46 protein-coding genes and 1 pseudogene (1 of these 47 cut by a window edge) are annotated in these 56,863 nt (G+C 74.6%); 26 read left to right on the forward strand and 21 right to left on the reverse strand.

What is annotated here, in order from left to right; genetic code table 11:
• The 3 genes and pseudogenes from LPA42_RS02035 to LPA42_RS02045 all read right to left on the reverse strand — a co-directional run.
• A pseudogene (locus LPA42_RS02035) lies at nucleotides 1-1,039 on the reverse strand (hypothetical protein); the annotation flags it as partial.
• A 320-nt stretch (nucleotides 1,040-1,359) separates the two neighbouring features.
• Nucleotides 1,360-2,895, reverse strand: a complete 1,536-nt coding sequence (locus LPA42_RS02040; RefSeq protein WP_077939212.1) for a hypothetical protein — start codon at nucleotides 2,893-2,895, stop codon at nucleotides 1,360-1,362.
• A 272-nt stretch (nucleotides 2,896-3,167) separates the two neighbouring features.
• On the reverse strand, nucleotides 3,168-4,649 hold the full coding sequence (locus LPA42_RS02045; protein ID WP_077939213.1) for an aminopeptidase P family protein: 1,482 nt from the start codon (nucleotides 4,647-4,649) through the stop codon (nucleotides 3,168-3,170).
• A gap of 112 nt (nucleotides 4,650-4,761) precedes the next feature.
• Between LPA42_RS02045 and asnB the strand changes: the two genes are divergently transcribed.
• Nucleotides 4,762-6,723: an asparagine synthase (glutamine-hydrolyzing) gene (asnB, locus tag LPA42_RS02050; protein WP_077939220.1), complete on the forward strand. Its 1,962-nt coding sequence runs from the start codon at nucleotides 4,762-4,764 to the stop codon at nucleotides 6,721-6,723.
• A gap of 89 nt (nucleotides 6,724-6,812) precedes the next feature.
• On the opposite strand, the gene LPA42_RS02055 is transcribed toward asnB, so the two are convergent.
• A complete protein-coding gene (locus LPA42_RS02055; RefSeq protein WP_077939214.1) occupies nucleotides 6,813-7,928 on the reverse strand; it encodes a lytic polysaccharide monooxygenase in 1,116 nt (371 codons plus the stop codon).
• A 361-nt stretch (nucleotides 7,929-8,289) separates the two neighbouring features.
• Here LPA42_RS02055 and LPA42_RS02060 point away from each other — a divergent pair, with 361 nt between their 5' ends.
• Entirely contained in the window at nucleotides 8,290-9,225 is a 936-nt protein-coding gene (locus LPA42_RS02060; protein ID WP_077939215.1) for a carbohydrate kinase, read from the forward strand.
• Nucleotides 9,226-9,261: 36 nt separating this feature from the next.
• Here LPA42_RS02060 and LPA42_RS02065 read toward each other — a convergent pair whose 3' ends face one another.
• Nucleotides 9,262-10,092: an MBL fold metallo-hydrolase gene (locus LPA42_RS02065; RefSeq protein WP_077939216.1), complete on the reverse strand. Its 831-nt coding sequence runs from the start codon at nucleotides 10,090-10,092 to the stop codon at nucleotides 9,262-9,264.
• Nucleotides 10,089-10,514: a thioesterase family protein gene (locus tag LPA42_RS02070; protein WP_077939217.1), complete on the reverse strand. Its 426-nt coding sequence runs from the start codon at nucleotides 10,512-10,514 to the stop codon at nucleotides 10,089-10,091. The genes LPA42_RS02065 and LPA42_RS02070 overlap by 4 nt, the downstream gene beginning before the upstream one ends.
• Before the next feature lie 165 nt (nucleotides 10,515-10,679).
• Between LPA42_RS02070 and LPA42_RS02075 the strand changes: the two genes are divergently transcribed.
• On the forward strand, nucleotides 10,680-11,726 hold the full coding sequence (locus LPA42_RS02075; RefSeq protein WP_228986275.1) for a phosphatase PAP2 family protein: 1,047 nt from the start codon (nucleotides 10,680-10,682) through the stop codon (nucleotides 11,724-11,726).
• A gap of 36 nt (nucleotides 11,727-11,762) precedes the next feature.
• Here the strand turns inward: LPA42_RS02075 and LPA42_RS02080 are convergent, their stop codons facing one another.
• From LPA42_RS02080 to LPA42_RS02090, 3 genes are all read right to left on the reverse strand, one after another.
• Nucleotides 11,763-13,076, reverse strand: a complete 1,314-nt coding sequence (locus LPA42_RS02080; protein ID WP_077939219.1) for a PH domain-containing protein — start codon at nucleotides 13,074-13,076, stop codon at nucleotides 11,763-11,765.
• Between the two features lie 101 nt (nucleotides 13,077-13,177).
• Complete coding sequence (locus tag LPA42_RS02085; RefSeq protein WP_228986276.1) at nucleotides 13,178-13,789, reverse strand: PH domain-containing protein; 612 nt, start codon at nucleotides 13,787-13,789, stop codon at nucleotides 13,178-13,180.
• 22 nt (nucleotides 13,790-13,811) lie between these two features.
• Complete coding sequence (locus LPA42_RS02090) at nucleotides 13,812-14,042, reverse strand: hypothetical protein (RefSeq protein WP_077939222.1); 231 nt, start codon at nucleotides 14,040-14,042, stop codon at nucleotides 13,812-13,814.
• Nucleotides 14,043-14,296: 254 nt separating this feature from the next.
• Between LPA42_RS02090 and LPA42_RS02095 the strand changes: the two genes are divergently transcribed.
• The 7 genes from LPA42_RS02095 (at nucleotide 14,297) to LPA42_RS02125 (ending at nucleotide 21,742) form a co-directional block, all read left to right on the forward strand.
• Nucleotides 14,297-15,415, forward strand: a complete 1,119-nt coding sequence (locus tag LPA42_RS02095) for a MoxR family ATPase (RefSeq protein WP_077939223.1) — start codon at nucleotides 14,297-14,299, stop codon at nucleotides 15,413-15,415.
• A gap of 41 nt (nucleotides 15,416-15,456) precedes the next feature.
• Nucleotides 15,457-16,419, forward strand: a complete 963-nt coding sequence (locus tag LPA42_RS02100) for a DUF58 domain-containing protein (RefSeq protein WP_228986308.1) — start codon at nucleotides 15,457-15,459, stop codon at nucleotides 16,417-16,419.
• Nucleotides 16,416-17,366 carry a VWA domain-containing protein gene (locus LPA42_RS02105; protein ID WP_043967613.1) on the forward strand — a complete coding sequence of 317 codons (951 nt, stop codon included), beginning with the start codon at nucleotides 16,416-16,418 and terminating at the stop codon, nucleotides 17,364-17,366. The genes LPA42_RS02100 and LPA42_RS02105 overlap by 4 nt, the downstream gene beginning before the upstream one ends.
• Nucleotides 17,367-18,202: 836 nt before the next feature.
• On the forward strand, nucleotides 18,203-18,907 hold the full coding sequence (fabG, locus tag LPA42_RS02110; RefSeq protein WP_043967618.1) for a beta-ketoacyl-ACP reductase: 705 nt from the start codon (nucleotides 18,203-18,205) through the stop codon (nucleotides 18,905-18,907).
• Between the two features lie 69 nt (nucleotides 18,908-18,976).
• Entirely contained in the window at nucleotides 18,977-19,747 is a 771-nt protein-coding gene (fabI, locus tag LPA42_RS02115; protein ID WP_077939225.1) for an enoyl-ACP reductase FabI, read from the forward strand.
• Between the two features lie 134 nt (nucleotides 19,748-19,881).
• The gene (locus tag LPA42_RS02120) at nucleotides 19,882-20,910 is read left to right on the forward strand and encodes a ferrochelatase (protein WP_077939226.1); all 1,029 of its coding nucleotides are present in this window, start codon (nucleotides 19,882-19,884) and stop codon (nucleotides 20,908-20,910) included.
• A 52-nt stretch (nucleotides 20,911-20,962) separates the two neighbouring features.
• Nucleotides 20,963-21,742 (forward strand): HAD-IIA family hydrolase, encoded by a 780-nt coding sequence (locus LPA42_RS02125; RefSeq protein ID WP_043967624.1) that lies wholly within the window; start codon nucleotides 20,963-20,965, stop codon nucleotides 21,740-21,742.
• 30 nt (nucleotides 21,743-21,772) lie between these two features.
• Here the strand turns inward: LPA42_RS02125 and LPA42_RS02130 are convergent, their stop codons facing one another.
• Entirely contained in the window at nucleotides 21,773-22,567 is a 795-nt protein-coding gene (locus LPA42_RS02130; protein WP_077939227.1) for a hypothetical protein, read from the reverse strand.
• 209 nt (nucleotides 22,568-22,776) lie between these two features.
• Between LPA42_RS02130 and LPA42_RS02135 the strand changes: the two genes are divergently transcribed.
• Nucleotides 22,777-23,592: a DUF3097 domain-containing protein gene (locus LPA42_RS02135; RefSeq protein WP_077939228.1), complete on the forward strand. Its 816-nt coding sequence runs from the start codon at nucleotides 22,777-22,779 to the stop codon at nucleotides 23,590-23,592.
• Between the two features lie 99 nt (nucleotides 23,593-23,691).
• On the opposite strand, the gene LPA42_RS02140 is transcribed toward LPA42_RS02135, so the two are convergent.
• Nucleotides 23,692-25,011 carry a serine hydrolase gene (locus LPA42_RS02140; RefSeq protein ID WP_077939229.1) on the reverse strand — a complete coding sequence of 440 codons (1,320 nt, stop codon included), beginning with the start codon at nucleotides 25,009-25,011 and terminating at the stop codon, nucleotides 23,692-23,694.
• A 111-nt stretch (nucleotides 25,012-25,122) separates the two neighbouring features.
• Here LPA42_RS02140 and LPA42_RS02145 point away from each other — a divergent pair, with 111 nt between their 5' ends.
• The 3 genes from LPA42_RS02145 to LPA42_RS02155 all read left to right on the forward strand — a co-directional run bounded on the left by LPA42_RS02145 (nucleotide 25,123) and on the right by LPA42_RS02155 (nucleotide 27,705).
• On the forward strand, nucleotides 25,123-25,593 hold the full coding sequence (locus LPA42_RS02145) for an NfeD family protein (RefSeq protein ID WP_077939230.1): 471 nt from the start codon (nucleotides 25,123-25,125) through the stop codon (nucleotides 25,591-25,593).
• A gap of 5 nt (nucleotides 25,594-25,598) precedes the next feature.
• Nucleotides 25,599-26,705 (forward strand): SPFH domain-containing protein, encoded by a 1,107-nt coding sequence (locus LPA42_RS02150; protein WP_077939231.1) that lies wholly within the window; start codon nucleotides 25,599-25,601, stop codon nucleotides 26,703-26,705.
• A 163-nt stretch (nucleotides 26,706-26,868) separates the two neighbouring features.
• Nucleotides 26,869-27,705: a hypothetical protein gene (locus LPA42_RS02155; RefSeq protein ID WP_077939232.1), complete on the forward strand. Its 837-nt coding sequence runs from the start codon at nucleotides 26,869-26,871 to the stop codon at nucleotides 27,703-27,705.
• Between the two features lie 23 nt (nucleotides 27,706-27,728).
• On the opposite strand, the gene LPA42_RS02160 is transcribed toward LPA42_RS02155, so the two are convergent.
• Nucleotides 27,729-29,462 carry an RICIN domain-containing protein gene (locus LPA42_RS02160; protein WP_077939233.1) on the reverse strand — a complete coding sequence of 578 codons (1,734 nt, stop codon included), beginning with the start codon at nucleotides 29,460-29,462 and terminating at the stop codon, nucleotides 27,729-27,731.
• Nucleotides 29,463-29,694: 232 nt separating this feature from the next.
• Between LPA42_RS02160 and LPA42_RS02165 the strand changes: the two genes are divergently transcribed.
• Entirely contained in the window at nucleotides 29,695-31,884 is a 2,190-nt protein-coding gene (locus LPA42_RS02165; protein ID WP_228986277.1) for a transglycosylase domain-containing protein, read from the forward strand.
• Nucleotides 31,885-31,935: 51 nt separating this feature from the next.
• Here the strand turns inward: LPA42_RS02165 and LPA42_RS02170 are convergent, their stop codons facing one another.
• The gene (locus tag LPA42_RS02170) at nucleotides 31,936-32,586 is read right to left on the reverse strand and encodes a thymidylate kinase (RefSeq protein ID WP_228986278.1); all 651 of its coding nucleotides are present in this window, start codon (nucleotides 32,584-32,586) and stop codon (nucleotides 31,936-31,938) included.
• Between the two features lie 123 nt (nucleotides 32,587-32,709).
• Entirely contained in the window at nucleotides 32,710-34,557 is a 1,848-nt protein-coding gene (locus LPA42_RS02175) for a thiamine pyrophosphate-requiring protein (protein WP_077939234.1), read from the reverse strand.
• Nucleotides 34,558-34,677: 120 nt separating this feature from the next.
• Here LPA42_RS02175 and LPA42_RS02180 point away from each other — a divergent pair, with 120 nt between their 5' ends.
• From LPA42_RS02180 to LPA42_RS02190, 3 genes are all read left to right on the forward strand, one after another.
• A complete protein-coding gene (locus LPA42_RS02180) occupies nucleotides 34,678-35,496 on the forward strand; it encodes an RNA methyltransferase (protein WP_077939236.1) in 819 nt (272 codons plus the stop codon).
• Between the two features lie 78 nt (nucleotides 35,497-35,574).
• Nucleotides 35,575-37,026, forward strand: a complete 1,452-nt coding sequence (gene argG / locus LPA42_RS02185) for an argininosuccinate synthase (protein WP_077939237.1) — start codon at nucleotides 35,575-35,577, stop codon at nucleotides 37,024-37,026.
• Between the two features lie 90 nt (nucleotides 37,027-37,116).
• Nucleotides 37,117-38,922, forward strand: a complete 1,806-nt coding sequence (locus LPA42_RS02190) for a PucR family transcriptional regulator (RefSeq protein WP_077939238.1) — start codon at nucleotides 37,117-37,119, stop codon at nucleotides 38,920-38,922.
• On the opposite strand, the gene LPA42_RS02195 is transcribed toward LPA42_RS02190, so the two are convergent.
• Nucleotides 38,923-40,269, reverse strand: coding sequence for a hypothetical protein (locus LPA42_RS02195; protein ID WP_077939239.1), 1,347 nt, complete (start codon nucleotides 40,267-40,269; stop codon nucleotides 38,923-38,925).
• A gap of 86 nt (nucleotides 40,270-40,355) precedes the next feature.
• On the opposite strand from LPA42_RS02195, the gene murD reads away from it, so the two are divergent.
• The gene (gene murD / locus LPA42_RS02200) at nucleotides 40,356-41,714 is read left to right on the forward strand and encodes a UDP-N-acetylmuramoyl-L-alanine--D-glutamate ligase (protein WP_077939240.1); all 1,359 of its coding nucleotides are present in this window, start codon (nucleotides 40,356-40,358) and stop codon (nucleotides 41,712-41,714) included.
• On the opposite strand, the gene LPA42_RS02205 is transcribed toward murD, so the two are convergent.
• Together LPA42_RS02205 and LPA42_RS02210 are read right to left on the reverse strand one after the other, a co-directional pair.
• Nucleotides 41,711-42,163 carry a DUF6114 domain-containing protein gene (locus tag LPA42_RS02205; protein WP_228986279.1) on the reverse strand — a complete coding sequence of 151 codons (453 nt, stop codon included), beginning with the start codon at nucleotides 42,161-42,163 and terminating at the stop codon, nucleotides 41,711-41,713. The two genes, murD and LPA42_RS02205, sit on opposite strands and share 4 nt — an antisense overlap.
• Nucleotide 42,164: 1 nt before the next feature.
• Nucleotides 42,165-43,847, reverse strand: a complete 1,683-nt coding sequence (locus LPA42_RS02210) for a DUF6230 family protein (RefSeq protein WP_228986280.1) — start codon at nucleotides 43,845-43,847, stop codon at nucleotides 42,165-42,167.
• Between the two features lie 470 nt (nucleotides 43,848-44,317).
• On the opposite strand from LPA42_RS02210, the gene LPA42_RS02215 reads away from it, so the two are divergent.
• Nucleotides 44,318-44,989: a hypothetical protein gene (locus LPA42_RS02215; RefSeq protein WP_043967661.1), complete on the forward strand. Its 672-nt coding sequence runs from the start codon at nucleotides 44,318-44,320 to the stop codon at nucleotides 44,987-44,989.
• On the opposite strand, the gene LPA42_RS02220 is transcribed toward LPA42_RS02215, so the two are convergent.
• Complete coding sequence (locus LPA42_RS02220; RefSeq protein WP_228986309.1) at nucleotides 44,977-46,098, reverse strand: hypothetical protein; 1,122 nt, start codon at nucleotides 46,096-46,098, stop codon at nucleotides 44,977-44,979. The two genes, LPA42_RS02215 and LPA42_RS02220, sit on opposite strands and share 13 nt — an antisense overlap.
• A gap of 220 nt (nucleotides 46,099-46,318) precedes the next feature.
• Between LPA42_RS02220 and LPA42_RS02225 the strand changes: the two genes are divergently transcribed.
• Together LPA42_RS02225 and LPA42_RS02230 are read left to right on the forward strand one after the other, a co-directional pair.
• Nucleotides 46,319-47,623 carry an aspartate aminotransferase family protein gene (locus tag LPA42_RS02225; protein ID WP_077939241.1) on the forward strand — a complete coding sequence of 435 codons (1,305 nt, stop codon included), beginning with the start codon at nucleotides 46,319-46,321 and terminating at the stop codon, nucleotides 47,621-47,623.
• Between the two features lie 17 nt (nucleotides 47,624-47,640).
• Nucleotides 47,641-49,131 (forward strand): CoA-acylating methylmalonate-semialdehyde dehydrogenase, encoded by a 1,491-nt coding sequence (locus LPA42_RS02230; protein ID WP_077939251.1) that lies wholly within the window; start codon nucleotides 47,641-47,643, stop codon nucleotides 49,129-49,131.
• On the opposite strand, the gene LPA42_RS02235 is transcribed toward LPA42_RS02230, so the two are convergent.
• Together LPA42_RS02235 and LPA42_RS02240 are read right to left on the reverse strand one after the other, a co-directional pair.
• Nucleotides 49,103-50,482, reverse strand: a complete 1,380-nt coding sequence (locus LPA42_RS02235; RefSeq protein WP_077939242.1) for an acyltransferase — start codon at nucleotides 50,480-50,482, stop codon at nucleotides 49,103-49,105. The genes LPA42_RS02230 and LPA42_RS02235 overlap by 29 nt on opposite strands.
• Before the next feature lie 43 nt (nucleotides 50,483-50,525).
• A complete protein-coding gene (locus tag LPA42_RS02240) occupies nucleotides 50,526-52,946 on the reverse strand; it encodes a tetratricopeptide repeat protein (RefSeq protein WP_158229453.1) in 2,421 nt (806 codons plus the stop codon).
• Between the two features lie 198 nt (nucleotides 52,947-53,144).
• On the opposite strand from LPA42_RS02240, the gene LPA42_RS02245 reads away from it, so the two are divergent.
• The 3 genes from LPA42_RS02245 to LPA42_RS02255 all read left to right on the forward strand — a co-directional run bounded on the left by LPA42_RS02245 (nucleotide 53,145) and on the right by LPA42_RS02255 (nucleotide 55,156).
• On the forward strand, nucleotides 53,145-53,561 hold the full coding sequence (locus tag LPA42_RS02245) for a hypothetical protein (protein WP_144082731.1): 417 nt from the start codon (nucleotides 53,145-53,147) through the stop codon (nucleotides 53,559-53,561).
• Between the two features lie 40 nt (nucleotides 53,562-53,601).
• Complete coding sequence (locus LPA42_RS02250; RefSeq protein WP_077939245.1) at nucleotides 53,602-54,042, forward strand: hypothetical protein; 441 nt, start codon at nucleotides 53,602-53,604, stop codon at nucleotides 54,040-54,042.
• Nucleotides 54,043-54,163: 121 nt separating this feature from the next.
• On the forward strand, nucleotides 54,164-55,156 hold the full coding sequence (locus tag LPA42_RS02255) for a hypothetical protein (protein WP_144082732.1): 993 nt from the start codon (nucleotides 54,164-54,166) through the stop codon (nucleotides 55,154-55,156).
• A 31-nt stretch (nucleotides 55,157-55,187) separates the two neighbouring features.
• Here LPA42_RS02255 and LPA42_RS02260 read toward each other — a convergent pair whose 3' ends face one another.
• The gene (locus LPA42_RS02260) at nucleotides 55,188-56,177 is read right to left on the reverse strand and encodes an N-acetylglucosamine kinase (protein ID WP_077939247.1); all 990 of its coding nucleotides are present in this window, start codon (nucleotides 56,175-56,177) and stop codon (nucleotides 55,188-55,190) included.
• A 198-nt stretch (nucleotides 56,178-56,375) separates the two neighbouring features.
• On the opposite strand from LPA42_RS02260, the gene LPA42_RS02265 reads away from it, so the two are divergent.
• A protein-coding gene (locus tag LPA42_RS02265) for a MurR/RpiR family transcriptional regulator (RefSeq protein WP_077939248.1) crosses the window boundary here: on the forward strand, nucleotides 56,376-56,863 show its 5' portion. 469 nt of this gene lie beyond the right edge of the window; only the first 488 of its 957 coding nucleotides appear in the window; its start codon is at nucleotides 56,376-56,378; its stop codon lies off the right edge, out of view.

The raw sequence follows: 56,863 nt of genomic DNA on the forward strand, positions 1-56,863 counted from the left end.
TGTGGCGCAGGTTGAGTTGGCTGTTGAGTACGCCGATGCCGCCGCCGGTGATGCCGGTGGTGTTGTCGGTGACCTCGGTGTCCTTGAGGTCGACGATGCCGCCTTCGGTGGCGATGCCACCGCCCGCCCCGATGGACCGGTTGCCGGTGACGGCGGTCTTGGTGATGGTGACCGTGCCGGCGAGGTTGTTGATGGCGCCGCCGGCCGCGCCGGCGTTGTTGCCGGCGAGCCGGGACTCGTGGATCTTGAGTAGGCCGGTGTTGCTGATGCCGCCGCCGGCCAGGATGGCCGTGTTGTTGGTGACGGTGGTCTGGTCGAGGGTGGTGGTGCCGTCGTTCTCGATGGCACCGCCCGCGGCCAGGGCGTCGTTGTTGACGAGCTTCGACTTGGTGATGTCGGCGGCGCCGCCGCGCTGGACCCAGATGGCTCCGCCGGCGAGGCCGTTGCCGCCGGTGAGCGTGAGGTCGGCCAGGCGCAGGTGGCCGCCGGAGGCGACCTGGAAGAAGCGGAACGGGGTGGCGTTGGCGGCGCGGACGAGGGTGGAACCCTCGCCCTTGATGGTGATGTTCTGGGTGATCGGCGGCAGTCCGTTGCCGCCGAGGCCGCTGTTCACGGTGAGGGTGTAGGTGCAGCCCCGGGCCAGCTTCAGGGTGCCGCCGTCGTCGGCGTTGGCCCGGATGATCGCCGCGATCAACCGGTCCGGGTCACACGGCACCTCCTGCACCCGACCCCACTCGTCCGACCGGGACTCCTCGCCCCGGTAGTCCTTCTTGCCGCGGTCCTCGCCGTCGGTGCCGCGCTGGCCGCGTTCGTCCTGCCCGTAGCCGCCGTCCTTGGCGACCTGCTCCGCAGTGGACCACTTCAGGTTCGTCAGCCGATCCATGCCGGCCGCGCCGGCGCTGCCGGCGACGCCGATCCCGGCGAGGCTGACCACGCCGGTCAGGCCGGCCACGCCGGAGGCGAGCCACACCTTCCGGCGGCGCGTCTTGAAGGTGGTCCGCTGGGCGGTGTCGTCGTTCTTCCGAAGGTAGTTGGACATCGGAGTTCTCTGCCCTCTCCTCGTATCAGACAAGGGCGCACCGCCACGGCGAGGCGCCCTTCGCTACAAATCGGTTGTAGCCCGTGAACAACACCGTATGAGAGTCTTCTTCGCGAGGCGCTCGTATCAGAAGAAAGCCCACATTCGGGGCGGGTGGCTTCCGGCGGGGGATGGTCGGGCCGCTTCGCCGCACGGAGCGCAGCCGGGTCGAGTCGGGCCCGGGGTGGCATCGCCGGGCACGCGGGTGACGGGCCCGCCGGCCTCCGGACGTGTCGCGGCCCCTCCCGCTGACCGCGGGAGGGGCCCGACCGTTATGTGTCTCAGCCGAAGCAGTTGGTGACGGTGCCGGTGCAGTTGTTGGGTCGGTTGGCGGCGATGACGGTGGTGGGGTCGACGGTGGTGATGGTGACGTTGGTGTTGATGCCGCCGCCGCCGTTGGGGGCGAGGGCGGTGTTGTTGATGATCTTGGCGTTGGTCAGGGTGACGGTGCCGTTGATGTTGCGGATGCCGCCGCCGAGGGTGGCCTTGTTCTTGACGATTTCGCTGTTGCGGACGGTGAGGCTGGCGGTGCCGCCGAGGGCCGGGGTGAGGTCGACGTTGAGGATGCCGCCTCCGCCGAGGCCGTCGGTGAAGTTTTCGGTGATCTTGCTGTCGTCGATGGTGACGGTGCTGGACAGCAGGAGGCCCGAGGTGTTGGCGATGCCGCCGCCTCCGCCGACGGAGGCGTTGCGGGCGACGGTGCTGTGGCGCAGGTTGAGTTGGCTGTTGAGTACGCCGATGCCGCCGCCGGTGATGCCGGTGGTGTTGTCGGTGACCTCGGTGTCCTTGAGGTCGACGATGCCGCCTTCGGTGGCGATGCCACCGCCCGCGCCGACGGACCGGTTGCCCGTGATCGCGGTCTTCTGGACCACGACGGTGCCGGTGAAGTTGTTGACCGCACCGCCGGCCGCGCCGGCGACGTTGCCGGCGATCTTCGACTCGTTGACCTTGAGCAGGCCGGTGTTGTTGACGGCGCCGCCGGCCAGGATCGCCGTGTTGTCGCTGAGGGTGCTGTGGTCCAGGACGGTGGTGCCCTCGTTCTCGATGGCACCGCCCGCGGCCAGGGCGTCGTTGTTCACGAGCCGGGACTTGGCGATCTCGGCGCTGCCGCCGCGCTCCACCAGGATGGCCCCGCCGGTGAGGCCGTTGCCGCCGGTCAGGGTCAGGTCGCTCAGGCGCAGGTGGCCGCCGGAGACGACGTCGAAGAAGCGGAAGGGGGTGGCGTTGGCGGCGCGGACGAGGGTGGAGCCCTCGCCCTTGATGGTGATGTTCTGGGTGATCGGCGGCAGTCCGTTGCCGCCGAGGCCGCTGTTGACGGTGAGGGTGTAGGTGCAGCCCCGGGCCAGCTTCAGGGTGCCGCCGTCGTCGGCGTTGGCCCGGATGATCGCCGCGATCAACCGGTCCGGGTCACACGGCACCTCCTGCACCCGGCCCCAGTCCTCGGCCTTGCGGTCCTCGCCCTTGCCCTCGGGCCGGCCGCCCCCGGCGGACCAGTCGTCCTGCCCGGACCACTCGTCCTGCTCGCCGGGGTCCTGACCGCCGTGTCGTTCGGCGTCCTCGTCGGCGTTCCTGCCGTCGTCCTGCGCCCCGCCGGCGTCGCTGACGTTCTGCCGGGCCGTCGCGGAGTGCTGGTCGGACAGCCGCTGTGCATCGTCGGACGGGTCGTCGCGGGCGGCCAACCCGCCGAGCGCCGCCAGGCCGACGACGCCGGTGAGGCCGGCCACGCCGGTGGCGACCCAGAGCGCCCGCCGCCTCTTCGCCGGTGCCGGCGGGACGGTGTGCACCCCGCCGTCGGGAATCGTTTCGTCGTGGGACATCAGAGCCTTCCGCCCTTTCCTGCTACCAGACGGGGCCGCACCGCCCGAGGAGGCGCGACCAGCTACAAATCGGTTGCAGCGTTCTGATGCCCACCGTATGAGAAGTTTCCTCGCGAGGGGGTCATATCCGAGTAAAGCCCGCATTGGCCCCGAAAGGGGCATCAAGCATGCCGAACGGGCGGACTGCCATACGGCGACGGGCCCCGCCGGGGGCGCGGCGACGGTCGAACCGTCACCCGCCCCCGACGGGGCCCGTCAGTGGTCGAAACAGGTCAGCCGGGCAGGCGGAAACCCACCTCGCGCTGCTCGGCGAGCCAGCTCTCCACCTCGTCGGCCCGGCGCGGCAGCCCCGCCGACAGGTTGACCGCGCCGGTCGCCGTGACCAGCACGTCGTCCTCGATCCGGATGCCGATGCCGCGCAGCTCCTCCGGGACCAGGTCGTCCTCGGGCTGGAAGTAGAGCCCCGGCTCCACGGTGAGCACGTAGCCCTCGCCGAGCGCGCCGTCGCGGTACGCCTCCTTGCGGGCGTTCGAGCAGTCGTGCACGTCGATGCCGAGCATGTGCCCGAAGCCGTGCAGCGTCCAGCGGCGGTAGACCGTCGACTTCTCGTCCATCGCCTCGTCCACGCTCACCGGCAGCAGGCCCAGGTCGTGCAGCCCCTCCGCGAGCACCCGCATGCAGGTCAGATGGACGTCCTTGAACTTCACTCCCGGCTTGATGAAGTCGATGCCGGCCTGCTGCGAGGCGTACACGATGTCGTAGACCTGGCGTTGCAGCGGAGTGAACCGGCCGCCGACCGGCAGCACCCGGGTGACATCGGCGGTGTAGAGGTTGCGGTTCTCCACGCCCATGTCCATCAGCAGCAGCTCGCCCGGCCGGGTGGTGCCGTGGTTGTGCACCCAGTGCAGGATCGTGGCGTGCTCGCCGGCCCCGACGATCGAGCCGTAGCCGACGTCGTTGCCGTCGTGCCGGGCGCGCAGCGCGAAGACGCCCTCCAGCAGCCGCTCCGAGACGCCCCGGTCGGCCGGCAGCACCCGGGCCACGTCCTCGAAGCCGCGCACGGTGGCGTCGATCGCGTCCTGGAGCTGGGCGATCTCCCACTCGTCCTTGACCAGCTTCAGCTCGGAGATCGCGATGGCCAGCTCCCGGTCGCGGGCCGGCTGGCCCTCCTCCCGGGGCCCGTCGTACGGGCGCACGGCCGCGTCGACGCGGGCGTCGAAGCCGCGCAGCACCCGCGTGCGCCCCGGGGCCAGGTCGGCCAGCGCCGCGTCCAGCCCGGCCAGGTCGGCCGTGGGCAGGCCCAGCTCCGTCGACTTCTCCGCGAGGGTGTGCCGCCGGCCCACCCACAGCTCGCCGTGCCGGCTGCGGAAGAACTCGTCGTTGTCCCGCGAGGAGCGGGGCCGCATGTAGAGCACGGGGTCGTGCCCCGAGCCGTTCGGGCGCAGCACGAGCACGCTGTCCGGGTCGTGGTCGCCGGTCAGGTACGCGAAGTCGCTGCCCGGCCGGAACCGGTACTCGGTGTCGTTGGCGCGCGTCTTCTCCCCGCCCGTGGGGATCACCAGCGTCTCGCCCGGGAACGCCGCGGAGAGCGCGGCCCGCCGCTTGGCGTGGTTGGGCACCTCCACCCGGGGGCCGACCGGCAGGGTCGTGTCCCGCCAGCCCTGGCGCATGAACGACAGGAACGCCTCCGGGAAATCCGGGTCGTGCGACTCCGTGCCGTCCGCCGGCTGGCCGTCCGTCCGGTCCTCGCTCATGCTCCGCTCCCTCCGCCTCGTCGCTGGTCCAGACGGTACCCCGGCGCAGGCGCGGGCGGAGACCCTGCGGTGCCCGCGACGGCCGCCCGCGTCGCGTGGAAAGATGACCACCATGTGCGGACTTCTGGCCTTCTTCAGCGCTAACGGCAACGCCGCCGCCCACCGCGAACACATCGCGGGGGCGTTGGAATGCCTGCACCACCGCGGACCGGACGAGACCGGGGTCGAGGTGGTCGGCGACGCGAGCGGCCAGTACGCCGACGGGGTCTTCGCGCACAAGCGCCTGGCGATCATCGACGTGGCGTCCAGCCACGAGCCGCTGCCGTACGCGGGCGGGCGCTACCTGCTGACCTTCAACGGCGAGATCTACAACTACATCGAGCTGCGCGACGAGCTGGTGCGCAACTTCGGCGCGCAGTTCGCCACCGCCGGCGACGGCGAGGTGATCGTCGCCGGCTACCACTACTGGGGCGAGCAGGTGCTCACCCGGCTGCGCGGCATGTTCGCCTTCGTCATCTGGGACCGGCAGGAGCGCCGCGCGTTCGGCGCGCGCGACAACTTCGGCATCAAGCCGCTGCACTACCTGGAGACCGCCGACGGGCTCTACCTCGCCTCGGAGAAGAAGGCACTGCTGCCGTTCGCCCAGTCGGCGTACGCCGGGGACGCCGGCATCGACACGGCCAACCTCAGCCACTACCTGACCCTGCAGTACGTCCCGGAGCCCGGCACCCTGCACCAGGGGATCAGCCGCATCGGGTCGGGGGAATACCTCACCTGGACCCCGGGCGGCCGGATCGACGTGCGCCGGTGGTACCGCCCGGTGTTCCGGCCCACCCCGGTCGCCGACGAACAGCGGCTCTACCACCACATCCGGGAGACGCTGCGGGAGAGCGTCCGGATGCACATGCGCTCGGACGTGCCGGTCGGCTCGTTCCTGTCCAGCGGCATCGACTCCACCGCCGTGGTGGCCCTGGCCCGCGAGTTCAACCCGCACATCCTCACCTTCACCGTCGGCTACGACGTCCCCGGCTACTCGGAGATCGACGTCGCCCAGGACTCGGCCCGGCACCTCGACGTGACCACGATCCCGACCAAGATCGGGCCGCAGGACATGATCGACGCGCTGCCGAAGATCGTCTGGCACCTCGACGACCCGGTGGCCGACCCGGCGCTCGTGCCGCTGTACTTCGTGGCGAAGAAGGCCGCCGAGCACGTCACCGTGGTCCTCTCCGGCGAGGGCGCCGACGAGTTCTTCGGCGGCTACACCATCTACCGGGAGCCGCTGTCCCTCGGCGCGGTCAACGGCCTGCCCGGCGGGGTGCAGAAGGGGCTGCGCGCGGTCTCCAAGGCCATCCCGCAGGGCGTCAAGGGCAAGAGCTTCCTGGAGCGCGGCACCACCCCGATCGAGCAGCGCTACTACGGCAACGCCCGGATGTTCACCGAGGAGGAGAAGCAGCACCTGCTGCGCCGCTACGACCCCTCGGTGCGCTACACCGACGTCACCGCCCCGATCTACGCCGAGTGCACCGAGCTCGACGACGTCACCAAGATGCAGTACGTCGACCTCTACACCTGGCTGCGCGGCGACATCCTGGTCAAGGCCGACCGGATCTCGATGGCGCACTCGCTGGAGGTCCGGGTGCCGTTCCTCGACAAGGAGGTGTTCGACGTGGCGGCCACCATCCCGGTGGACCTGAAGCTCCCGCCGCGCTCCGACGCCACCAAGTACGCCATGCGCCAGGCGCTGCAGGGCGTCGTGCCGCCGGCCATCGTCAACCGCAGGAAGCTGGGCTTCCCCACCCCGACGCGGGTGTGGCTGCGCGGCGAGATGTACGAGTGGGCCCGCTGGGTGCTGTCCAACTCCGGTGCGGGCGAGCTGATCGACCTGTCGTACGCGATGCGGCTCCTAGAGGAGCACAAGCGGGAGGAGGCCGACCACTCCCGCAAGGTGTGGACGGTGCTGATCTTCTGCATCTGGCACGCGATCTTCGTGGCCAAGACGCTCGACCCGGGCATCCAGCGCAACCAGTCGGCGCTGCTGACGAAGCCGGTCGTCGGCTCCATGGTCCGCTAGGGCCGGGCAGCGCAGACCGGGAAAGGGCCCCCGCCGTCGGCGGGGGCCCTTTCGTGCACCGCGCGCCGGCTCCGCCGACGCGCGTCAGATCACGCGCGGGTGCAGCTCACCGTCGGCAGCGAGCTTGTGCCGCTGGCGACGAAGCCGAAGGCGGTGGTCCCCTCCGGCGCGACCGTCCCGTTGTAGGGGCTGTTGGTGACCGTCACCGTCGACCCGGACGTGGTGTACGTGCCGTTCCACAGGCTGTTGATGGTCTGGCCGGTCGACCAGGTCAGGGTCGCCTTCCAGCCGGTGAACGGCGTCGAGCCGTGGTTCATGATGGCCACCTCGCCCTGGAACCCGCCGGACCAGGAGCTGACCACCTTGTAGGTCGCCATGCAGTCACCGCCGGCCGGCGGCGGCGTCGTCGACCCGGGCGTGGTCGGGTTCGGCCCCGGCGTGGTCGGGGTCGGCCCGGGGGTGGTCGGGGTCGGCGCCGGGGTGGTCGGGTTCGGGGTGCCGCCGATGCCGGTCACCTGGCCGTTGCCGCCGTCGAAGGTGACGTCCGAGCAGCCGAAGAAGTTCTCCTGGCTGTCCGAGCGGACCCAGCGCGAGTAGATGATGTGCCGGCCGCTCTTGCCCGACGGCATGTTGCCGCTGAAGTAGTAGTGCCCCTCGTTGGTGCCCACCGGGCCGTTCTGCGGCGGGTTGGTCACCGTGAGGAAGGGCTGCTCCTCCAGGTCGCTCCAGGCCAGGGCCCGGGTCGGGCTCCAGCTGTCCTTCGTCACGTAGAAGTAGAAGGTGCCCGGGTGGTGGGCCCAGTTGCTGTACTTGAAGTCGAACCGGGCGCCGGCGGTCAGGTGGGTCAGCGGCCAGTCGGTGCGGGGCGCGTCGTAGCCGCTGAAGCCGGGGTTGCCGCCGCTGCACAGCTTGCCGTCGGGGATGAAGCCGACGGTGCGACCGCCGGCGTCCGAGCGCAGCACGCTGAACCAGTTGTACAGCGAGTTGGCCCCGTTCTCGGCGACCGCGGCCGAGCAGGCCGGGTTGATCGGCTTGATCTCACCCGTGGGGGTGAGGCCGTCCTTCCAGCACAGGTAGGTCCGGGCACCGGGGGTCATCGATGCGCCGTGGGCGGCGGCCGGGTCGGGGCTGGCCACGATGGTGGCGGCACCCGCGGCGAGGGTGGCGGCCGCGATGAGCAGCGCGGCCGTGCGGGAACGGGTCACGGGGTTCTCCTGACTCGCGGAACGACCGCACCGGCCGTTCCGCTGCGACGAGCGGATGTCACGATCGCGGTGCCGCGCCCCTGCCCGTGGGCCGACGGCGCGCGTCACCGACGGTCCGCCTCGGCGGACCGGTGTGCCCCTCGCGCTGGCTCTCTCCCGATGCCGGCGGACGCGACAGCCCCTCGCATCGACCGGCAGCGTCATCTCACCACGCCGATGCCGACCGCCGCAATAGTTGACTGTCGATGATATCGGGGTGTCGCCCGGGCCGTGGCCCCGTCAGGTGGGGGTTCGGTGCCGGCGTCGTCGCCAGGTAGGACAGGATCGGGGGTACGGCAGCGGAGGCGACGGAAGGGCCACGATGGGATACGCGGTGGTGCTCGGCGAGGCACTGATCGACCTGCTCGACGCGGAGTGCGACGGGCAGCCCGTCTTCCGCCAGGCGATCGGCGGCGGCCCGCTCAACGTCGCCGTCGGGGTGGCCCGGCTCGGCGGGTCGGTGCAGTTCGTCGGCTCGCTCGGCGACGACGCGCTCGCCGACCGGATCCGCGCCTTCCTGACCGACGCGGGCGTCGGGCTGGCCGGGGCGGTCACCGTGCCCGCGGCGACCGCCCTGGCGGTGGCCACCCACACCGGCGCCGAACCGGACTTCCGCTTCTACGGCGAACCGCCGTCCTACGGGCTGCTCACCGCCGACGCCCTGGACGCGGACCTGGTCGGGGGCGCCGACGTGCTCTACTGCGGCTCGATCGTGCTGCTGTCGCCGACCGTCCTGGCCGCCGCGCGCCGGGCCTGGTCCCTCGCGGGCGGGCTGCGCGTGTTCGACCCGAACGTCCGACCCCGGCTGCTCGACGGCCCCGCCGCGCTGGCCGATCTGCGCCAGACGGTCGCGGAGTTCGCCGCCTCCGCCCACCTGGTCAAGCTCAGCGCCGCCGACGCGGAGCTGCTCTATCCCGGGGAGCCGGTCGAGGGGGTCGCGGCGTACCTGCGGGAGCTGGGGGCGGCCACCGTCGTGGTCACCCTCGGCGCGGAGGGCGCGGTCGTCGCCGCCGCCAACGCCGATCCGGTACGCGTGCCCGCGCCGAAGGTGCGCGCGGTGGACGCCACGGGTGCGGGCGACTCGGTGATGGGGGCGCTCGTCGCCGAGCTGCTGGTCGACGGGGAGCCCACCGATCCCGCCGACTGGCACCGCCGGGTCGCCTTCGCGCTGCGGGTGGCCGGCCTGGTCTGCGAGTCGCCGGGCGGCGCGGTCGCCATGCCCACCCGCCCCGAGGTCCTGACCCGCTTCCCCGCCTGACCCGGCGCGGGGCGGCCCGTGCCGGCGGGCGGAACGTCAGCCGGTGCCGTCCAGTTCGGCGTAGCCGCGGCGGGCGGCGGTGAGGGCGGCGCGGGCACCGAAGGGCGCCTCGGCGGCCACCCGCTCCGGTGGGGCCCCGCCGGTGTGGCCGGCCCGGATCAGCCAGGACAGCTCGGCCAGCTGCCCGTGCTGGACCCGGACGAACTCCGCGTCGACCAGGTCGCCGTGCCCCGGCACGACCACCGTGCCCGGGGTGGTGAGCCGGAGCACCTCGGCGAGCGCGTCCGGCCACTGCAACGGGTACGACTCCTCGAACGCCGGCGGACCGCTCTGCTCCACCAGGTCCCCGGCGACCAGCACGTCCGCGTCCGGCACGTGCACCACCAGGTCGGCGTCGGTGTGCCCGTGGCCCGGGTGGCGCAGCACCACCCGCCGGCCGCCCACGTCCAGCACCGTCTCCCCGCGTACGACGTGGGTCGGGGCCAGCAGCCGGGTGGTGGCCAGCTCGGCGGCCAGCTCCGGCCGGGCGGCGCGCATCTCCTCGTACGCGGCCCGGCGCACCTCGTCGGGGCGGTCCCGCAGCGCCACGGCGGCGACCTCGTGCGCGTAGACGGGGGCGGCCGGGTCACCGGCGACGACGGCGTTGCCGAAGCAGTGGTCGAAGTGGTGGTGGGTGTTCACCACCGTCCACGGGTGCGGGGTGACCGCGCGGGCGGCGGCGACCAGTTCGGCGGCCTGCCCGGCGGTGGAGAGCGTGTCCACCACCAGCGCCGCGCCGTCGCCGACGACCAGCGTGACGTTGACGTCGAGCAGCGGCTCGCGCAGCACGTACACCCGGTCGGCGACCTCGACGAACCGCAGCGTCACGGCGTGCCCGCCCCGGCCGGCGCGCCGGTGGCCCGCGCGGCGAAACGCCGCCGGTCGACCAGCACCCGCTCCACCCGTCCCCGCGCCACGCTCTGGCCGGCGTCGTCGGTGACCGTCACCTCGAAGCCCAGCCGCCGCCCGTCGACGTCGGTGAGCCGGGCCTGCGCGACCACCGTCCGCCCGACCGGCGTGGGGGCGAGGTGGTCCAGCTCGACCCGGGTCCCGACCGTCGTGCCGTCGGGCGGCAGCGCCCCGGCGGTCGCCGCCACCGTGGCCGCCTCGGCCAGCGCGACCACCCGGGGGGTGCCGAGCACCGCGACGTCGCCGGAGCCGACGGCCAGCGCCGTGTCGGCGTCGGTCACGGTCAGCTCGACGCGGGCGGCCCGGCCCGGCGCGAGGGAATGCTCCGACTGCTCCTGCATGGGCACAGCCTAGGTGGTCGACGTCCGCCGTTCCGGCCGCCGCCGCGCATCCGGCGAGGCCGCCGCCACGAACCGAGGGGGCCGCCGTCGCGCATTCGGCGAGGCCGTCGTCGACCGGCGAGGCCGCCGTCGGCGGGGAGGGCGCCGCCGCTAACCTGGACGGCGATGGCCGTCGTGACTGACCCCCAGCCCCCCGCCCCCACCGGACCACCGGAGCCCTCCGACGGCGGTCGTCGCCGTGTGGTCGCCATGGCGGCCTGGGCGGTCGCCTTCGTGGCCGGTTGGTTCGTCATCGGCCTGCCCACCGACCCGGCCTACGCGTTCCTGTGGATCTGGGCGGCCACCATCGCCTGGAACTCCCGCCGCCCGTGGCGCAGCCACCTGCGCTTCGCCCGCGACTGGGTGCCCGTGGTGCTGCTGCTCGCCGTCTACAACCTGTCCCGGGGGTTCGCCGACAACGGGGCCACCCCGCACGCGATGGAGCTGATCGTCGCCGACCGGTTCATGTTCGGCTGGGCCACCGGCGGCCAGGTGCCGACCGTCTGGTTGCAGGAGCACCTCTACCGCCCCGAGGTGCGCTGGTGGGACGTGGCGGCGAGCTGGGTGTACTTCTCGCACTTCGTGGTGGCGCTCGCCGCCGCCGCCGTGCTCTGGCTGCGCGACCGGCACCGCTGGGCGGCGTTCATGCGCCGCTGGGGGTTCCTGTGCGCGTCGGGGCTGGTCACCTACTTCCTCTACCCGGCGGCCCCGCCCTGGTGGGCGGCGCAGAACGGCCTGCTCACCGAGGTGGCCCGGATCTCCACCCGGGGCTGGAAGGCATTCGGCATGCACGGCGCCGGCAACCTGCTCAACGCCGGGCAGATCGCGTCCAACCCGGTGGCCGCGATGCCGTCGCTGCACACCGCGTTCGCCCTGTTCGTGGTGGTGTTCTTCCTCCGTTCGGTCCGCCGCCGCTGGTGGCCGCTGCTGCTGGCGTACCCGCTGGCGATGACGTTCACCCTGGTCTACTCCGGCGAGCACTACGTCATTGACGTGCTGGTCGGCTGGGCGTACGTGGGGCTGACCTTCCTGGTCGTCGGCCTGGGCGAGCGCTGGTGGGCGGCGCGCCGGGCCCGCCGTACCCCCGGCTCGGAGCCGGCCGACGGCGGGCCGCGCGGCGCGGAGCCGGCCGACCCGGTCGCCGGACCGCCGGCGGTGCCGGCGACCCGCTGAGCCGCGCCCCCGCATCCGACCCGGCCGCGTTGCGGCTCAGCGGGCGCGGTGGGCGGCGTGTGCCCGGGCCGTCAGCTCCGCCGCCAGCCACCACGCCTCGTCGAGGTCGCGGTCGAGGGCGGCGGCGCCCGCGCCGCCCGCCGTGTCCGCGTGCACGGTGGCCAGCCGCAACCGCCGCTGCGCCGGGCCCTGGGTCACCCGCACGCTCTGGATCCGGGCGTACGGCACGACGGTGAGCTGCCGGGTGAGCAGGCCGGACCGGGCGGCGAAGACCCGCTCGTCGAGCCCGGCACCGACCGCGCGCCAGCCCAGCGGGCGCAGCCACCGGGCCCGGGCCGGCGGGAGGCCGGTCGCCAGCCCGCTCAGCCGCACCCCTGGCAGCACCTCGGCGACGATCCGCTCGCCGGTCTTCTGGTCGCCCACCGGCAGCAGCCGGTCCGGCCGGTTCCGGTCGTCGGCCTCGCCGCCGGAGTAGCCGGCGACCTCCAGGCGCAGCCGCAGCCAGCCCTTGGCCCGCCAGAGCAGCGGCCAGGTCACCCCGACGGTCTGCACCCGGTTCAGCGGCACCGTCTGCGCCCGGGTCTCCAACAGCCCGTTGCGGACCCGCAGGGTGCCCTCGTCGCGGGCCAGCCGGAAGTTCCAGTCGTCGAGCACCCGGCGGATCGGTTGCAGCAGCACGCCGGCCATCGCGGTGATCGTGCTCGCCACCGCGATGAACGACCACGAGCCCTCGGAGAGGAACTGCGCCACGACGAAGGCCACGCCGAAGGGGAGCAGGAACGCCTGCGGGGTGAGCAGCTGGCTGACCAGCAGGTCCCGGTTCGCCACGGCGTGCAGGGCCCGCCCGGGCGGCACGGGCGCGACCGTCGGCCCGGCCGAGGCGGACGGCTGCGGCGCGGCCGTCTCCGGGTGCGGCGCGGGGCCGGCGAGCGCGAGCAGCCGCTGTCGCAGGGCGGCGGCCTCGGCCACCCCCAGGTACGCCAGCGGCGCCTCGGTCTTGCCGCCGCCGACCACCTCCAGCCGCAGCTCGGCCAGGCCGGTGAGCTGGGCGAGCAGCGGGCGGACCACCTCGACTGCCTGGAGGCGCTCCAGCGGGATGGCCCGGGTGCGCCGCCACAGCAGCCCCTCGTACACGCGCAGCTCCCGGCCGACCACGTGGTAGCCGGTGTTGTACCAGCTCACCACCGCGAGCACCGTCGCGCCGAGGGCGAGCACGGTCGCCATCGCCGCGAACCAGCCGAAGCCGACCCGCGACAGCGTCGACCAGGACAGGCCCGCGACGACCACGACCAGCGACTTGGCCCCGTGCAGGGCCGGGCTCAACGGGTGCAGCCGCCGCCGGGGTTCCACGCCGCCGACCGGGCCGTCGTGCGGTGCGGGTGGCGCGTGGTCGTCCTGGGGTGCCGGCGGCGCGTCGGTGGCCGGGCGGGGCAGCTCGGGGCCGGGGTGGGTCACAGGCCCTCCGCGCGGTCCTCGCCGAGGGCGGTGAGCCGGTCGCGCAGCCGCGCTGCCTCCGCCGGGCGCAGGCCCGGCACGCGGGCGTCGCTGGCCGCCGCGGCCGTGTGCAACTGCACCGTCGCCAGGTCGAACGCCCGCTCCAGGGGGCCGGCGCTGACGTCGACGAACTGCATCCGCGAGTACGGCACGATGGACAGCCGGCGGACCAGCAGCCCGTGCCGGACGAGCAGGTCGTTCTCGCGCTCGGCGTACCCCCAGACGTGCACCGCCCGGACGGTCGTGACGACCCGCCACGCCCCGGCCAGCACGACCGCACCGAGGGCTGCTCCGAACAGCCAGTGCCCGCTCACCGCCCAGCCGACCGCCAGCCCCAGCAGCACCACCCCGACCAGCGCCGCCAGGCGCAGCAGCTCGACCCAGATCAGGTCGGTGGAGACCGACTGCCAGCGCACGGTCGCCGGCCACGGCTCCAGGGGCCCGGGCGGGTACGCCGCCAGCGGCCCGGACGCCGGGTGACCCGCCACGGCGGGCGGGCCCGGCGGGGGCGCGGTGGGGGGTGGCCCGACCGGGTGCGGTGGGGGGCCGCCGGGGGGCTCGCCGGTCACCGGGGACGTCCGCTGCGCGCGCTCACCCGTCGAGCGTAGGCGATCCGGCCAGTGGCGCGACTTCCCGGAGGAAGCCCCGTGCGTCGAGGAAGTCGCCGAGCGAGGAACGGTGGTCGGCGCAGGCGAGCCAGGTCTTGCGCCGGTCGGCGGTGTGCAGGCGGGGATTGTTCCAGCGCAACGCCCACTGCGCCGGGGCGCGGCAGCCCCGTGCCGAACAGATCGGCGCGTCACCGGGGGGACGGGGGATGCTCATCCGGGCCAGTCTAGGGGCGCGGGGCGGAGATTGAGCGCCGGGCGGCCACGGGGGGAGCCGCCCGGCGACGGGGTGAATGGTACACACGCCGGACCCCCTGCTGTAAACCCGTGACCGGCGATTCTCCAACCCCAGGACGGCGTGGCGAAAATCGGCTTCTCCCCGCCTCGGCACTCAGCCGGGCATGCGAGTCTTGATACGCACCACGCACCACGCACCACGCCGCGACGATCGACCAATGCTGTGGAGGACCGGTGGCCCAGCCGACCACGCCCGACGCCCCGACGCCGAACGGCAGCGCGCCGCCCCCGCCCCCGTCCGCCGCCGCGCCGCCGACGAGCACACCCGCGCAGGACGCGACGCTGCTGGAGAAGGCGCTGTTCGAGATCAAGCGGGTGATCGTCGGGCAGGACCGGATGGTCGAGCGGATGTTCGTGGCGCTGCTCGCCCGGGGCCACTGCCTGCTGGAGGGCGTCCCCGGGGTGGCGAAGACCCTGGCCGTGGAGACCCTCGCCCGGGTGGTCGGCGGGTCGTTCGCCCGGGTGCAGTTCACCCCGGACCTGGTGCCCGCCGACATCATGGGCACCCGGATCTACCGGCAGTCCAGCGAGAAGTTCGACGTCGAGCTGGGCCCGGTGTTCGTCAACTTCCTGCTCGCGGACGAGATCAACCGTGCCCCGGCGAAGGTGCAGTCCGCCCTGCTGGAGGTGATGAGCGAGCGGCAGGTGTCCATCGGCGGGCAGACCCACCGGGTGCCCGACCCGTTCCTCGTGATGGCCACGCAGAACCCGATCGAGCAGGAGGGCGTCTACCCGCTGCCCGAGGCGCAGCGGGACCGCTTCCTCATGAAGATCGTCGTCGGGTACCCGACCGACGCCGAGGAGCGGGAGATCGTCTACCGGATGGGCGTGGCCCCGCCGGAGCCGGCGCGGGTCTTCGACACCGCCGACCTGATCGCCCTGCAACGCAAGGCCGACCAGGTCTTCGTGCACAATGCGCTGGTCGACTACGCGGTGCGGCTGGTGCTGGCCACGCGTACCCCCGCGGAGCACGGCATGCCCGACGTCGCGCAACTGATCCAGTACGGCGCCAGCCCCCGCGCCTCGCTCGGCCTGGTGCGGGCGACCCGGGCGCTGGCGCTGCTGCGCGGCCGCGACTACGCCCTGCCGCAGGACGTGCAGGACATCGCACCGGACATCCTGCGCCACCGGCTGGTGCTCAGCTACGACGCGCTCGCCGACGACGTGCCGGCCGACCACGTCGTGCACCGGGTGATGTCGACCATCCCGCTGCCGTCGGTGGCCCCGCGCCAGCAGGCCACCCCGGGCGGCGCGCCGCCGGCCGCCGCCGGGTGGCCCGGGCAGCGGCCGTGACCCCAGCCGACCCCCACCCCTCATCGGGTACGCGAACCCCGATCTCGCCCGCCGCCGCGCCGCGCAGCGAGGCGGTGCTGTCCCGACTCCAGTTGCTGGTCACCCGCAAGCTCGACGGCCTGCTTCAGGGCGACTACGCCGGCCTGCTGCCCGGCCCAGGCAGCGAGGCGGGGGAGTCGCGCGAGTACCGCCCCGGCGACGACGTACGCCGGATGGACTGGCCGGTGACCGCCCGCACGACGATGCCGCACGTGCGCCGCACGGTGGCCGACCGGGAGCTGGAGACGTGGCTCGCGGTGGACCTGTCGGCGAGCCTCGACTTCGGCACCGGCCGGTGGCTCAAGCGGGACGTCGTGGTGGCCGCCGCCGCCGCGCTGGCCCACCTGACCGTGCGCGGCGGCAACCGGATCGGGGCGGTGGTCGGCAGCGGCGCGGACCCGCAGGCCCCGACCGGCCGCCGTGGCGCGGCGCTCCCGCCCGGCCCGGGGCGGCTGGTGCGGCTGCCCGCCCGGGGCGGGCGCCGGGAGACGCAGGGCCTGCTGCGGGCGGTCGCCGGCACCGAGATCCGGCCCGGGCGCAGCGACCTGGGCGTGCTGGTCGACGCGCTGAACCGGCCGCCCCGCCGCCGCGGCGTCGCGGTGGTGATCTCCGACTTCCTCGCGCCGCCGCAGCAGTGGGCGCGGCCCCTGCGCAAGCTGCGGGTCCGGCACGACGTGCTGGCGATCGAGGTGGTCGATCCGCGCGAGCTGGAGCTGCCCGACGTGGGCGTGCTGCCGGTGGTCGACCCGGAGACCGGCGAGCTGCACGAGGTGCAGACCGCCGACCCCCGGCTGCGCCGCCGGTACGCCGACGCCGCGGCCGCCCAGCGGGCGGAGATCGCCGCGCAGCTGCGCGGGGCCGGCGCGGCCCACCTGCGACTTCGCACCGACACCGACTGGCTGCTCGACATGGTGCGCTTCGTCGCCGCGCAGCGGCACGCCCGCACCCGGGGGACGACACGATGATCCGTTTTCTGCAACCGTGGTGGCTGCTGGCCGTGCTGCCGGCGCTCGCCCTCGCCGCGCTGTACGTGTGGCGGCAGCGCCGCCGCCGGGCGTACGCGATGCGGTTCACCAACGTGGACCTGCTGCGCACCCTCGCGCCGAAGGGGCTGGGCTGGCGGCGGCACGTGCCGGCGGTGGCGTTCCTGCTCTGCCTGCTGGTGCTGGCCACGGCGCTGGCCCGGCCGGCGATCGACACCCGGGAGCCGCTGGAGCGGGCCACCGTCATGCTGGCGATCGACGTGTCGCTGTCGATGCAGGCCGACGACGTCGCGCCGAACCGGCTGGAGGCCGCCCAGGAGGCGGCCAAGCAGTTCGTCGGCGAGCTGCCGCAGACCTACAACCTCGGTCTCGTCTCGTTCGCGAAGGCGGCGAACGTGCTGGTCCCGCCGACGAAGGACCGCGACGCGGTGACGGCCGCGATCGACGGGCTGGTGCTGGCCGAGGCGACCGCGACCGGCGAGGCGGTCTTCACCTGCCTGGAGGCGATCCGGTCGGTGCCGGCCGACGGCGCGGCGGGCATCCCGCCGGCCCGGATCGTGCTGCTCTCCGACGGGTTCCGCACCTCGGGGCGCTCGGTGGAGGAGGCGGCGGCGGCCGCGCAGGCGGCCAACGTGCCGGTCTCCACCATCGCGTTCGGCACCGACGACGGGCAGGTCGACATCGGCGGTCAGTTGCAGCGGGTGCCGGTGGACCGGATGGCGCTGGCCGAGCTGGCCGAGACGACCGAGGGCTACTTCTACGAGGCCGCCTCGGTGAGCGAGCTGAAGCAGGTCTACCAGGACATGGGCAGCTCGATCGGGTTCCGCACCGAGCCGCGCGAGATCACCCAGTGGTACGCCGGTCTGGCCCTGTTGCTGGCGCTGTGCGCGGGCGCCACCAGCCTGCTCTGGACGTCCCGGCTGATCTGAGGCCGGGCGGGCCGCAGCCCGCCCGGGACGGCCCCGGCGCGACCGCAGCGCCGGGGCTGCCGGCCCGGTGGCCGGTGGCCGGTGCGTGGCCCTGAGCGCGGTGGCCTGGTGCGCGGCCACCGCCGCCGGGCGGGGTTTCCGTGGCGGCGGGGTGGCCGTGGCGGCGCGGTCAGTGGCCGGCGCTGGCCAGCACGAAGACGACGGCCACCCAGACGGCGGCGAGGGTGAAGCCCAGCGGGGCGACGTAACGGCTCATGGGAAGGCTCCGGTGGCGACTGGACGGTCCACGCTGGCGTGGTGGACCGCGAGGGAAGACGGGGCGCGCACACGAAGTCGTGACCGGGTGCCCCCTCCCCGTCCTGGGCGGACGGCGCTGCCCGGTCGCCACCTTCGGCCGAGGGCCGTAGGCGCCACCCTCGGTGCAGGGCCGAGGGGCGGGCGGTGCGGAAGGAGCGGAGCTGGGTCAGCTCACCTGCTGAGTCGTGGCTCAGCGGGGCTGACGTTCGGCCCGGCCACGACTGGGAGGATCGCTATCTCGCACAGCGATCACCTCCTGCGGTCGGCCTGGCCCGGAACGCGGATCATCGTACATCCGCTCACGGCACGGCCCGCACTCGGCCGGACGGCCGGCGGATCCCGGAAACCGTTCCCCCGCAAGGGCTGCGGCCGTCCGCCGATCCGCCGCTGTTAAGCGGGGCACCTTTTACCTCGGAAAGCGTTAACAGGGGGCCCTTCCTTGCACCAGGTCCGCGTGGCGCGGGGGTGCGTTAGCGCTTACCTGCCGGTAACGCCTAGGCTCCGGACCGACGTGGATCAGCTGAGCAAGAGGGGGACCCGTGGCCCGTACCGTGCTGGTGACCGGCGGCAACCGGGGGATCGGCCTGGCCATCGCGCAGGCGTTCGCCAAGCAGGGTGACCGGGTGGCGATCACGCACCGTAGCGGCGACGCGCCCGAGGGGCTGTTCGGCGTCGTCTGCGACGTGACCGACTCCGCCTCCGTCGACGCCGCCTTCACCGCCGTCGAGGCCGAGCTGGGCCCGGTGGAGGTGCTGGTCGCCAACGCCGGCATCACCGACGACACGCTGATCATGCGCATGTCGGAGGAGCAGTTCACCCGGGTGCTGGACACCAACCTCACCGGCGCGTTCCGCTGCGCCAGCCGGGCGTCCAAGAAGATGCTCCGCGCCCGGTGGGGTCGCATGATCTTCATCTCCTCGGTCGTCGGCCTCTACGGTGGCCCCGGGCAGGTCAACTACGCGGCGAGCAAGGCCGGCCTGGTCGGCGTGGCCCGCTCGATCACCCGGGAGCTGGGCGGGCGCAACATCACCGCCAACGTCGTCGCGCCCGGCTTCATCGACACCGACATGACGGCCGCCCTGCCCGAGGAGCGGCGGGCGGAGTACGTGAAGGCCATCCCGGCCGGCCGGCTCGCCGCGCCCGAGGAGGTGGCCGCGGTGGTCACCTGGCTGGCCTCCGATGCCGCCGGCTACGTCACCGGCGCCGTGATCCCGGTCGACGGCGGCCTCGGCATGGGCCACTGACCGGCCCCGCCCGGGTCGTCGACGCCGTCACCGCGCCCACCGCACGAATCCCAACGGAGGAACTCGCACATGTCCGGACTGCTGGCCGGTAAGCGGCTGCTGGTCACCGGCGTCATCACCGACGCCTCGATCGCCTTCTCCGTGGCGAAGATCGCCCAGGAGAACGGCGCGCAGGTCGTGCTCACCGGCTTCGGCCGGCTCTCCCTGGTCGAGCGGATCGCCCGGCGGCTGCCCGAGCCGGCCCCGGTGATCGAGCTGGACGTGACCAACCCCGAGCACCTCGCCGGCCTGGCCGACAAGGTCCGGGAGCACGTCGACGGCCTCGACGGGGTGGTGCACTCGATCGGGTTCGCGCCGCAGAGCTGCCTCGGCGGCGGCTTCCTCGACGCGCCGTGGGAGGACGTGGCCACCGCCCTGCACGTCTCGACGTACTCCTACAAGTCGCTGGCCATGGCGGCGCTGCCGCTGATGTCGCCGGGCGGCGCGGTGGTCGGGCTCACCTTCGACGCCACCAAGGCGTGGCCGGTCTACGACTGGATGGGCGTGGCCAAGGCCGGGCTGGAGTCGGCGTCGCGCTACCTGGCGCTGCACCTGGGCAAGCAGGGCATCCGCAGCAACCTGGTCGCCGCCGGGCCGCTGCGCACCATGGCCGCGAAGTCGATTCCCGGCTTCGTCCAGTTCGAGGACGCCTGGTCCGCGCGGGCGCCGCTGGGCTGGGACCTCACCGACCAGGCGCCGGCGGCGCGCGCCTGCCTGGCGCTGCTGTCGGACTGGTTCCCGGCGACCACCGGCGAGATCGTCCACGTCGACGGCGGCTACCACGCCCTCGGCGCCGCCTGAGCCGAAGGAAGGGCCCCCTGTTAACGCATTCGGTATAGCAGGGGCCCCTTCTTAACGCCGGAGACCGGGGGACCTTACCGCCGGGACCAGGGGGCGTCGCAGGGCCGTCGCCGGGCGCGGGGAAGAATGGGCCCATGGTGTACGACGCGTTGGTGCTGGTCTCCTTCGGCGGACCCGAGCGGCCCGAGGACGTGCTGCCCTTCCTGCAGAACGTGACGCGGGGGCGCGGCGTGCCCCCGGAGCGGCTGGCGGAGGTCGCCGAGCACTACCTGCACTTCGGCGGGGTCTCCCCGATCAACCAGCAGTGCCGGGAGCTGCTCGCGGCGATCCGGGCGGACTTCGCCGCCCACGGCGTCGACCTGCCCGTCTACTGGGGCAACCGCAACTGGGACCCGATGCTCGCCGACACCGTGGCGCGGATGCGCGACGACGGTGTCACCCGGGCCCTGGCGTTCGTGACCAGCGCGTACGGCGGCTACTCGTCCTGCCGGCAATACCAGGAGGACATCGCCGCCGCCCGGGCCGCCGTCGGCCCCGACGCCCCCGTGATCGAGAAGCTGCGTCAGTTCTGGGATCATCCCGGCTTCGTCGAGCCGCACGCCGACGCCGTGCGCGCGGCGCTGGGTCAGCTCGACCCGGCGAAGCGGGCCACCACCCGGCTGGTGTTCACCGCCCACTCGATCCCCACCTCGGCGGCCGCGAACGCCGGCCCGCACGGCGGCCGGTACGAGGCGCAGCTCGCCGAGACCGCCCGCCTGGTGCACGCGTCCGCCGCGCCCGACCTGCCGTACGACCTGGTGTGGCAGAGCCGGTCGGGCCCGCCGCACGTACCGTGGCTGGAGCCGGACGTCAACGACCACCTCGCCGCCCTCGCCGAGGCCGGGACCACGGGCGTGGTGGTGAGCCCGATCGGGTTCGTCTCCGACCACCTGGAAGTGGTCTGGGACCTCGACACCGAGGCGCTGGAGACCGCCAAGCGGCTCGGCCTGGAGTTCGCCCGGGCCGGCACCCCGGGCACCGACCCGCGCTTCGTGGCGATGGTGCGCGAGCTGGTCGCCGAGCGCACGGAGCCCGGCGGCGAGCGGCTGCGCCGCCGCCTCGGCGAGCTGCCGCTGTGGGACACCTGCCCCACGGTGTGCTGCGTGCCGGCCCGCCGCCCCTGACCCCGGGTCCCTCCGGTCCTGCCCCGCCACCCGACACCCCCTGGGACGACGAATGTACGAACGCAAGCCGGTGCAGAGCTGGCTGACAGACATGGACGGCGTGCTGGTGCACGAGGGCCAGCCGGTGCCCGGCGCGCCGGAGTTCATCAACAAGCTGCGCTCCTCCGGCAAGCCGTTCCTGATCCTCACCAACAACTCGATCTACACGCCGCGCGACCTGCAGGCGCGGCTGACCCGGATGGGCTTCGAGGTGCCCGAACACGCGCTGTGGACGGCGGCGCTGGCCACCGCCCAGTTCCTCGCCGACCAGCGGCCGGGCGGCACCGCGTACGTGATCGGGGAGGCCGGGCTGACCACGGCCCTGCACGCCGTCGGGTACGTGCTGACCGACTTCGCCCCGGACTACGTGGTGCTGGGGGAGACCCGCACGTACAGCTTCGAGGCGATCACCAAGGCGGTCCGCCTGATCAACGACGGGGCCCGGTTCATCTGCACCAACCCGGACGTGACCGGCCCGTCGGTGGAGGGGGCGTTGCCGGCGGCCGGCTCGGTCGCGGCGATGATCTCGAAGGCGACCGGGGTCGAGCCGTACTTCGTCGGCAAGCCGAACCCGATGATGATGCGGTCGGCGCTCAACACGATCAACGCGCACTCCGAGTCGACCGCGATGATCGGCGACCGGATGGACACCGACGTCCTGTGCGGCCTGGAGGCCGGGCTGGAGACGATCCTCGTGCTGACCGGGATCAGCACCCGCACGGAGGCGGAGCGGTACCCGTACCGGCCGTCGCGGATCGTCGGCTCGGTGGCGGACCTGATGGACGAGATCTGACCCGAGCCCGCCCGACGGGGGCGGGACCGGTCAGGGGCGCAGCGGGGCGTTGCAGGCGGCGACGAGGGCCTGCCGGCAGGCCGTGGTGAGCGGGCGCAGCGCCGCGTCGCGCTGCTGGGCCTCGTGGTTGTTGACCGCCCCGCCGGGCGCGCTGTGCCCGGCCAACGCCAGCACCCGGTCCAGCACGGCGGCGCGGGCGAACAGCCGGCGCGCCCGCGGGTCGAAGCCCGGCGGCAGGTCGGTGGTGCCGTCGGGGCGGCGCAGCGCCTCCAGCGCCCCGGCCAGCTCGGGCCGCCACTGGGCGACGTCGAGCCGGGTCAGCGCGGCGGTGGTCTCGGCGAGCGCGGTGGCCAGCTCCGCCTCCGCCTCGGCGGCTCCGGGCGAGCCGAGCGACGCGGCGGGGGCGTCGGCGGGCAGCGGGTAGCACCGCCACAGCACCGTCTCCCAGGTCATGCCCGAGCCGGAGGTGTGCGTGCGGACCTCCGGGATCACCCCGATCCCCCCGGCGACGACCGCCTCGCCGGTGAGCAGCGCCGCGCCGGTGAAGTCGCCCGGGCCGGGCAGCCCCCGGGGGTCGCCGGGCACGGGCAGCACCAGCCGGATCTCGTCCGGCGAGAGCTTCGCCAGGGCGGGCAGCGCGTCGCGCAGCGGGACGTCGGTCCAGGTGCCGGGGGCGTCGGCGACGAGGTGCTCCTCGTCGCCGGCGATCTCCTCGGCGACCTCGTCGTACGGCACGAGCCCGGCGCGCCACGCGCGTACCCAGGCAACGAACCGGCTCGACCGGCGCGGCGCAACCTTGACCGCGCCCGTGGCGGGGGAGGACATGCAAGAGAGGGTACGTGGTGCGCGCCGTCCGTGTCTCGACTGCGGCTTGCCCGGCGCCCCCTGCCCCCGCCTACCCCCTACCGCCCGGCGCGTACCGCCGCCGGCGCGTCCGTCCGTTTTCCCTGCCCACTCCGGTGACGGCGCGCCCCGTTGCCATGATCGGCGCGGCTGCCGCGCCGCCGGGCGCGGCGGGGGTTAGCGTGGCGGGCATGGTGGGGCGCTACGGCGAGGACGTGTTGGCGGGCGACTGGCGGCGGCGTCGGGTCGTGCCCGAGGTGGACGCGGAGGCCGACCTCGTGGTCGAGGACGCCGACTCCGGGTTCTGCGGGGCGGTGGTCGGCTTCGAGTCCGGCGCGGTGGTGCTGGAGGACCGGCACGGCCGGCGGCGTAACTTCCCGCTGCTGCCGGCGGCGTTCCTGCTCGACGGGAAGCCGGTGACGCTGCGCCGCCCGGCCCGGTCGCCGGTGCCGGCCGCCCGGCGGCGCACCGCGTCGGGTTCGACCGCCGTGGCCGGCGTGCGGGCGCAGGTCGCCAAGGCCAGCCGGATCTGGGTCGAGGGCGTGCACGACGCCGCCCTGGTGGAGCGGATCTGGGGCGACGACCTGCGGATCGAGGGCGTGGTGGTGGAGCCGCTGGACGGCATCGACGACCTCGGCGCGCGGGTCCGCGACTTCGGGCCGGGGCCGACCCGGCGGCTCGGGGTGCTCGTCGACCACCTGGTGCCCGGCTCGAAGGAGAGCCGGATCGTGGCCGGGGTGACGTCCGCGCACGTGCTGGTCACCGGGCACCCGTACGTCGACGTGTGGCAGGCGGTGAAGCCGGCCGCGCTGGGCATCGCGGCGTGGCCGGTGGTGCCACGGGGACGGCCGTGGAAGGAGGGGGTCTGCGCCGCCCTCGGGGTGGCCGCGCCCGCCGACATGTGGCGGCACATCCTGTCCCGGGTGGACAGCTTCGCCGACGTGGAGACCCCGCTGATCAACGCGATGGAACGGCTGATCGACTTCGTCACCGAACCGTCGGCCTGAGCCCGGGTCACCGGCCCCTCGGCCTGAGGCCGGGTCACCGCTTCCTTGGCCTGAGCCCGCCCGCCGGTCGGTCGGGCGGGCCCGGGCCGGTGCGTCGGGTCAGGGCTCCTCGTCGGGGGTGCGGGTCAGCAGGAACGTGCCCATGTCGAGGGCGACCGGCCGCCCCGCGTCGTCGCGGACCACGGCGAGGATCTCGCCGTCCTGCTCGCCCGAGCGGCCCCGCCAGCGGTCCGGGTCCTGCGGGGTGAACCGCAGCACCGGCTCGCCGGCCGGCGGGCTGGCCCACAGGTCGCCGGTGGCCGGGTCGGCGCGGAACTCGAACTCCCCGCCCATCCACCACCAGCGGCCGGTCAGCTCGGCAACGTCGGCCGGGGGCGGGGCGGCGGCCGGCAGCCAGGGGGCGACGGGCTCGGGCAGCGCGTCCAGCACGGTGGTGAGCACCTCCCGGGCGAGCGCGCCGAGGTGGCCGACGCGCAGCCCGTACGAGTTGGCGAAGCCGACGACGGCGGTGCGGGCGGGCCGGTGCACGGCCAGCGCGGCGACGTACCCGGGCATGGAGCCCCCGTGCCCGACGTGCACCCGCTCGCCCACCCGGTACAGCTCCAGCCCGAGGCCGTGTCCGCTGGTCCAGCCCTGCGGGTCGCTCATCGTCACCGTCGCGCACATCTCGGTGAGCGTGTCCGGGTGCAGCAGCGCCGGGTCGGGGTCGGCCAGGAACGCGGCCCAGCGGCCGAGGTCGGTGACGGTGGACCAGAGCTGCCCGGCCGGCGCCATCGCCCCGGTGTCGGTGCGTGGCTCCTCGCGCAGCGTGTCGTGCCACGGGTGCACCACGTACCCCCGGGCGAACGGCTCGACGGGGTCGTAGGTGGTGCGGGTCATGCCCAGCGGCTCCAGCAGTCGCGCCCGCAGCAGATCGCGCCAGGGCGTGCCGGTGACGGCCTCCAGCGCGCCGCCGAGCAGCCCGTACGCCAGGTTGGAGTAGTGGTAGACCCGGTGCGGCGGGTACGCGATCTTGCGCCCGTCCACCCCGGCCAGCACGGACGCCAGGTCGCCGACGCCGGCCCGTTCCCACCACGGCCCGTCGGGCTCGCGTTGCAGGCCGCTGGCGTGGCCGAGGAGCTGGCGCAGGGTGAGCCGCCCGACGCCGGTGCCCGGCAGGTGCCGCTCCAGGGGGTCGTCGAGGGCGAGCGCGCCGGCGTCGCGCTGCTGCATGATCAGCACGGCGGTCATGGTCTTGGTGATCGAGCCGAGCCGGTACTGCCGGTCGGCGTCGGGGCGGGGGCGCTCCCCGGCGGCGGCGACGTGGGTCAGCTCACCGTCGCGCACCACGCCGAGCACGAGCGAGGGGGCGCGCCCCTCGGACTGGGCGCGGGCGACCCGGGCATCGATGCGGCGGGCGGTCTCGGGCGGCAGCGACACGGGTTCCTCCAGCTCTCGGGGCGGTTCCGCCGGGCTTCGCGGGGGCGGTCCCGCCGAGCCTACTGATCTTGCCGACGGGCCGCGCGTGCTTTGACGTGTCACCCTTGGGGGGTGGACGCGGTGTTCTGGGTCGTACTGGGTGTGGTGTTGGCGGTCGCCGAGATCTTCACGACGACGCTGTTCCTGATCATGTTCGCGGTCGGCGCGTTCGCCGCCGCGGGCGCGGCGGCCCTGGGCGCCCCGACCGCCGTGCAGGCCGTGGTCTTCGCGGTGGTCTCCGCGCTCACGGTGGCGGTGGCGCGGCCGGCGATCCGCCGGCACGCCCGCTCCACGTCCGACGGCGCCGAGCCGATCGGCCTGGCGGCGATCGAGGGCTCCACCGCGCTGGTGCTGGAACGGGTCGACGCCGAGCAGGGCCTCGTCAAGATCGACGGCGAGCTGTGGAGCGCCCGGTCGTACGACGCGACGCAGAGCTTCGACCCCGGCCGGCGGGTACGGGTGATCAAGGTCCAGGGCGCGACGGCCCTGGTGTGGGATGACGACGTTTCCACCTCGGGCGAGCTGCCCGAAGCGAGAGGGTGAAGGGTATGGAGTTTGTGTCGGTGCTGTTGATCGCCGTGGCGTTGATCGCCATGGTGACCCTGATCAAGGCGGTGCGGATCGTGCCGCAGCAGCGCCAGGACGTGGTGGAGCGGCTCGGCCGGTACAAGCGCACCCTCAACCCGGGCCTGAACCTGCTGGTGCCGTTCATCGACGCGGTGCGCACCAAGGTCGACATGCGGGAGCAGGTGGTCAGCTTCCCGCCCCAGCCGGTGATCACCTCCGACAACCTGGTGGTCTCGATCGACACGGTGCTCTACTTCAAGGTCGTCGACTCGGTCCGGGCCACGTACGAGATCTCGAACTTCCTCCAGGCCATCGAGCAGCTCACCGTCACGACGCTGCGTAACGTGATCGGCTCGCTGGACCTGGAGCGGGCGCTGACCAGCCGGGAGGAGATCAACCGGCACCTGTCGGGCGTGCTGGACGAGACGACCGGCCGGTGGGGCATCAAGGTGACCCGGGTGGAGATCAAGGCGATCGAGCCGCCGCCGAGCATCCGCGACTCGATGGAGAAGCAGATGCGCGCCGAGCGGGACCGCCGCGCCGCGATCCTGAACGCCGAGGGGCACAAGCAGTCGCAGATCCTCACCGCCGAGGGTGAGAAGCAGGCGGCGGTGCTGCGGGCCGACGGTGACCGGCAGGCCCGCATCCTGCAGGCGGAGGGCCAGGCGAAGGCGATCCGCACGGTCTTCGACGCGATCCACCAGGCCAACCCGAGCCAGAAGGTGCTCGCCTACCAATACCTCCAGGCCCTCCCGCAGATCGCCAACGGCACGGCGAACAAGGTCTGGATCGTCCCGGCGGAGCTGACCAAGGCCCTGGAGGGGATGGGCGGCGCGCTGGGCGGGCTGAGCCAGATGGTCGGCGACGCGCCGTCGCCGGAGGCCGCGGACGGGGCGAGCGCCGTCGAGCGCGAGGCCGCCGAGGCCGCGCAGGCGGCGGCGGCCGCGGCCCAGCAGATCCACGACGAGGTACGCGTCGCCGAGGCGCAGGCCACCGGTGGCACCGCCCCGCAGGGCCTGCCGGCCCCGGAGCCGGTCTCCCCGGCGAGCCTGCTGACCGACCCGGCCGACCAGCGCGAACGGGGCTGACGTCCGGCGCTCGCGTCGCCCGCCCGCCGGCCGGGCGGGAATGTGAATAATCCTCATGCGGCGCTCCGGTGCCTGACACGATCGGTCCGACAGGACGGGTCGTGACCAGGACCGGGGCGCCGCGGCGCGTCCCGCCCCGCCGACGAGCGCAGCGAGGTGTCGCATGAAGGATCCGCTGGACAAGTTCCTCTCCCGGCCGCCGGTGCCCGGCGCGCACGACCCGGCCGGTCCGCTCGGCACCCGCCGCACCGGCGGCGGGTTCGGGGTGCTGCCGTTCGTCACCGAGCCGGGCCCGGCCGCCCCCGCCACCAACGCCACCTGGGCCTGGTCGCTGCGCCGCTTCGGCCGCGCGTCGGTCTGGCTCCTGCCGGCGTACGCGCTGCTCTACGGCGCCGTCGCGATGGCCAGCGACGGCGGCGTCGGCAACGACCCGTACCCGGCCGACGGCGGTCAGCTCTACCTCGTCGGCTGGGTCGCCGCCGTCTGGCTCGGCCTGCTGGCCCTGCTGGCCCTGACCGGGCTGCTCGCCGCCACCCGCAGCCGCCGGGTGGCCGCCGCGGGCCTGCTGGCCAGCATCGCCGGCACCGTGCTCATGCTGCCCTTCGCCGGGCTGGCCGAGCAGGCCCCCGTCTTCGGCACCACCGCCCGCACGCTCGTCCTGGTCGGTGCCACCTGCTACACGGCCGGCTGGTTCCTCACCGGCTGGGCGGTGGCCCGCTCCGGCATGTTCAGCCTCGGCGACGGCACGATGATGATGATCGCCGCCCCGCTGCTCGGCATCGGTGGCGCGCTGGTCGGCTCGGTGCAGACCTTCGGGGCGATCTTCGTGCTGGTCGCGGGGATCGGCATCGGCTACCGGTCCGGCCGGCTCGTGCCCGCCGCCATCGCCCGGGACGCGGCCAGCGCCAGCGTCGCGACGGCGACCGGCCCTGGGCTGGGGCCGGCGGGCGGCCCGGCCTCCGGCACCGGGTCGGCCGGCGGCCCGCTCGCCGCCGGCTGACCCGGTCGTCGGCTGCCAGCCAGCTAGCGCCAGCTCCACCGCTGGTTGTCGGCGGAGCCGCACGTCCAGAGGACGATCTTGGTGCCGTTCGCCGTGGCGGCTCCCGACGCGTCGACGCACAGGCCGGACTGCGCACCCCGGATCGTCCCGTCGGCGTTGACGGTCCACTGCTGGTTGGCCTGGCCGTTGCAGTCCCAGATCACCACCCGCGTGCCGTTGGCGGTGCCCGCGTTGTACGCGTCCAGGCACTTGTTGCCGTAGACCCTGAGCTGCCTGGCGGAGGTGTACGTCCAGGTCTGGTTGCTCGCGCCGGTGCAGTCCCACAGCTGGGCCTGGGTGCCGTTGGTGGTGGCGAAGTTGTTGACGTCCAGGCAGCGGCCGGACTGCCTGCCGACCAGCCCGCCGGTGCGGGTGCCGCCGCCGGTGTCCTCGCTGCCGCTGACGACGAGCAGCACGGCCTCGCGGGCGGGGACGCTCGTGGCGTAGCTGTTCGTGCGGGCGCCCAGGTCGGTGGCGGTCCACACGTTGCGTACGCTCGCGGTCCCGCCCAGCCCGAGGTCGGCGAAGCGGGCCGTGACGGTGGCGGCCGACCCGGTGCGGTTGAGCAGCAGGACCGCCCGCTGGCCGCTGGTGGCGAGCACCTTGCTGTACACCTGGAGCCCGGCGGAGTCCTCGGCGACCTTGACGCCCTGCCGGCTCAGCGGGTCCTGGTCGATGGCGATGACCTCGCGGTTGCCGAGGATGGCCCGGGTCTCGGCGGACATGGTGGCCAGGTTGTTGCCGGCGAGCAGCGGGGCGCCGGAGATCGCCCACAGGCCGAGGTGGGTGCGGTTCTGGGCCGCGTTGAACCCCGGCATCCCGGCGATCAGCATGTCCGGGTCGTTGTAGTGGCCGACGCTCTGGGCGGCGGGGTGCTGGGCGGAGTCGAAGTTGGCCAGCACGCGGTCCATGGACGCCTGCTGGCCGTAGTAGATGATGTCCCCGCTGGTGCGCCACATGGTGGACATGCCGGGCGCCCAGTCCCAGGGGCTCTGCACGCCCCAGTTGCAGACCGAGAGCACCATCGGCCGGCCGGTCTGCGCGGTGGCGCGGGCGATGGAGTCGCTGATGGCCTGGTAGGTGGTCCGGGGGTTGAGCCCCTCGGCGGAGCCGCCGCACCAGTCGACCTTGACGAAGTCGAAGCCCCACTGGGAGAACGCGAGGAAGTCCTGGTCGTAGTGCCCCTCGCTGCCGGAGCCGGGGGCGGCCGGTCGGCCGGTCGGGTAGTAGTAGCCGCAGCCGTCGCGGCCGGCGTCGGTGTAGATGCCCGCCTTCAGGCCCTTGCTGTGGATGTAGTCGGCGATGGCCCTCATCCCGCCGGGCCACTCGGTGGTGTCGACGGTGATGTTGCCGGCAGCGTCCCGGGTGCCCTGCCACCAGCCCTCGTCGATGTTGACGTACTCGTAGCCGGCGTCCTTGAGGCCGCTGGAGACGAGGCTGTCGACCTGCGCCTTGATCACGTTGTAGTCGATCTTCGCGGCGAAGGTGTTCCACGACGCCCAGCCCATCGGCGGCCTGGTGACCACCTGGTTCGGGGCGGCCGCCGTCGGCGCCTCGTCCGCGGCCTCCGCCGACGCCGTGCCCGCCGCCGACGCCGCGACCTCCGCCGGTGCCGCGGCGGCGGGCGCGCCCGCGAGCGCCGCGACCAACGCGAGGGCAACGGCCGCCGCGCCGCGCCTGACCGCTGGCGTGCCGGCCGGCCCTGGAGCTGCTCTCATCTGGCCTTCCCTTCCGTTTCGGGGAGGTTGCTGCGCTCACCTGCCGGCAACCCGGTTCATTGTTAGCGCTAACATTGTTGCAAGTCAATATCCTGTTCCGGATCGCGAAGCCGGACAGGGCCGCGGAGCAGGGACGATCCGCACCCAGAACGCCGCCGGCCGCCGGTGAAATAGCCGACAACCCGCCGCCGGAGGTGGTCGGATCGCGGCTTTCGTGGCAACCCTTGGCTGCATGCCGCCACCCCGGTCGCCGCTGTCGCGGCTGTTCACCGTGCTGCTCGCCGGACTGCTCGCCGGCCTCGCGCTGGCCGCCGCCGCGCTGCCGGCCAACCTGCTGCTCGGCTACGCCGCCAAGTCGGCCGTCGGGTCCTACGCGGCCCTGCCCGAGGCGCTGCGCACCCCGACCACCCCACAGCGGTCGTACCTGTACGCCAACGACGGCAAGACGCTGATCACCACGTTCTACGACGTCAACCGCACCGACGTGCCGCTGACCGAGATCGCCCCGGTGATGCGCGAGGCCATCGTGGCCGCCGAGGACCGGCGCTTCTACTCCCACGGCGGCACCGACCTGCGCGGCATCGCCCGCGCCCTGGTCGCCAACGTCACCGGCGGCGGCACCGAGCAGGGCGGCTCCACGCTGACCATGCAGTACGTGCGCAACGTGCTCAAGACCGACCCGAACCGCACCGCCGAGGAGCGGGCCGCGGCCACCGAGCAGACCGTCGGGCGCAAGCTCCAGGAGATCCGGTACGCCACGGCGCTGGAGCAGCGGCTCAGCAAGGACGAGATCCTCAACCGCTACCTCAACATCGCGTACTTCGGCTCCGGCGCGTACGGCATCGCGGCGGCCAGCCAGCGCTACTTCGCCAAGTCCCCGGCCGAGCTGACCCTGCCCGAGGCGGCGCTGCTCGCCGGCCTGGTGCAGTCGCCCGACGCGTACAGCCCGATCGACGGGGACGCCGACGCGGCCCTGGCCCGGCGGGCGTACGTGCTCGACGCGATGGCCGCCACCAGCAAGATCACCGCCGAGCAGGCGACCGCCGCGCAGGCCGAGAAGGTGACCCTGCGCCCCACCCAGCAGCCCAACGGCTGCACCGCCGTCGCCGACGGCCACGACGACTGGGGCTTCTTCTGCGACTACCTGCGCCAGTGGTGGCTCACCCAGCCCGCGTTCGGCGAGACCGTCGCCGAGCGGGAGCAGGCGCTGCGCCGGGGCGGCTACACCGTCGTCACCTCCCTGGACCCGAAGCTCCAGCAGACCGCGCAGCAGCAGGCCACGGCCGTCTACGGGTACGACGACAAGCGGGCCCTGCCCATCGCGGCCGTGCAGCCCGGCACCGGTCGGGTGCTCGCCATGGCGGTCAACCGGCACTACAGCCTCGACGCCAACCCCGACGGGCAGGCCAACCACCCCAACACCGTCAACCCGCTGATCTCCGGCGGCGGTGGCGTCGACGGATACCAGGCGGGGTCGACGTTCAAGCTGTTCACCATGCTCGCCGCGCTCGAGAACGGCAAGCAGCTCGCCACCGGCTTCGACGCGCCCAGCCGGCTGCCCACCCGGTATGCCGCCGAGGGGGAGGCCAGCTGCGGCGGCAAGTGGTGCCCCGCCAACGCCAACCCGCAGTGGATGAACGGTTACCGCACCATGTGGGACGGCTTCGGCCGCTCCGTGAACACGTACTTCGTGTGGCTGTCGGAGCAGGTCGGCCCGGCGAAGGTGGTGGAGATGGCCCAGCGCCTCGGCATCACCTTCCGCGCCGAGGCCGACGCCGCCTTCGCCCGCGACAACGCCGCCAACTGGGGATCGTTCACCCTCGGGGTGGCGGCCACCACCCCCCTCGACCTCGCCAACGCCTACGCCACCGTGGCCGCCGAGGGGACGTACTGCACGCCGTTGCCCGTGGTGTCGGTGACCGCCGCCGACGGCGACAAGGTCGACGTCGGCGAGCCGTCCTGCCGCAAGGTCCTCGACGCCGACGTGGCCCGGGCGGCCACCGACGCGGCCCGCTGCCCGGTCGGCCAGCAGACCACCTACGGCCAGTGCGACGGCGGCACCGCCACCGCCGTGGACACGATCGTCGGGCGCCCGGTCGCCGGCAAGACCGGCAGCTCGGAGGGGGCCGCCACGGAGACGTTCGTCGGCTTCACCCCGCAGGTCGCCGTCGCCGGCATCGCCGCCAACCCCGACGACCCGGGCGACGCGGTCGGCTCGGCCGTGCAGGCGAAGGTCATCGCCGCGGTGGCCCGGACGATCCGCGCCGCCGTGGACGGCCAGCCGGTGCGTGACTTCACCCCGCCCAGCCGGGAACTGGCCGGCGAGGTGCACCGCCCCGCCCCGCAGCCGACGCCCACCCCGAGCCCGCAGGAGACCCTCCCGCCGGACGTGCTGCGCTGGCTCAACCGCACCCGCGGCTGAGGTGCAAGGAAGGGCCCCTGTTAACGCTTTCTGTAGAGCAGGGGCCCCTTCTTAACCAGCCGCCGCAGCATCCGGGCCGGAGGAGCCCGTCGCCGCGCCCTGCCCGTCGACCAGCGGCGCGACCACCCCGTCCAGCGCGGCGGCCACCTCGCCCGGGTCGCCGTCGCCGGGCAGCACGACGAATCCGCCGAACTCCGGCAGCGCCCGGTAGGCGGCGTACAGCGCGCGCAGGTGCGGCAGCTCCTCGGTGTCGATGCCGCGGGCCAGCACCCGCCGCTGGGCGACCTCCGGCGCGACGGCCAGGAAGCAGACCACCGTCGGCGCGGGAAACATCCGGTACGCCGCGCGCACCGCGCGCCCGCCCCGGTCGCCCCGGGCCCGCATGATCACGTACTGGCAGTAGGTCCACCGGTCCAGCACCGCCGTGCGCCCGGTCGCCCATGACCAGAGCAGGGCGCGGCCCATCGCCGCCGCGCGCACCGTCGCCTCGACGACCGGATAGAGGGTACGCCCGAACAGCGCCACCCCGTCCGGCCGCCCGACCGAGCGGGCCAGCCTGTTCCACAGCGGCCGACCGCCGGCGTTCTCGAAGTACGTGGCCGGTACGCCCCGCGCGGTCAGCCGCCGCGCCAGCGCCCGCGCCTGGGTGGTCTTGCCGGAGCCGTCGACGCCGACGAGCGCGATCAGGACGGGGCGTCTCATGCCCCGCCACCCTACCCACCGCGCGCGACCCGGCCCCCGCCTCACCCGCCCCGCGCGACGCCCCGCGCGGGTGTGAGAAGGGAACCCTTCTCTACCGGATGCGTTAAGAAGGGGCCCTTCCTTTCACCGCAGGCGGGGGCGCCAGGTGGAGACGGCGGCCGGCAGGCCGCGGCGGACGATGCCCGCCCGGTCGGGGTCGCGCAGCACCGCCGCCGCCGTCTTGCGCGCCTGCGCGGCGGTGAAGTGCGGCGGCAGCATCAGCTCGGCCGGGTCCACCATCGCGTTGATCACCGTCGGGCGGTCGGCGGCCAGGGCGCGCCGCCAGGCGTCCGGCACCTGGTCGGGGGAGTCGACCAGGATGCCGTGCAGGCCGAGCACCTCCGCCCACCGGTGGTACGCCACGTCGGGCAGGTCCTGGCTGGCCGGGAACATCGGCGTGCCCTCGCCGGAGCGCTGCTCCCAGCTGACGAACGCCAGGTCCCGGTTGTTGAGCACCAGCACCACGAACCGGGGGTCCGGCCAGCTCCGCCAGTGCTTCGCCACGGTGATCAGCTCGTTGACGCCGTTCATCTGCATCGCCCCGTCGCCGAGCAGGGCGATCAGCGGCCGGTCCGGGTGGGCGAGCTTCGCGGCGATCCCGTACGGCATGGCCCCGCCCATCGACAGCAGGGTGCCCGAGAGGCTGGCCAGCATCCCGGGGCGCAGCCGCAGGTGCCGGGCGTACCAGGCGGTGCAGGTGCCGCAGTCCACCGCGAGCATGACGTCACCGGGGAGCTGATCGTCCAGCGCCGCGAACAGCGCCTGCGGGTTCACCGGGTCGGCGGACTGGCCGGCGATCTCCCGCTGGGCGCGGTGCCAGCCGGCGGTGGCGTCGGCGATGCGCTGCCGCCAGGCGGTCGGGGCGGTGCCGGGGCCCAGCTCGCGCAGCAGCGCCCGCAGGGTGGGGCCGGCGTCGCCGGTGAGGTTGACCTCGGTGGGGTAGCGCAGCCCCAGCCGGGAGCCGTCCACGTCGATCTGCACGCCCCGGGCCTGCCCCTGCGGTGGGTAGAACTCCGAGTACGGCATGTTGCTGCCGACGATCAGCAGCCGGTCGCAGTCGCGCATGAGCTGCCAGCTCGGCCGGGTGCCGAGCAGCCCGATCGCGCCGGTGACCCACGGCTCGCGGTGGTCCACGGCGGTGAAGCCGAGCAGGGCGGTGGCCACGCCCGCACCGAGCCGGTCCGCGACCTGCCGCACCTCGGCCTCCGCGCCCAGGGCGCCCTGGCCGACCAGCATCGCCACCCGCTCGCCGCCGCGCAGCACCTCCGCCGCCCGGCGGACGTCCGCCTCCGGCGGCACGGTCGTGGCGCTGCTCGGCACAGCCGACGTGTGGTAGTAGCCGTGCGCGTGCGGCGGGTCCGGCACGGCCGGCTCGTCCTGCACGTCGGAGGGGAGGACCAGCGCGGTGACCGTGCGCCGGGCCAGCGCCGTCCGGCAGGCCCGGTCCACCAGGTGCCGCACCTGGGACGGGTCGTCGAGCTGGGCCAGGAACGCCGAGGCGACGTCCTTGTAGAGGGCGAGCAGGTCGACCTCCTGGTAGTAGCCGCCCCCCTCGGCGGTCAGCGCGGTGTGCCCCACCAGGGCCACCACCGGCTGGTGGTCGAGCTTCGCGTCGTACAGGCCGTTGAGCAGGTGGATCGCGCCCGGCCCGCTGGTGGCCAGGGCGCAGCCGAGCGGCCCGCCGCCGTACTTGACGTGCGCCGACGCGGCGAAGCCGGCAGTCTCCTCGTGGCGCACCTGGACGAACTCCGCCCGGTCGCCGGCGCGTTGCAGCGCCGAGGTCATCCCGTTGATGCCGTCGCCGGGGTAGCCGAAGTAGCGGCGTACGCCCCACTGGGCCAGCCGGGCCACGATGTGGTCGGCGACCGTGGCGTCCCTGGGCAGCCCGCCGTGCCCGTCCGGTGCCGGCTCGCCGGCCTGGTTCGCGTTCACCCGCAGGGTCCCTCCGGTCGCGTCCGCTGTCCCGGATCACCGTTCCCCGTCGTACGCCGGGAAAACGCCGACCGGCGACCGGGGCTCGGGGCCGGCGGCGCGGTCCGGCAGAATCGCCGGATGCCCGTGCAGCAGATCACCGACCCTGACGACGACCGGATCGCCGACTACCGCGCCCTCACCGACGTGGAGTTGCGCACCCGGTGGGAGCCGCCGCACGGCCTGTTCATCGCCGAGGGGGAGCTGGTGCTGCGCCGGGCGCTGCGGGCCGGCTATCCGGCGCGGTCGTTCCTGGTGGACGCGAAGCGGGTCGACCAGCTCGCCGACCTCGACACCGGCGACGCCCCCGTGTACGCGGCCACCCCGGACGTGCTGGAGAAGGCGACCGGCTTCCACGTGCACCGGGGGGTGCTCGCCTCGTTCCGGCGCAGGCCGCTGCCGGACGTCGCCGGGGTGCTCGCCGCCGCGCGGCGGGTGGCGATCCTGGAGGACGTCAACAACCACACGAATCTCGGCGCGATCTTCCGGGGGGCCGCCGCGCTCGGCATCGACGCGGTGCTGCTGTCGCCCACCTGCGCCGACCCGCTCTACCGGCGTAGCGTGCGGGTCAGCATGGGCGAGGTCTTCGCGGTGCCGTACGCCAAGTTCGAGCGCTGGCCGGACGGCCTGGACCAGGTGCGCCAGGCGGGGTTCACGGTGCTGGCCATGACGCCGGCCCCGGACGCGGTGCCGATCCAGCTGGTGACCCCGGCGCAGCGCGAGCGGGCGGCGCTGCTGCTGGGGGCGGAGGGGCCCGGCCTCACGGCGGCGGCCCAGGCCGCCAGCGACGTGCGGGTGGTCGTCCCGATGCGGCGCGGGGTGGACTCGTTGAACGTGGCCGCCGCCGCGGCGGTGGCGTTCTGGGAGCTGGGCCGCGACGACCCGCCGTTCGGCGGGTAGCCGCGGGCGGGGAGTGACGCCCGTCGCGTCGGGCGCGTCCGCTTGCATGACCATGCGGCGTGATGAATAATCTTCCCCGTGTCCAAGGTTCTCACCTCCCTGCCCATCGGCGAACGTGTCGGCATCGCCTTCTCCGGCGGCCTCGACACCTCGGTCGCGGTCGCGTGGATGCGCGACAAGGGCGCCGTCCCCTGCGCCTACACGGCCGACATCGGCCAGTACGACGAGCCCGACATCGCCTCGGTGCCCGGCCGCGCGCTCAGCTACGGCGCCGAGGTCGCCCGGCTGGTCGACTGCCGCGCCGCCCTCGTCGAGGAGGGCCTGGCCGCGCTGACCTGCGGCGCCTTCCACATCCGCTCGGGCGGGCGGGCCTACTTCAACACCACGCCGCTGGGCCGGGCCGTGACGGGGACCCTGCTGGTGCGGGCGATGATCTCCGACGACGTGCAGATCTGGGGCGACGGCTCGACGTTCAAGGGCAACGACATCGAGCGGTTCTACCGCTACGGCCTGCTGGCCAACCCGCAGCTGCGCATCTACAAGCCGTGGCTCGACACCGACTTCGTCACCGAGCTGGGCGGGCGCAAGGAGATGTCGGAGTGGCTGCTGGAGCGCGGCCTGCCCTACCGGGACAGCACCGAGAAGGCATACTCCACCGACGCCAACATCTGGGGCGCCACGCACGAGGCCAAGACGCTCGAACACCTGGACACCGGCATCGAGACCGTCGAGCCGATCATGGGCGTCAAGTTCTGGGACCCGGCCGTGGAGATCCCCACCGAGGACGTCACGATCGGCTTCGACCAGGGCCGCCCGGTGACCATCAACGGCAAGGAGTTCGGCAGCCCCGTCGACCTGGTGCTGGAGGCCAACGCCATCGGCGGCCGGCACGGCCTGGGCATGTCCGACCAGATCGAGAACCGGATCATCGAGGCCAAGAGCCGGGGCATCTACGAGGCGCCCGGCATGGCGCTGCTGCACGCCGCGTACGAGCGGCTGGTCAACGCCATCCACAACGAGGACACCCTGGCCAACTACCACAACGAGGGCCGCCGCCTCGGCCGGCTCATGTACGAGGGGCGCTGGCTGGACCCGCAGGCGCTGATGCTGCGCGAGTCGTTGCAGCGCTGGGTCGGCGCGGCGGTCTCCGGCGAGGTGACCCTGCGGCTGCGCCGGGGCGAGGACTACTCGATCCTCGACACGACCGGCCCGGCGTTCAGCTACCACCCCGACAAGCTGTCGATGGAGCGCACCGAGGACTCGGCGTTCGGCCCGTCGGACCGGATCGGCCAGCTCACCATGCGCAACCTCGACATCGCCGACTCGCGGGCGAAGCTGGAGCAGTACGCCTCCCTCGGCCTGGTCGGCGGCGCGGCACCCCAACGGATGATCGGCGCGGCGCAGGCGGCCTCGACGGGGCTGATCGGCGCGATGCCGCAGGGCGGCGCGGAGGCCATCGCCTCCCGGGGCGTCTCCTCCGCCGACGACGCGGCACTCGACCGCGCCGCGATGGAACTCGGCGTCGACTGAGCCCCGTCGCGGCGGGGCCGCCGGGTCGCCCGGCATCGGCGGCCCGTACCCCGTCGCGGCCTGTTCAGGATCGGAGTCACGGACGGTAGCGTGTCGCCCGTGTTCCCTACCGTCCGTGAGATCCTCGCGCTCGACCCGATCCGCCACGGCGCGCCCCGCCTGGTGGCCGGGGAGGCCGGCCTGGACCGGCCGGTGCGCTGGGTGCACGTGGCGGAGGTGCCCGACATCGCGTCCCTGCTGCGCGGTGGTGAGCTGGTGCTCACCACCGGCATCGGGTTGCCCGGCGAGGACGCCGGGTTGCGCGCGTTCATCGGCGAGCTGGCCGACGTCGGGGTCTCCGGCCTCGTCGTCGAGCTGGGCCGCCGGTATGTCAGCGGCGTGCCCCGGGTGATGGCCGCCGCCGCGGCCCGGCGCGGGCTGCCCCTGGTCGAGCTGCGCCGGGCCACCCCGTTCGTGCGGGTCACCGAGGCCGTGCACGCGCTGATCGTCGACGCCCAGCTCACCGAGCTGCGGGCGACCGAGGAGATCCACCAGCGGTTCACCGAGCTGTCGGTCGAGGGCGCCGGCCCGGCCGAGGTGGTCCGGCAGGCCGCCGAGCTGTCCGGCTGCCCGGTGGTGCTGGAGAACCTGTCGCGGCAGGTGCTCGCGTACGACCCGGCGGGGCAGAGCGCCGAGCTGCTGCTGGACGGCTGGGAGCAGCACTCCCGGCGGATCAGCCCGCCGGGGCGGACCGCGTACGACGTGGACCGGGGCTGGCTGGTGACCACCGTCGGGGCCCGCGGGCAGGACTGGGGGCGGCTGCTGCTGCGCTGGCCGGGCGGCGGGGAGCTGACTACCGGCGCGCCGGTGCCCGACGGGGCGCCGGAGCCGGGCCCCGCCGACGTCGCCCCGCCGCCGCAGGCCCCGCCGACCCGGCTGACGATCCTCGTCGAGCGGGCCGCCTCCGCGCTCGCGCTGGGCCGGCTGATCCGGCGCGACGCCGAGGGGCTGGAGCGGCAGATCCACCGGACGCTGCTCACCGCCCTGCTGGACCACTCCCGCCCGGTCGACGAGGTGGCCCTGCGCGCGCGGGCGCTGGGGGTGGTGCTGGAGCGCCGGCATCTCGTCGGCGTGGTGGTGCGCTACCGCGGCGACGAGCCGGCCGCCGACGGGACCCCACCGGAGGGGCCCGGACCGGTGGACCCGGAGGCGGGGCCGGCCCGGCTGCGGGACCTGTCGGAGGCGGTCGGGCAGGCCCTGCGCGAGGCGAAGCTGACCGGGCTGAGCAGCGCCGTCGACGACCAGTCGGTGGGCGTGCTGCTCGCCCTGCCCGACCCGGCGGCGGAGGAACGGGCGCTGGCCGGGTTCGCCGCCGCGCTGCGTCGCAACCGGGTCGACGCCGCCGGGCCGAGGGCCGCCGAGCCCGCACCGGCCCGGACGCCCGAGCCCGCCCGGGGGAGCGGCGCGGGCGCGGTGATCGTCGCCGCCGGCTCCGGGGTGGGCAGCCTGCGGGAGGCGCGCCGCTCGCTGGTGGAGGCGCGGCAGGTCGCCGACGCGGCCCGCCGGGACCGAAGGGACCTGCCGATCTTCCGGCTGCCGCACGTCGGGCTGGCCGGCCTGCTGCACCTGCTGCGCGACGAGCCGCGCCTGCAGACGTTCGTCGAGCGCGAGCTGGGTGCCCTGCTGGCGTACGACGCCCGGCACCCCCGCGAGCAGCTGCTCGGCACCCTGCGGGCGTACCTGGAGCAGGGGCGCAACAAGTCGGCGGCGGCCGCCGCCGCGCACCTGTCCCGGCCGGCGTTCTACGAGCGGCTGGCCCGCATCGCCCGGATCCTCGACGCCGACCTCGACTCGGTGGAGGTGTGCCTGTCCCTGCACGTGGCCCTGCTGGCCCTGGACGCCGTCCGCGCCCCCTGATCAGCCGGGCAGGAGGGCCTTCGCGTAGGCGGAGGGGACGAAGTGGGGGCCGCCGGGGGTGAAGACGTCCGAGGTGGCCGCCGCCGACCAGGCCGTCTCCGGCACCGCGTCGACCAGGGCCCGCACGACCGGGGCGGCGCGCCACTGCTCCTGCTCGGCGAGGAGGCCCAGCGCCACCACCGACTCCTCGACCTCGCCGACGCACTCGAACGGCTTGTGCCCGTCCACGCCGAGCAGCTCCCGGTAGCCGGGGAGCTGGGACTCGTCGGCCAGCAGGTCGCCGCCGAAGATCCGCACGACCCGCTCGCGCGGCATGAACGGGGCCATGGCCAGGAACACGAACCGGCACTTCGGGCAGTCGCGGCACCAGCGCTCGCTCGCGTCGCGCAGCTTGAACGCGGCGTTGCAGCTGGTCACCACGTCGTCGTACCGGTCGATCTCGGCGAAGAGCCGGGCGATGTGCAGCTCGGACAGCGAGCGCAGCAGCGAGAAGTAGGGCTCGGTGAGCCCGGCGTGCTCGGCCAGCGCCGCCCGCAGCAGCCCCTCGGCCTCCACCCCCTTGGACCACTGGTGGTTGATCTCGTGGCCGTTCCAGACCAGGTTCGGGTCGGACGCGGACCGCTCGTTGGACATCACCACCGGGCCGAGCCCGTTGAGCACGGCCGTGGCGACCGCGATCAGCGAGTTGATCGCGGTGACCGGGATGTGCCCGTTGCGGGCCCCGGCGGCGTTGAGGTCGAACAGCACCGGGTCGATGCGCCGCCGCGCCGCGAGGGCGGTCAGCCCGGACGCCTCGTTGACCGCGACGATGACGTGGTTCGGGTTGACCGAGAACGGCACCGGGTCGAGGCCGGCGCGGCGCAGCGCCTCCAGGCTGACGATGGAGTCCTTGCCCCCGCCGACGGCCGACAGGGGGCGCAGGTCGGAGTTGTCGTACGCCCGCGCGGGCGACACCGAGCCCGCGGGGATCTCCGGGGTCAGCTCCAGCACGTGCGGGAGCTGGTTGCGGTAGGCGTACTCGGCGAGGCCCTTGGTGTAGACGGCCGTGACCAGCGCGGCGGCGGCCCCGCCCAGCGGCGCCGGCAGCACCAGCCGGCGGGGCGCGGCGGCCTTGTAGTAGCTGACGCCGGCGACCACGTGCAGCAGCTCCAGGACCCGGCCGAGGGTGGCGACCGTCGCGTCGGACGGCGGCTCGGCCGGCAGGGGGAGGGTGATCGCCTCGGTGAACCGCTGCTCGCCGCCGGGGCCGGTGAGGGCGTAGTCGAACAACGCCTCGCCGGTGGCGAGGTCGATCGAGTAGGACGGGAAGGTGAAGGCGTCCATCCGCCGGAGCTGCTCGTTGGGCACACGCCATACTAGGCCCTGGTTCGTCCGGCCGTGCCCGGCTGCGTCGGACCGGCCCGCCGACGTGCCGACCGTGGAGGAGATCCCCTGTGCGCCTGTCTGACCTGCGCGGACGTACCGTCGCCGTCTGGGGCACCGGCCGGGAGGGCCGGGCGGCGGTGATCGCGATCGCCGCGCACGGCCCGGCGGGCCTGGTCGCGGTCGACGACAGCGCCAACTTCCTGGCCCTGCCCTGGGAGGGGCCGCTGGCCGAGGCGGCCCCGCTCGTCACCGGCGAGGAGGGCTTCGCCCGGCTGGCCGCCGCCGAGGTGGTGGTCCGCTCGCCCGGGGTGCCGAACACCCACCCGTGGCTGGTGGAGCTGCGCCGCCGGGGGGTCACCGTCACCCAGGGCAGCGCGCTGTGGATGGCCGACCACGCCCGGCGGACCGTCGGGGTGACCGGCAGCAAGGGCAAGTCCACCACGTCCAGCCTGATCAGTCACCTGCTCACGGCGGTCGACCGGCCGAACGTCTTCGGCGGCAACATCGGGGTGCCGCTGCTCGACCTGCCCGACGCCGACCTGTACGTGCTGGAGCTGTCCAGCTACCAGTGCACCGACCTGACCGACTCGCCGCGCGTGGCGGTGGTCACCGCGCTCTTCCCCGAGCACCTGGACGCGCACGGCGGCGAGCGGGAGTATTACCGGGACAAGCTCAACCTGCTGGCGCACGGGCCACAGACGATCGTGGTCAACGGGGCCGACCCGAGGCTCGCCGCCGAGCTGGGCGGCCGGCCGGCCGTGCGCGCCGGCTCCCCGGACACCACGCACGTGGCCCCGGGCCCGGACGGCACGCCCTGGTTCCACCTCGGCGACCGGCCCCTGTTCGCGCGCGCGGTGCTGCCCCTGGTGGGCCGGCACAACGAGGGCAACCTCTGCGTCGCCCTCGCCGTGCTCGACGCGCTGGGCGTGGACGTGGCGGCCCGCGCCGACACCCTCGCGGTCGCGGTGGCCGGGTTCCAGGGCCTGGCCCACCGGCTCACCGAGATCGCCGACCCGTCCGGGCTCACCTTCGTCGACGACACCCTGGCCACGAGCCCGTACGCGGCGATGCACGCCATCGACGCGTACGAGGGGCGGCCGTTGACGGTGATCGTCGGCGGCACCGACCGGGGGCTGGACTACGCCCCGCTGCGCGAGCACCTGGCCGAGCGGGAGATCACCGTGCTCGGCATCCCCGACAGCGGGGAACGGATCGTGGCCGCCCTCGCCGGGCTGCCGAAGGTGCGGGCCGAGGTGGTGGACGACCTGGTGGCCGCCGTGGGCCGGGCCCGGGAGGTGACCCCGGCCGGCGGGGTGGTGCTGCTCTCGCCGGCCGCGCCCAGCTACGGCCGGTTCCGCAACTTCGAGCACCGGTCCGAGGTGTTCGCCGAGGCGGTCCGGGACACCGCGACCCACCCCGCCCGCTAACCGCTGCGGGCGGCCCCGGCCGGGCGGCGGTGCGCCTTGACCGGCGTCCAGGCGAACGCGAGGCAGCCGCCGACCAGCGCGAGCAGCATCCCGACGAAGAAGCCGCCCAGGTTGGACGTCAGCCAGGAGACCAGGGCGAGCACCAGGGAGACCAGCGCGTAGAACAGCCGCTGCGGCGGGTGGGCCAGCAGCAGCACGCCGCACAGCAGCAGGATGACCGGCACCAGGTAGCCGGCCAGCCCCTGCGGCCCGACGTGCAGGATCACCGGCAGCGGCGCGCGCAGCGTCACGAGGATCTCGGCGCCGCCGAGGGCGACGAGCAGGCCGCCCCAGAAGGGACGGCTGCGCCGCCAGGCCCGCCACCGGCCGGCCCAGCCGGCGGCCGACCCCCCGGCGGCCCGGGGCGTCGCGTCACCGCCGGCCATGGGCGTCGCGTCGCTGCCGGCCATCTCAGCAGCCTTCGGAGGAGAAGCTCATCCGCAGGTTCGGCAGGGTGAACACCGCGGCGGTGGTGGCGTAGTTGTTCTGCCGCAGCCCAGTGATGGTCACCTTGTCGGCCTGCTGGCCGAAGACGCCCGGGTTGCCGCGCACCCCGGGCACCTTGTCCAGCGTGCTGGCGTCCTGGCCGATGTCGATCGACTGGAACGACGCGTTGCCGGAGATCTCGTCGGAGTCGACGACCATCGTGCGGGCGGTCACCGGCTTCCCGCCGGTGCCGGCGGTGAGCTTCATGTACATGCCGCCGAGGTTGATGCTCTGGCACAGGTTGGTCAGCTCGGCCTTGTCGATCGCCGAGACGAGCACGACGACCTGGCCGCCGGTGTCGCCCTGGTTGGGGCTGTCCTCGATCATCTGGTCGAGCGTGGCGAACTGCTCGAACCCGGTCCCGTCGAGCTTGTCGGCGGTGACGACGAAGGGCATTCCGGAGATCGCGAACTGCGCGCCGAGCACCCCCTGCGCGGTGAGCAGCACCATTCCGGCGGCGCCCACCCCGGCGGCGGCCAGGCTGACCGCGAACCGCCGCCAGCGCACGCCGCCGGAGGGCGGGACCGGCTCGGTGGATACGGTGTCGTCCGACATGACGGCTCCTCTTCGAGATCGATTCGTCCGCGACAATGCGGGAGACGCTGCGCGGAGCGGGGCGATGATCTGAATTGGTTCGCGTACGGCGTGTCGAGCCCGTCGCAGGGCGAAGTTACCGCTGAGTAAAGGGTGGGTCAAGATTGATGCCCAGTGGAGCCGGTCGATCTGCGAAAAATTGCCGATAGTGAGAAACCGCGACGGTTTCTGATCGCGCTGCGGTCCGGCGGCCCGCTCAGCCGTCCCCCGGGCCGGGCGCGCCGGGTCGACCGCGCAGGGGGCGGTGACACCCGGGCCGCCCGCGTCGGCCGCCCGCGCCGCCCGGTCGCCGGCCCCGGGGCCGAGGAACGGCGCGGTCATCGCGTACGTCAGGACCGGCAGCAGCCGGGGCAGTTCGGCCGTGCGGCCCTGGCTCACCCGCAGGCGCAGGGTGCCGTAGATGCCGGCGACCACCGTCGTCACCAGCAGGTCGTCCTCGTCGGGCGACAGGGGTGACCGGGGCCGGGCGGGGTGGAAGAACCGGTGGAACCGCGACAGCAGCAGGTCGCGCTCGTCGCGGGCCGCCGGGCCGGCCGCGTCGATCTCCACGAGCGCCATCCGGGCGAACGCGGGCACGCTCGCCAGCACCTCCAGCAGGGTCCGCAGGGCGGCCCGGGCGGCGGTGGTCCAGTCCGGCCCCGCCGCGGCGTAGGCGTCGTCCATCAGGCGCAGCAGGACGGCCGTGCCGTGCCGGTAGGTGGCCAGGAAGGCGTCCTCCTTGCCGGCGAAGAGGGCGTAGAAGGCGGGGCGGGTCACGCCGGCCGCGCCGCAGATGTCGGTGACCCGGGCGTTGTCGTAGCCCCTGGCCGCCACCTCGTGCACGAGCCCGTCGAAGAGCCGGTCGCGTTGGGTCGCCGCGACCGCCTCGGCCGACTGACGGCGTGGGCCCCGCTTGATCGCTCGCTCGGGGTCGCGCCCCGGTCGGGCCCCCGGCAGGGGAGTGGAGTCGGGCCGGGGCTCCGGCGGCGGGGGTGCGGATCCGGTCTCCGGGTGGGGTGCCAGCGACATTGACATCGACCTCCCTGAATCGACGATTGACTTTGCGACCCTCCGGGGTTTATAACTTCACCACGTTGGGTTCCGGTCGGATCACTGATGGTCATCTGCGCCGGATGGCCGCACCGAGCAGCGCCGAAGGGGGGCTCGATGGTCGCCATTATCGCCGACCACGCGGGTGCCCCCAAGGCCGGAAAGGTGCGGGTGACGCGGCTGCGCCGCAGTGCCCCACCCGGCACCGGCCGCTGACCGGCCGGACCCCGAGGGCCGCTCCGCCGGGTCACCGGTGACCGACCCGCACACCCCGCCCCGCCGCCGCCCGGCGGCGTCCGTCCCCGCCGCCGACCGTCCACCGGTGGCGGGCCCACGGCCACGGCGTCCCTCCGTGGCCACCCCCGCGGCCGCCCGGCCGCGCCCGGCCCGCCGGGCGCGGTGACCCGCCGGTCCGGCCGCCGCCGTCGCACCACCACCCGTCGAAAGGACCCACCATGCCCAGGTACGGACGCGCCGCCGTCGGTCTCGCCGCCGTCGCGCTGCTCGGCTCCCTCGTCGCGGCGGCCCCCGCCTCCGCCGCCGGCCCGGCCGCCCTCGCCAACACGGTGCTCACCACCGGCAGCGCCGGCGGGACCGCCGTCGCCGTCGGCGACACCCTCCAGGCCAGCCTCCAGACCGGGACCACCGCCAACTTCTACTCGTCGGCCACCGGCACCACCGGCGTCAAGTGCGCCGCGTCCACCTTCACCGCCAAGGCGGTCACCAACCCGGCCGCCCCGGGCACCGCCACCGAGAGCCTCACCGGGCAGACCTTCACCAGCTGCACCAGCAACGTGGTCGGCACCCTCGGGGTCAACAGCGTGACGGTCGACAACCTGCCCTACGCCGTCTCCGTCACCAGCGCCGGCGCGGTCACCCTCACCGGGTCGATCCAGAGCACTGTCTCGCTGCGCACCCTGCTGGGCAACGTCACCTGCGTCTACAAGGCCAACGGCGGCGTCGTGCGGGGGACGGCGTCCAACGCCACCACCTCCATCGCCTTCGTCAACCAGCCGTTCACCAAGTCCGCCGGCCCGGGCACCTGCTTCTCCTCGGCGTACTTCAGCGCCACGTACGCCCCGGTCCGGGACACCACGCAGGGCGGCGCGACCGTCTACGTGAACTGATCCTCCACCGGCCCGGCCGGCGTCCGATCTCCCCGTCGGACGCCGGCCGGGCTCCCGGTCCCCGGCCGCTCGGCCGCTCCGCCGCCCGCGACGGCGGCGTGCAGGGCGCGCATCGACCGGATCGCCGAGCGGATCTCCTGGAGGTAGCGCCCCGGCGTCAGGGCCGGCTCGGGCAGCCGCACCAGGTCGGGCAGGGCCGGGTCGACGCCGACGGTCTCGATCCCGCACCCGTACGGCACGGCGAGCGTGCGCAGCGCGTCGCAGTGCTGGAACGGCACGTAGACCGGCGCGGTGACCATCAGCACCGGGTCGCCCGGCGCGAGCCGGACGTGCTCGGCCCAGAACCGCTGCGTGTCGGCGGTGTGTGCGCGCCGCCGCCCGGGCTCGCCGGACGGGGCGGCGAGCACCCGCACCGGTGGTGCTCCCGCCGGCCGCCACGTACGCGAGGACCAGGAGCGGTGCGGGTGGCCGCCGTCCACGCCGTCCTCCTCGGCCGGCCCGGCCACCCCGAAGGCGAGCCGGACCGCCGCGTCGAGGGCGTCCACCTCGGTGTCGCCGGCCGCGATGCCCGCGTCGGCCAGTGTCTGCCGCTCCACCACCGACAGCGGCCGGAAACTGCCCAGCACGGCCACCTCGCCGGCCACCGCCGTGCCCGAGCGCACCAGGTGCGCCGCGTACGCCACCCGGCGCAGGCAGGCGTGCGCGAGCCCGCCGAGGACGACCAGGTGCGCGTACGCCCGGCGGGCCGGCGGGACCGGGCGGGCCAGGCCCAGCGCGGACGCCGCGGCGAGCACCAGTCCCGCCGTGCGGGGATCGAACGCCGGCTCGGCGGCCTCGGGGCGTTCCCGGCCGCCCCGGAAGTCCCAGTGCCGGGCGGAGAAGTCGTCCAGCCAGGCCAGCGCCGCCGCCAGGTCGCCGGAGAACGGGTCGCCGGAGAGCGGGTCGCGGGGGAGCGGGTCGCCGGAGGGCGGATCGCCCGGGGGGCCGTCGCCGCCGAACCGCGCGACGAGGTCCCGCAGCGGCGGCGAGGTCACCCACGCGCGCACCCCGTCGACGATCCGTGCCGGGGGAGCGCCCGCCGCCCCGTCGGGCAGCGGCACGTCCCGCATGATCCGCACGCCCCGGATCGTACCGTGCGGATCGCGTCGCCTCCGGAGCCCGGGACGACGGGAAACGCGCGTCGGTCGCGCCGGACGCCCCGGAAACCGCAGCCGATCGGTTGACGTGCTGTCAGCCGAAGGCCGCCGGTCCGCTACACAGTGGCAGTTGTCCCCGCCGCCGGTGGGTGGGAGCGTGCGGTGACCGCCAACGCGCTGGAGGGTGCGACGAATGACCGACGACCTGCTGGCCCGGCACCGGGCCGTGCTGCCGTCCTGGATGCCGCTCTACTACGCCGAGCCGATCGAGCTGGTCTCCGGCTCCGGTCGCCGGGTCACCGACGCGCAGGGCCGCACCTACCTGGACTTCTTCGGCGGCGTGCTGACCAACATGATCGGCTACGACATCCCCGAGATCCGCGAGGCCGTGCAGCGGCAACTCGCCACGGGCCTCGTGCACACCTCGACGCTCTACCTGATCCGCCAGCAGGTCGAGCTGGCCGAGAAGATCGCCCGGCACTCCGGCATCCCCGACGCCCGGGTCTTCTTCACCAACTCCGGCACCGAGGCCAACGAGGCCGCCCTGCTGGCCGCCACCAACCACCGCCGCTCCCACCAGATCCTCGCCGTGCGCAACAGCTACCACGGCCGCACGTACGCGACGATGGGCGTCACCGGCAACCGGGGCTGGTCGGCCAGCGCCCTCAACCCGCTCCAGGTGGCCTGGCTGCACTCCGGCGAGCGGCTGCGCGGCCTGCTGTCCCGCCTCGACCCCGCCGACCGCCTCGACGCGGCGGTCGAGGACCTGCGCGAGGTCCTCGCCACCCAGACCGCCGGCGACGTCGCCTGCCTGATCGCCGAGCCGATCCAGGGCGTCGGCGGCTTCGTGCACGGCCCCGACGGCCTGCTCGCGGCGTGGCGGAAGGTGCTCGACGAGCACGGCATCCTGCTGATCTCCGACGAGGTGCAGACCGGCTGGGGGCGCACCGGCGAGCACTTCTGGGGCTACCAGGCGCACGGCGTCACCCCGGACCTGCTCACCTTCGCCAAGGGCATCGGCAACGGCTTCGCCCTCGCCGGGGTCGTCGGCCGGGCCGAGATCATGGAGTCGGTGCCGGCGATCAGCTTCTCCACCTTCGGCGGCAACCCGCTCGCCACGGCCGCCGGCAACGCCGTGCTGGACTACCTGCTCGACCACGACCTCCAGGCCAACGCGGCCCGCGTCGGCGCGATCCTCGCCGACGGGCTGCGGGCCGCCGTGGGCGGCCTCGACTGCGTCGCCGAGGTACGCGGCAGGGGGCTGATGCTCGGCGTCGAGTTCGTCCACCCGGGCACCGTCGAGCCCGACCCGGCCCTGACCGCCCGGGTCTTCGAGGCGTGCCGGGCCGGCGGCCTGCTCGTCGGCAAGGGCGGCCTCTACGGCAACGTGCTGCGGATGGGCCCGCCGCTGACCCTCACCGAGGACGAGGCCCGCGAGGGGCTGGCCATCCTGGTCGACGCCGTCCGCTCCTGCGCCGACGGCGAGGTGGCGGCGTGACGTCCGAAGCGAACGCCGTGCACCTCATCGGGCACTTCGTCGACGGCAGGCGGATCGACGGCACGTCCGGCCGGCGCGGTGACGTGTTCGACCCGGCCACGGGACGGCGTACCGGCCAGGTGGCGCTGGCCTCCGCCGCGGACGTGGCGGACGCGGTCGCCGCCGCCGGCCGCGCCGCCCGGACCTGGCGCGACGCCTCCCTGGCGAAGCGCACGGCCGTGCTGTTCGCGTTCCGCGAGCTGGTGCACGCCCGCCGCGACCGGCTCGCCGAGGTGATCACCGCCGAGCACGGCAAGGTGCTCGCCGACGCCGCCGGGGAGGTGCAGCGCGGCCTGGAGGTCATCGAGTACGCCTGCGGCATCCCCTCGGCCCTGCGCGGCGGGTTCAGCGAGAACGTCTCCACCGAGGTCGACTCGTACAGCCTGCGCCAGCCGCTCGGGGTGGTCGCGGTGATCTCCCCGTTCAACTTCCCGGTGATGGTGCCCCTGTGGTTCGTCCCGGTCGCCGTGGCCTGCGGTAACGCGGTGGTGCTCAAGCCCAGCGAGAAGGACCCGAGCGCGGCGCTGCTGCTGGCCGAGTGGTTCGCCGAGGCCGGCCTGCCCGACGGGGTGCTCAACGTTGTCAACGGCGACGCCGAGGCGGTCGACGCGCTGCTCGACCACCCGGGGGTGAAGGCGGTGTCGTTCGTCGGCTCCACCCCCGTCGCCCGGCACGTGCACCAGCGCGGCACCGCCGCCGGCAAGCGGGTGCAGGCCCTCGGCGGGGCGAAGAACCACATGGTGGTGCTCCCCGACGCCGACCTGGACCTGGCCGCCGACGCGGCGGTCAACGCCGGCTTCGGCTCGGCGGGGGAGCGGTGCATGGCGATCTCCGCGCTGGTCGCGGTGGAGCCGGTCGCCGACGCCCTGGTCGCCCGGATCGCCGAGCGGATGGGCCGGCTGCGCACCGGCGACGGCCGGCGCGGCTGCGACATGGGCCCCCTGGTCACCGCCGCGCACGCCGCGAAGGTCCGCGCGTACGTCGAGGCCGGGGTGGCCGCCGGGGCGGTGCCCGTCGTCGACGGGCGCGACGTCGCCCCGGACGGGGACCCGGCCGGCTTCTGGCTGGGCCCGACCCTGTTCGACCGGGTCACCCCGGACATGTCGATCTACACGGACGAGATCTTCGGGCCGGTGCTCGGCGTGCTGCGGGTCGGCTCGTACGACGAGGCGGTGGACCTCGTGAACGCCAACCCGTACGGCAACGGCACGGCGATCTTCACCAACGACGGCGGCGCGGCCCGGCGCTACCAGCACGAGGTGGAGGCGGGCATGGTCGGCATCAACGTGCCGATCCCCGTGCCGATGGCGTACTACTCGTTCGGCGGCTGGAAGGCGTCCCTCTTCGGCGACCTGCACGCCCACGGCGCCGACGGGGTGGCGTTCTTCACCCGGGGCAAGGTGGTGACCAGCCGGTGGCTGGACCCGCGCCACGGCGGGGTCAACCTCGGCTTCCCCACCCAGACCTGAGCCATCGCAGCAGCCCCGCCCCGGCCAGGTACGCCACCAGCGCCGGGGCGGGCAGCCCCAGCGGCTCGGGCGCGGCCTTCGGGGTGACGGTGTTGACCAGCAGCCCCGCGATCACGGCGGCGTACCCGGCGACCACCAGGCCGGTGTGGGCCGGCCGGCGGCGACGCGCACCCTCCCCGGCGCGCCGCCGCCGGCCTGCCCGCGCCTCGACCGGCCCGAAGACGGCCACGAGCCCGGCCAGCACCACGGCGAGCAGCAACAGCCAGGGCACCCGCCAGGCCAGCCACGCGGCGGTCCCCACCGCAGGCGTGGGCAGCAGGCCGAGCGCGTCCAGCGCGCCGACCAGCAGCAGGGCCGCCGTGAGGTGCCAGAGGAAGACGGTCAGCACCACCGAGTTGACCGCGATGACCGCCTGCCACGGGCCGGGCCGGCGCAGCCACCGCTCGGCCGGGTCGCGCAGCAGCAGGACCAGCCCGAGCTGGGCGGTGGCCAGGGCGAGCAGCGCCAGGCTCGGCGGGCTCGCGTTGTCCAGCCGCTCGCCGGGCACGTGCAGCATCGCCACCGGGTACGGCCCGACGGCGGTGAGCAGCAGCAGCGCGCCGAGGCCGCCGGCGAGCAGCGCGACCGCCGCCGGGCGGGACGTCGGCAGCGGGTGCCGGGCGCCGTCGGCCGCGCCGCCCCGGCGGTCGGTGGCTGCGGCGTGGGCGTCGTACCAGGCGAAGCCGGCCTGGTGCACGGCGAGCCAGCCGGCCAGGTAGCTGCCGTACGCCAGCGGCGCGGGCCCGGCCAGCCGCCCCACGTCCCCGAGGGCGACCACGCCGACCAGGGCCACCGGCACGGCGAGCCCGAAGCGGCGGTGCAGCGCGTGCATCGGCGGGGTGAGCGCGACGGCGGCCAGGTAGGGCACGAGGAACCACAGCGGGATGGTGGCGAACCAGACCACCGTGCGGATCCGCGCCTCCCCGGCGCCCCACAGGGACGACCCGCCCGCGCCGGCCGCCAGCACCAGCAGCAGGACCGTGGTCGGCGGCACCAGCCGGGCGCTGCGCGCCAGCAGCCAGCCGGTGGCGTCGCCGCCCCGGGCCCGGTCCGCGGTCAGCGACGCGGCGTTGGCGAACCCGCCGACGAGGAAGAACACCGGCAGCACCTGCCCCACCCAGGTCAGCGGGTACGCCCACGGCAGGTCGCCGAGCGCGGAGTGGCCGGTGGGCCGGCCGGCGGCGTCGCGGCCGATGACGGTGACGCCCCAGTGCCCGGCGACGACCATGCAGATGGCGACGGCCCGCAGCAGGTCGACGTAGCGTTCCCGCCCGGCCGGGGTGCGCTCGGCGAGCTGCCGCAGGCGGCGCATCAGCCCAGGCTAGGCCAGGCCGGGCCGCCCGGTGGCCGGATCGTCAGCGCCGGGGCGTTCCCGGGCCGTCCGGGTCCAGCTCGGCGCAGATCACCGCGTCGAGGCTGGCCCGGACGCGGTCGGCCTTCGGGTCGCCGAGGTCGTCGAGGATGGCCAGCGCCTGCCGCCACGCGGCGGCGGCCCCCTCGGGGTCGCCGGCCTCGCACAGGGTGTCACCCAGGTTCGCCCCGGCCTCGGCCTCACCGTGCCGGTCACCGAGCGCCGCAAAGAGCCCCCGGGCCCGCTGGTACAGCTCGGCGGCGCGCGCGTGCTCGCCGAGCAGCCGGTGGACATAGCCGAGGCTGTCGAGCGTCATGGCGACCCCGTCCAGGTCGCCCAGCTCGTCGAGCAGGGCCAGGGCCTGCTCGCAGTCCGCGATCGCCCGCCGGTGGTCGCCGAGCTGGGCGTGGCACCAGCCGACCGAGTTGAGCGACGCCGCCTCGCCGCCCCGGTGGCCGGCGTGCCGGAACAGCTCCAGGGCCCGCAGGTCGTGACCCAGCGCGGTGCGGTGGTCGCCCGAGCGCTCGGCGATCCAGCCCAGGCTCCGGTGCGTGAACGCCTGGTTGATCCGGTCGTCCAGCGACTCGAACAGCACCAGTGCCCGCGACTGGTGGGCGCGGGCGTCGAGGATCCGGCCGAGCCGGGTGGCCGCGCCGCCGAGGAAGCGGTGCGCGTGGGCCTCGGCGCTCCGGTCGCCCAGCCGGCGGGCGGCGCGCAGCGCGATCTGCTGCGTCGCCGTCCAGTCGGCCCAGTGCCCGCGCAGGTCGAAGAAGCTGACGCAGGCGGCGGCGAGCTGCCAGGCGTGCGTGTCGTGGCCGGTGCCGGCGGCGTGCTCGACGGCGGCGACGAGGCAGCGGTGCTCCGCCGCGAACCAGGCCAGCGCGGCGGCCCGGCCGTCGACGCGCTCCGGGGCCACCCCGGGCGCGGGGTCGGCCAGGGTGATCGGGCCCCGGGGCGGGACCAGGACCTGCTCGGCGGCGTGCGCGGTGTGCAGGTAGTGATCGAGCAGCCGGCGGGTCGCGGCCGCCCGGCCGGCCGCCGGGTCCGCGTCGGCCAGTTCCCGGGCGTACGCGCGCAGCAGGTCGTGGCAGGTGAACCGGCCGGGCCGGTGCTCGGTGACCAGGTGCGCCCCGACCAGCTCGGCCAGCGGCGGCCGGACCTCGGCGACGGACGTCCCGGCGAGGCTGGCCACGGCGGCCGTGCCGACGTCCGGCCCGGGGGACAGCCCGAGCAGCCGGAACAGCCGGGCGGCCGGCGTGCCGAGGAGCGCGTACGACCAGGACAGCACGGCCCGCACGTCGATGCCCGGGTCGGTGCCGGCGAGCGGGTCGAGGCGGCGTGGGGCCTCCCGCAGCTCGGCGGCGATCGTGGCCAGCGGGAAGCGTGGGTGGGCGGCGGCGCGGGCGGCGACGACGGCGAGCGCCAGCGGCAGGCCCGCGCACCGCCCGACGATCTCGTCGACCGCGCCCGGCTCGGCGTCCACCCGCCCGGAGTCCAGCCGGGCGGCGAGCAGCGCCCGGGACTCGGCCGGGTCGAGCAGCTCCACCGGCACCGGCCGGGCACCCTCCACCGCGACCAGGCCGGGCAGCTGGCCGCGGCTGGTCACCAGCACCAGGCAGCCGGACGCACCGGGCAGCAACGGGCGGATCTGGTCGGCGTCCCGGGCGTTGTCCAGCACCATGAGCACGCGCCGGCCCGTCAGCAGGCTGCGCAGGAGGGCGGCCTGCGCGTCCGGGCCGGTCGGCACGCGGTGCCGGGGCACCTCGAAGGCGTCCAGGAAACCCCGGACCGCCTCGGCGGGCGGGACCGGCGGCTTGCGGGGGTCGAAGCCGCGCAGGTCGACGTGCAGCTGCCCGTCGGGAAAATGGTCGCGGACCCGCTGCGCCCAGTACGTTGCCAGCGTGGTCTTGCCGACTCCGGCGGTGCCGGTGACGACGGCGATGACCGGGGCGGCGGGGTCGGCGTCCGCATCGACGAGCAGCCCGTCGAGTTGCACCAGCACGTCCTGCCGCCCGGAGAAGGCGCCAAGGGTGGGCGGCAGCTGCGCGGGCACCGGCAGCGCCGGCCCCGGGCGGTCGGCGGCCGACTGCGCCTGCGGCCCGTCGCCGGGCGTCGGGTCGGCCGCCGGAGGCTCCGGTCCCGGCGCGGCGGGGCTGGTGGCCGCGCGTGGGGCGCCGCCCGGCGCGAGGCGCTCGCCGACGGCCCGTTCCCACCGGGTGGCCCACACACCCGCCTCGGCCGGCGTCACGCCGAGGGCGAGCAGGAGCCGGTCGAGCACGTCCATCGGCATCGCGCTGCGCCCGTTGAGGTAGTTGGCCAGGCTGCTCCGGGGCACGCCGGTGGCCGTCGCCAGGTCCTGGAGGGAGAGCCGGGCCTTGCCCCGGGAACGGGCGGCGCGGACCCGCAGCCGATTGAGCTCCGCCAACAGCTCGCCCTCCGTCCCGGGTGGATCGTGTGCGGACGGATCAGCGGAGCCATTGGTCACGGTCGCATCCTTCCATCGGCGTCCGACATCGTCCATGGACGTCCAGGTTCGCGGATTCGTCCCTCGTCGGCTGGCAGATTCAGCACCGCAAGCGCCTCCGCCGACCCGGTGGTGGCCGAGAAGGAGGGGAGTGCTCGGATGACGAATCCCGGCATGTTCGGCAGGATCGCGGCCGTCACGGGGGCTGCCGCGCTGGTGTTCACCGGGCTGTCCGGCCCGGCGGGGGCGGCGGAGCGGCAGGCGGGGAGCGCCGCCGCCCCCGGGCTCGGTGCGACGGCTGTGACCTGTGGAAACGCGGCCTGGCCGCACGAGAACTGGGACACCGGCTCGGGCAAGACGACCAGGCAGGCGGCCGTCCACACCGGCCCGTACGGCGACTGCGCGATCACGGCGTACCTGCCGACCGGCACGCAGGTCACCTTCGACTGCTACACGATCAACGACTACGGCAACACGTGGACGTGGGTGCGCGACCCCCGCGGCGCCAGCATCGGCTGGGTGTACGACGAGTACCTCAACCCCAAGGGCGCGATGACGCTCTGCCCGAAGTACTGAGCATCGACTCACGTTCCGGAAGAATCGGGAGAGGAAACCGATGAAACGAAAGTTCCTGACGCTGGCCACCGCGGGTCTGATGGCGTCCGCGGCGTTGCTGGCTCCCGCCTCGCCGGCCTACGCCGCCGACACCTGGTGCGGGACCGCGCGGGACTACAAGGTGACCGGCACCACCAAGACCAGCGCGAAGGCGGAGGGCCGCACGCTGGCCCTTCGCACCTACAACAGCCACGTCTTCGCGGTGATCTACGGCGGCGCGTCCGGTGACGCCGTGAGCATGGGCTGGAACTACTCGGGCAACGACGTGTCCTACTGGTGCGGGGGGTACGGCGGCTCGTGGCCGTTGTGGTCCACCGTTCCGGACGGCAAGAACTCCGCCTTCACGGCGGCGGTGCCCTTCAGCCAGGTGAACTGGGCCTTCGCCCGCGGCAAGCTGGCGGTCACCGGCTTCAAGTTCGACACCGTGAAGGTGTCCCTCTGATCCTCGGCGAACCGGCCGGGTGAGCAGGTATCGGCGGACGTCCATCCGGGGGAGGGCGTCCGCCGATGCCGTCAGCAGTGCCCGGGCCGCCGACCCCGCGGCCAGTGAAAGGGAACGAACCATGGGACGTCCAGCGCGGAGCCTGCTCCTGACGGTGCTGCTGGGGGCGGTGCTGCTCGGCTCGGTCGGGGTGGCCACCGGCCTGCCTGGGCGGTTGGTCGCCGAGGCGTGGAAGGGACGCCCGCCGGCCGCTTCGGTGTCCGTCGGCCCGCTGCCGGGAGCAACGTTGCCGATCGCCGACTGGGAGCCCACCCTCGACCAGTACCAGCGGATCCAGCGCGCGCGCCTGCTGGCGACCCGCCGATGCATGGCGAGGCTGGGGATCGATCTTCCGATGCCACCCGTCCGGCCGGTGCGTCATCCGGGTGCGACGGGGGCGGTGCACGCGCTCGGCGACCGGGACCCGGCGCGCTTCGGGTACCGGGGTCCGGAGGGCTACCAGGACGATGTCTTCACCGCAATGGTCCGCGGATTGACGAAGGCGTTGGTGGTGCCCGAACCCTTCATCGGGGCGTTCGACGGCTCCGTCGACACGTTCCGCGGTGTGCCCGTGCCGTCCGGCGGCTGCGAGGGTGAGGTCCGAGGGCTGCTCGACACCCCAGCCGGCGTCGCGTTGCGGGCGTCGATCCGGGACGAGCGTGTGGTGCCGTGGACGGCCTTCGCCGAGCTGGAACAGGCCGCCACGGCGAGGGTCGAGTCCGACGACCGGTTCCGGCGGGCCCAGGCCGACTGGAGCCGGTGCATGCGACGGGCGGGCCACCGGTACGCCGACACCGCGGCCGCCGAGGGAGACGGGCGATGGGCCACGTCGGTGTCGGTCACCGACGAGGAGCCGGAGCGACCCGTGTCGGCGCAGGAGATTGCGACGGCTGTGGCCGACGACCGGTGCCGGACCGAGGTCGGCCTGAAGGCGCTCTCGTTCGCCCTGCTCGCTGACTACCAGGGCGAGCTGATCCGCCGCGACGGTGCGCGCCTGAAGCAGGTGCGACGGCTGCTCGACCTCCAGGTGGCGTCGGCGGCGGCGATTCTGGGTGAGCCCGGCGCGGAGCGGTAGCGAGCCGCCGCGTTCGGCGAGGGTGCGCGGGTCAGGGCGTCGCCGGCACCAGCAGCGGGTGCAGGGCGGCCGGGTCGGCGACCCCGGGCAGGTCGCGGGCGGCGAGCCACGCCGCCCCGGCCGCCCCGTCGCCGGCCGTGGTCAGCGGCGCGGCCGGCCACCGCCGGGCCAGCTCCGCCCGGACGGCGGCGGCCAGCGGGGTGTCGCCGGTGAGCAGCCCGCCGCCGAGGACCACCGGGTCCACCGCGCCGGCCGGGCGGATCCGCGCGGCGCTGTCGGCGAGGTGGCCGGCGGCCGCCCCGATCAGCCCCGCCGCGACCGGTTCGGCGTCGACGGCGGCGGCGACCACCAGCGGCGCGAGCCGGGACAGCTCGACCGGCGGCCGGCGGGTGACGGCCTGCACCACGGCGTCCACGGTGTCGCGGGGCCGGTCGGCGACCCGCTCGTCGCCGAGCAGCTCGGCGAGCACCCGGCGGCCCAGCGGCCCCGGGGCGTGCCCCGCGTCCAGGTCGGCCAGGAGCCGACGGACCGCCTCCCGGCCCAGCCAGAACCCGGAGCCGGCGTCGCCGAGCAGCCAGCCGTGGCCGTCGGCGACCCGGTCCAGCCGCAGGTCGCGGACCTGCGCGGCGATCGCGCCGGTGCCGGCGATCAGCACCGTGCCGTGCGCGCTGGGCGTGCCGGAGGCGTACGCCACGAGGGCGTCGCCGTGCACCGCGTACGGGCAGCGCAGGCCCGCGTCGCGCCACGCCCCGTCGAACGCGGCCCGCCCGGCGGGGTCGGCGAGCAGCCGTCCCGCCCCGGCCAGCCCGATCGTGCCGGCCCGCACCCGGGCCGGGTCCACGCCGGACAGCGCGGCGCGCAGGGCGGTCAGGAGCTCCGCGGCGGCCCGCTCGGCGCCATGGCTGGTCGGGTTGCCGCCGCCGGCCCGGCCGGTGCCGAGGCGTTCCCCGGCCAGCGTCACGGCGAGCGCCCGGGTGGACGTACCCCCGACGTCGAGGCCGACCACGACGGTGTCGGACATCCGGTGGGCCTCCCCGGGTCGGCGGTGCGGGCGGATTCATGCTGGTCGGCCAGGCCGCGCGGGGCAAGATCCCCGGCCGGGCGGAGGGCCGCGCGTCAGGTAACAGTTTGAAAACTTCGACCACGGTCTTGACACGGAGGGCCCTTCAGTAAGAACTTTTACCACTAACAGTTAACACTCTTTTCCGAAAGGCGTCGCATGGTGGATCACGAGGTCGACACCCCCCGGGGCGCCGCCGTGGTCGACGCCGACCAGGCCGACCGGCGGGCCGCGCTGCCCACCGACGGCGTGCTCGCCCGCGTCCGGGCCGGCGCGGCGGAGCTCACCGGCGCGCTGCGCCGCGTCGCCGAGCACGTGCTCAGCGACCCGGAGGCCGCCGCGCGGGCCACCATCGTCGAGCTGGCCGAGCGCAGCGGCACCTCCCCGGCCACCATCACCCGGTTCTGCCGCGCGATGGGCTTCGAGGGGTACGCCGACCTGCGCCTCGGCATCGCCGCCGAGACCGGGCGGGCCCGCTCCGCCGGCTGGACCGTCGACATCGGCCGGGAGATCCAGCCTGGCGACCCCCTGGAGCGGGTGCTCGGCCAGATCATGGCCGCCGACACCCGGGCCATGCACGACACCGCCGCGCTGCTCGACCTCGCCCAGGTGGAACGGGCGGCCGTGGCCATCGCCGGGGCCAGCCG

Source organism: Micromonospora sp. DH13 (genome assembly GCF_020873825.1).
GTDB classification, from domain to species: domain Bacteria; phylum Actinomycetota; class Actinomycetes; order Mycobacteriales; family Micromonosporaceae; genus Micromonospora; species Micromonospora haikouensis.

What these genes read in the sequence shown, in the direction of transcription:
- LPA42_RS02245 (WP_144082731.1), top strand. Translation starts at nt 53,145, where the DNA reads ATGACGAATCCCGGCATGTTCGGCAGGATCGCGGCCGTCACGGGGGCT.
- LPA42_RS02060 (WP_077939215.1), top strand. Translation starts at nt 8,290, where the DNA reads ATGGGATACGCGGTGGTGCTCGGCGAGGCACTGATCGACCTGCTCGAC.
- LPA42_RS02225 (WP_077939241.1), top strand. Translation starts at nt 46,319, where the DNA reads ATGACCGACGACCTGCTGGCCCGGCACCGGGCCGTGCTGCCGTCCTGG.
- LPA42_RS02170 (WP_228986278.1), bottom strand. Translation starts at nt 32,586, where the DNA reads ATGAGACGCCCCGTCCTGATCGCGCTCGTCGGCGTCGACGGCTCCGGC.
- LPA42_RS02105 (WP_043967613.1), top strand. Translation starts at nt 16,416, where the DNA reads ATGATCCGTTTTCTGCAACCGTGGTGGCTGCTGGCCGTGCTGCCGGCG.
- LPA42_RS02045 (WP_077939213.1), bottom strand. Translation starts at nt 4,649, where the DNA reads ATGAGCGAGGACCGGACGGACGGCCAGCCGGCGGACGGCACGGAGTCG.
- LPA42_RS02220 (WP_228986309.1), bottom strand. Translation starts at nt 46,098, where the DNA reads ATGCGGGACGTGCCGCTGCCCGACGGGGCGGCGGGCGCTCCCCCGGCA.
- LPA42_RS02165 (WP_228986277.1), top strand. Translation starts at nt 29,695, where the DNA reads ATGCCGCCACCCCGGTCGCCGCTGTCGCGGCTGTTCACCGTGCTGCTC.
- LPA42_RS02120 (WP_077939226.1), top strand. Translation starts at nt 19,882, where the DNA reads ATGGTGTACGACGCGTTGGTGCTGGTCTCCTTCGGCGGACCCGAGCGG.
- LPA42_RS02210 (WP_228986280.1), bottom strand. Translation starts at nt 43,847, where the DNA reads ATGTCAATGTCGCTGGCACCCCACCCGGAGACCGGATCCGCACCCCCG.
- LPA42_RS02215 (WP_043967661.1), top strand. Translation starts at nt 44,318, where the DNA reads ATGCCCAGGTACGGACGCGCCGCCGTCGGTCTCGCCGCCGTCGCGCTG.
- LPA42_RS02090 (WP_077939222.1), bottom strand. Translation starts at nt 14,042, where the DNA reads ATGAGCATCCCCCGTCCCCCCGGTGACGCGCCGATCTGTTCGGCACGG.
- LPA42_RS02155 (WP_077939232.1), top strand. Translation starts at nt 26,869, where the DNA reads ATGAAGGATCCGCTGGACAAGTTCCTCTCCCGGCCGCCGGTGCCCGGC.
- LPA42_RS02075 (WP_228986275.1), top strand. Translation starts at nt 10,680, where the DNA reads ATGGCCGTCGTGACTGACCCCCAGCCCCCCGCCCCCACCGGACCACCG.
- LPA42_RS02205 (WP_228986279.1), bottom strand. Translation starts at nt 42,163, where the DNA reads ATGGCCGGCAGCGACGCGACGCCCATGGCCGGCGGTGACGCGACGCCC.
- LPA42_RS02235 (WP_077939242.1), bottom strand. Translation starts at nt 50,482, where the DNA reads ATGCGCCGCCTGCGGCAGCTCGCCGAGCGCACCCCGGCCGGGCGGGAA.
- LPA42_RS02070 (WP_077939217.1), bottom strand. Translation starts at nt 10,514, where the DNA reads ATGCAGGAGCAGTCGGAGCATTCCCTCGCGCCGGGCCGGGCCGCCCGC.
- fabI (WP_077939225.1), top strand. Translation starts at nt 18,977, where the DNA reads ATGTCCGGACTGCTGGCCGGTAAGCGGCTGCTGGTCACCGGCGTCATC.
- LPA42_RS02180 (WP_077939236.1), top strand. Translation starts at nt 34,678, where the DNA reads ATGCCCGTGCAGCAGATCACCGACCCTGACGACGACCGGATCGCCGAC.
- LPA42_RS02130 (WP_077939227.1), bottom strand. Translation starts at nt 22,567, where the DNA reads ATGTCCTCCCCCGCCACGGGCGCGGTCAAGGTTGCGCCGCGCCGGTCG.
- LPA42_RS02160 (WP_077939233.1), bottom strand. Translation starts at nt 29,462, where the DNA reads ATGAGAGCAGCTCCAGGGCCGGCCGGCACGCCAGCGGTCAGGCGCGGC.
- LPA42_RS02150 (WP_077939231.1), top strand. Translation starts at nt 25,599, where the DNA reads ATGGAGTTTGTGTCGGTGCTGTTGATCGCCGTGGCGTTGATCGCCATG.
- LPA42_RS02255 (WP_144082732.1), top strand. Translation starts at nt 54,164, where the DNA reads ATGGGACGTCCAGCGCGGAGCCTGCTCCTGACGGTGCTGCTGGGGGCG.
- LPA42_RS02040 (WP_077939212.1), bottom strand. Translation starts at nt 2,895, where the DNA reads ATGTCCCACGACGAAACGATTCCCGACGGCGGGGTGCACACCGTCCCG.
- LPA42_RS02135 (WP_077939228.1), top strand. Translation starts at nt 22,777, where the DNA reads ATGGTGGGGCGCTACGGCGAGGACGTGTTGGCGGGCGACTGGCGGCGG.
- asnB (WP_077939220.1), top strand. Translation starts at nt 4,762, where the DNA reads ATGTGCGGACTTCTGGCCTTCTTCAGCGCTAACGGCAACGCCGCCGCC.
- LPA42_RS02260 (WP_077939247.1), bottom strand. Translation starts at nt 56,177, where the DNA reads ATGTCCGACACCGTCGTGGTCGGCCTCGACGTCGGGGGTACGTCCACC.
- LPA42_RS02125 (WP_043967624.1), top strand. Translation starts at nt 20,963, where the DNA reads ATGTACGAACGCAAGCCGGTGCAGAGCTGGCTGACAGACATGGACGGC.
- LPA42_RS02250 (WP_077939245.1), top strand. Translation starts at nt 53,602, where the DNA reads ATGAAACGAAAGTTCCTGACGCTGGCCACCGCGGGTCTGATGGCGTCC.